Origin of the sequence: Paracidovorax citrulli, assembly GCF_900100305.1 — a bacterium.
GTDB lineage: Bacteria > Pseudomonadota > Gammaproteobacteria > Burkholderiales > Burkholderiaceae_C > Paracidovorax > Paracidovorax citrulli.
The window spans coordinates 1-56,299 of the sequence record NZ_FNEY01000029.1; the positions used below are offsets into that span (position 1 = coordinate 1).

At 70.4% G+C, this 56,299-nt stretch carries 51 protein-coding genes (1 of these 51 cut by a window edge); 27 read left to right on the forward strand and 24 right to left on the reverse strand.

The window, feature by feature from the left end; genetic code table 11:
- The 4 genes from BLR99_RS17410 to BLR99_RS23185 all read right to left on the reverse strand — a co-directional run.
- Positions 1-242: leucine zipper domain-containing protein (locus BLR99_RS17410; protein ID WP_139160162.1), on the reverse strand; the 242-nt coding region annotated here is incomplete at its 3' end.
- 86 nt (positions 243-328) lie between these two features.
- Positions 329-1,240 carry a type III secretion system export apparatus subunit SctT gene (gene sctT / locus BLR99_RS17415; protein WP_048857553.1) on the reverse strand — a complete coding sequence of 304 codons (912 nt, stop codon included), beginning with the start codon at positions 1,238-1,240 and terminating at the stop codon, positions 329-331.
- A 4-nt stretch (positions 1,241-1,244) separates the two neighbouring features.
- On the reverse strand, positions 1,245-1,787 hold the full coding sequence (locus BLR99_RS17420) for a type III secretion protein (RefSeq protein WP_046060331.1): 543 nt from the start codon (positions 1,785-1,787) through the stop codon (positions 1,245-1,247).
- The gene (locus BLR99_RS23185) at positions 1,784-1,957 is read right to left on the reverse strand and encodes a hypothetical protein (RefSeq protein ID WP_170838060.1); all 174 of its coding nucleotides are present in this window, start codon (positions 1,955-1,957) and stop codon (positions 1,784-1,786) included. Before BLR99_RS23185 ends, BLR99_RS17420 begins: the two co-directional genes overlap by 4 nt.
- A 70-nt stretch (positions 1,958-2,027) precedes the next feature.
- On the opposite strand from BLR99_RS23185, the gene sctU reads away from it, so the two are divergent.
- Genes sctU through BLR99_RS17460 form a run of 8 tightly spaced genes read left to right on the forward strand, consistent with a single transcriptional unit; the run spans position 2,028 to position 9,599 of the window.
- Positions 2,028-3,086: a type III secretion system export apparatus subunit SctU gene (gene sctU, locus BLR99_RS17425; RefSeq protein ID WP_017439123.1), complete on the forward strand. Its 1,059-nt coding sequence runs from the start codon at positions 2,028-2,030 to the stop codon at positions 3,084-3,086.
- Positions 3,087-3,130: 44 nt separating this feature from the next.
- Positions 3,131-5,194 carry a type III secretion system export apparatus subunit SctV gene (gene sctV / locus BLR99_RS17430; protein WP_011793635.1) on the forward strand — a complete coding sequence of 688 codons (2,064 nt, stop codon included), beginning with the start codon at positions 3,131-3,133 and terminating at the stop codon, positions 5,192-5,194.
- 10 nt (positions 5,195-5,204) lie between these two features.
- Positions 5,205-6,104, forward strand: a complete 900-nt coding sequence (locus BLR99_RS17435) for a type III secretion HpaP family protein (protein ID WP_138919939.1) — start codon at positions 5,205-5,207, stop codon at positions 6,102-6,104.
- Positions 6,101-7,237, forward strand: coding sequence for a type III secretion system cytoplasmic ring protein SctQ (gene sctQ / locus BLR99_RS17440; RefSeq protein WP_228193907.1), 1,137 nt, complete (start codon positions 6,101-6,103; stop codon positions 7,235-7,237). Before BLR99_RS17435 ends, sctQ begins: the two co-directional genes overlap by 4 nt.
- Positions 7,234-7,896 (forward strand): type III secretion system export apparatus subunit SctR, encoded by a 663-nt coding sequence (gene sctR / locus BLR99_RS17445; RefSeq protein ID WP_011793632.1) that lies wholly within the window; start codon positions 7,234-7,236, stop codon positions 7,894-7,896. The genes sctQ and sctR overlap by 4 nt, the downstream gene beginning before the upstream one ends.
- Positions 7,897-7,912: 16 nt before the next feature.
- A complete protein-coding gene (gene sctS / locus BLR99_RS17450) occupies positions 7,913-8,176 on the forward strand; it encodes a type III secretion system export apparatus subunit SctS (protein WP_011793631.1) in 264 nt (87 codons plus the stop codon).
- Positions 8,173-9,147, forward strand: coding sequence for a hypothetical protein (locus tag BLR99_RS17455; protein WP_017438845.1), 975 nt, complete (start codon positions 8,173-8,175; stop codon positions 9,145-9,147). The genes sctS and BLR99_RS17455 overlap by 4 nt, the downstream gene beginning before the upstream one ends.
- Entirely contained in the window at positions 9,144-9,599 is a 456-nt protein-coding gene (locus tag BLR99_RS17460; RefSeq protein ID WP_011793629.1) for a type III secretion system chaperone family protein, read from the forward strand. The genes BLR99_RS17455 and BLR99_RS17460 overlap by 4 nt, the downstream gene beginning before the upstream one ends.
- Before the next feature lie 62 nt (positions 9,600-9,661).
- On the opposite strand, the gene BLR99_RS17465 is transcribed toward BLR99_RS17460, so the two are convergent.
- Positions 9,662-10,378, reverse strand: coding sequence for a winged helix-turn-helix transcriptional regulator (locus tag BLR99_RS17465; protein ID WP_017438844.1), 717 nt, complete (start codon positions 10,376-10,378; stop codon positions 9,662-9,664).
- A 584-nt stretch (positions 10,379-10,962) separates the two neighbouring features.
- Between BLR99_RS17465 and BLR99_RS17470 the strand changes: the two genes are divergently transcribed.
- Positions 10,963-12,369 (forward strand): helix-turn-helix transcriptional regulator, encoded by a 1,407-nt coding sequence (locus BLR99_RS17470; protein WP_046060328.1) that lies wholly within the window; start codon positions 10,963-10,965, stop codon positions 12,367-12,369.
- 45 nt (positions 12,370-12,414) lie between these two features.
- Here the strand turns inward: BLR99_RS17470 and BLR99_RS17475 are convergent, their stop codons facing one another.
- Both BLR99_RS17475 and trpE read right to left on the reverse strand, forming a co-directional pair.
- Positions 12,415-12,768, reverse strand: a complete 354-nt coding sequence (locus BLR99_RS17475) for a chorismate mutase (RefSeq protein ID WP_011793626.1) — start codon at positions 12,766-12,768, stop codon at positions 12,415-12,417.
- Positions 12,765-14,264, reverse strand: coding sequence for an anthranilate synthase component I (trpE, locus tag BLR99_RS17480; protein WP_074687399.1), 1,500 nt, complete (start codon positions 14,262-14,264; stop codon positions 12,765-12,767). Before trpE ends, BLR99_RS17475 begins: the two co-directional genes overlap by 4 nt.
- Positions 14,265-14,585: 321 nt before the next feature.
- Between trpE and BLR99_RS17485 the strand changes: the two genes are divergently transcribed.
- The gene (locus tag BLR99_RS17485; protein WP_048857552.1) at positions 14,586-15,185 is read left to right on the forward strand and encodes a chalcone isomerase family protein; all 600 of its coding nucleotides are present in this window, start codon (positions 14,586-14,588) and stop codon (positions 15,183-15,185) included.
- Between the two features lie 24 nt (positions 15,186-15,209).
- Here BLR99_RS17485 and gph read toward each other — a convergent pair whose 3' ends face one another.
- Positions 15,210-15,917 (reverse strand): phosphoglycolate phosphatase, encoded by a 708-nt coding sequence (gene gph / locus BLR99_RS17490; RefSeq protein ID WP_017438780.1) that lies wholly within the window; start codon positions 15,915-15,917, stop codon positions 15,210-15,212.
- A 256-nt stretch (positions 15,918-16,173) separates the two neighbouring features.
- Here gph and BLR99_RS17495 point away from each other — a divergent pair, with 256 nt between their 5' ends.
- On the forward strand, positions 16,174-16,758 hold the full coding sequence (locus tag BLR99_RS17495) for a hypothetical protein (RefSeq protein WP_011793622.1): 585 nt from the start codon (positions 16,174-16,176) through the stop codon (positions 16,756-16,758).
- A gap of 46 nt (positions 16,759-16,804) precedes the next feature.
- On the opposite strand, the gene rpe is transcribed toward BLR99_RS17495, so the two are convergent.
- Positions 16,805-17,485 (reverse strand): ribulose-phosphate 3-epimerase, encoded by a 681-nt coding sequence (gene rpe, locus BLR99_RS17500; RefSeq protein WP_011793621.1) that lies wholly within the window; start codon positions 17,483-17,485, stop codon positions 16,805-16,807.
- Positions 17,486-17,608: 123 nt separating this feature from the next.
- Between rpe and apaG the strand changes: the two genes are divergently transcribed.
- The 4 genes from apaG (at position 17,609) to BLR99_RS17520 (ending at position 22,531) form a co-directional block, all read left to right on the forward strand.
- On the forward strand, positions 17,609-18,019 hold the full coding sequence (gene apaG / locus BLR99_RS17505) for a Co2+/Mg2+ efflux protein ApaG (protein ID WP_011793620.1): 411 nt from the start codon (positions 17,609-17,611) through the stop codon (positions 18,017-18,019).
- Positions 18,016-20,007, forward strand: coding sequence for a site-specific recombinase (locus BLR99_RS17510; protein ID WP_046060325.1), 1,992 nt, complete (start codon positions 18,016-18,018; stop codon positions 20,005-20,007). Before apaG ends, BLR99_RS17510 begins: the two co-directional genes overlap by 4 nt.
- Positions 20,008-20,150: 143 nt before the next feature.
- Complete coding sequence (locus BLR99_RS17515; RefSeq protein WP_011793618.1) at positions 20,151-21,410, forward strand: cation:proton antiporter; 1,260 nt, start codon at positions 20,151-20,153, stop codon at positions 21,408-21,410.
- Entirely contained in the window at positions 21,407-22,531 is a 1,125-nt protein-coding gene (locus tag BLR99_RS17520; RefSeq protein ID WP_011793617.1) for a YbdK family carboxylate-amine ligase, read from the forward strand. The genes BLR99_RS17515 and BLR99_RS17520 overlap by 4 nt, the downstream gene beginning before the upstream one ends.
- 32 nt (positions 22,532-22,563) lie before the next feature.
- On the opposite strand, the gene BLR99_RS17525 is transcribed toward BLR99_RS17520, so the two are convergent.
- A complete protein-coding gene (locus BLR99_RS17525; protein WP_011793616.1) occupies positions 22,564-24,837 on the reverse strand; it encodes a hypothetical protein in 2,274 nt (757 codons plus the stop codon).
- 285 nt (positions 24,838-25,122) lie between these two features.
- Here BLR99_RS17525 and thiL point away from each other — a divergent pair, with 285 nt between their 5' ends.
- From thiL to BLR99_RS17550, 5 genes are all read left to right on the forward strand, one after another.
- Complete coding sequence (thiL, locus tag BLR99_RS17530) at positions 25,123-26,103, forward strand: thiamine-phosphate kinase (RefSeq protein WP_046060324.1); 981 nt, start codon at positions 25,123-25,125, stop codon at positions 26,101-26,103.
- Between the two features lie 66 nt (positions 26,104-26,169).
- On the forward strand, positions 26,170-27,930 hold the full coding sequence (locus BLR99_RS17535) for a DUF4139 domain-containing protein (RefSeq protein WP_048857551.1): 1,761 nt from the start codon (positions 26,170-26,172) through the stop codon (positions 27,928-27,930).
- The gene (locus BLR99_RS17540) at positions 27,927-28,469 is read left to right on the forward strand and encodes a phosphatidylglycerophosphatase A family protein (protein ID WP_011793613.1); all 543 of its coding nucleotides are present in this window, start codon (positions 27,927-27,929) and stop codon (positions 28,467-28,469) included. The genes BLR99_RS17535 and BLR99_RS17540 overlap by 4 nt, the downstream gene beginning before the upstream one ends.
- Positions 28,463-28,936, forward strand: coding sequence for a CinA family protein (locus tag BLR99_RS17545; protein ID WP_041827196.1), 474 nt, complete (start codon positions 28,463-28,465; stop codon positions 28,934-28,936). The genes BLR99_RS17540 and BLR99_RS17545 overlap by 7 nt, the downstream gene beginning before the upstream one ends.
- Before the next feature lie 272 nt (positions 28,937-29,208).
- Positions 29,209-31,002, forward strand: coding sequence for a methyl-accepting chemotaxis protein (locus BLR99_RS17550; protein ID WP_011793611.1), 1,794 nt, complete (start codon positions 29,209-29,211; stop codon positions 31,000-31,002).
- A 3-nt stretch (positions 31,003-31,005) separates the two neighbouring features.
- Here BLR99_RS17550 and BLR99_RS17555 read toward each other — a convergent pair whose 3' ends face one another.
- Both BLR99_RS17555 and BLR99_RS17560 read right to left on the reverse strand, forming a co-directional pair.
- A complete protein-coding gene (locus BLR99_RS17555; RefSeq protein ID WP_011793610.1) occupies positions 31,006-32,487 on the reverse strand; it encodes a SulP family inorganic anion transporter in 1,482 nt (493 codons plus the stop codon).
- 147 nt (positions 32,488-32,634) lie between these two features.
- Complete coding sequence (locus BLR99_RS17560) at positions 32,635-33,471, reverse strand: YecA/YgfB family protein (RefSeq protein WP_011793609.1); 837 nt, start codon at positions 33,469-33,471, stop codon at positions 32,635-32,637.
- Positions 33,472-33,664: 193 nt separating this feature from the next.
- Between BLR99_RS17560 and BLR99_RS17565 the strand changes: the two genes are divergently transcribed.
- Complete coding sequence (locus BLR99_RS17565; RefSeq protein WP_011793608.1) at positions 33,665-34,522, forward strand: BUD32 family EKC/KEOPS complex subunit; 858 nt, start codon at positions 33,665-33,667, stop codon at positions 34,520-34,522.
- 138 nt (positions 34,523-34,660) lie between these two features.
- On the forward strand, positions 34,661-36,583 hold the full coding sequence (locus BLR99_RS17570) for an ABC transporter ATP-binding protein/permease (RefSeq protein WP_074687400.1): 1,923 nt from the start codon (positions 34,661-34,663) through the stop codon (positions 36,581-36,583).
- A 16-nt stretch (positions 36,584-36,599) separates the two neighbouring features.
- On the opposite strand, the gene BLR99_RS17575 is transcribed toward BLR99_RS17570, so the two are convergent.
- A complete protein-coding gene (locus BLR99_RS17575; protein ID WP_017440101.1) occupies positions 36,600-37,082 on the reverse strand; it encodes a putative toxin-antitoxin system toxin component, PIN family in 483 nt (160 codons plus the stop codon).
- Positions 37,072-38,397, reverse strand: a complete 1,326-nt coding sequence (locus BLR99_RS17580) for a THUMP domain-containing class I SAM-dependent RNA methyltransferase (RefSeq protein ID WP_046060323.1) — start codon at positions 38,395-38,397, stop codon at positions 37,072-37,074. Before BLR99_RS17580 ends, BLR99_RS17575 begins: the two co-directional genes overlap by 11 nt.
- Before the next feature lie 155 nt (positions 38,398-38,552).
- Between BLR99_RS17580 and BLR99_RS17585 the strand changes: the two genes are divergently transcribed.
- Entirely contained in the window at positions 38,553-40,409 is a 1,857-nt protein-coding gene (locus BLR99_RS17585) for a methyl-accepting chemotaxis protein (protein ID WP_046060322.1), read from the forward strand.
- A 60-nt stretch (positions 40,410-40,469) separates the two neighbouring features.
- The gene (locus BLR99_RS17590) at positions 40,470-41,012 is read left to right on the forward strand and encodes a TspO/MBR family protein (protein ID WP_046060446.1); all 543 of its coding nucleotides are present in this window, start codon (positions 40,470-40,472) and stop codon (positions 41,010-41,012) included.
- A 24-nt stretch (positions 41,013-41,036) separates the two neighbouring features.
- Here BLR99_RS17590 and BLR99_RS17595 read toward each other — a convergent pair whose 3' ends face one another.
- From BLR99_RS17595 to argS, 6 genes are all read right to left on the reverse strand, one after another.
- Entirely contained in the window at positions 41,037-42,626 is a 1,590-nt protein-coding gene (locus BLR99_RS17595) for an RNA polymerase factor sigma-54 (RefSeq protein WP_011793602.1), read from the reverse strand.
- Positions 42,626-43,417 (reverse strand): LPS export ABC transporter ATP-binding protein, encoded by a 792-nt coding sequence (gene lptB, locus BLR99_RS17600; RefSeq protein ID WP_046060321.1) that lies wholly within the window; start codon positions 43,415-43,417, stop codon positions 42,626-42,628. Before lptB ends, BLR99_RS17595 begins: the two co-directional genes overlap by 1 nt.
- Before the next feature lie 2 nt (positions 43,418-43,419).
- Positions 43,420-44,070 carry a lipopolysaccharide transport periplasmic protein LptA gene (gene lptA, locus BLR99_RS17605; RefSeq protein ID WP_046060320.1) on the reverse strand — a complete coding sequence of 217 codons (651 nt, stop codon included), beginning with the start codon at positions 44,068-44,070 and terminating at the stop codon, positions 43,420-43,422.
- 119 nt (positions 44,071-44,189) lie between these two features.
- On the reverse strand, positions 44,190-44,846 hold the full coding sequence (locus BLR99_RS17610; protein ID WP_017439849.1) for a thiol:disulfide interchange protein DsbA/DsbL: 657 nt from the start codon (positions 44,844-44,846) through the stop codon (positions 44,190-44,192).
- Positions 44,847-44,915: 69 nt separating this feature from the next.
- Entirely contained in the window at positions 44,916-45,563 is a 648-nt protein-coding gene (locus BLR99_RS17615; protein WP_046060319.1) for an SPOR domain-containing protein, read from the reverse strand.
- A gap of 5 nt (positions 45,564-45,568) precedes the next feature.
- Positions 45,569-47,278: an arginine--tRNA ligase gene (gene argS / locus BLR99_RS17620; protein WP_017439551.1), complete on the reverse strand. Its 1,710-nt coding sequence runs from the start codon at positions 47,276-47,278 to the stop codon at positions 45,569-45,571.
- 122 nt (positions 47,279-47,400) lie between these two features.
- Here argS and BLR99_RS17625 point away from each other — a divergent pair, with 122 nt between their 5' ends.
- Positions 47,401-47,781, forward strand: coding sequence for a PsiF family protein (locus tag BLR99_RS17625; protein WP_046060318.1), 381 nt, complete (start codon positions 47,401-47,403; stop codon positions 47,779-47,781).
- Positions 47,782-48,100: 319 nt separating this feature from the next.
- Here the strand turns inward: BLR99_RS17625 and BLR99_RS17630 are convergent, their stop codons facing one another.
- The 4 genes from BLR99_RS17630 to BLR99_RS17645 form a co-directional block, all read right to left on the reverse strand.
- Positions 48,101-48,556: a DUF2214 family protein gene (locus BLR99_RS17630; protein WP_017439339.1), complete on the reverse strand. Its 456-nt coding sequence runs from the start codon at positions 48,554-48,556 to the stop codon at positions 48,101-48,103.
- A gap of 70 nt (positions 48,557-48,626) precedes the next feature.
- A complete protein-coding gene (locus BLR99_RS17635) occupies positions 48,627-51,197 on the reverse strand; it encodes a glucose/quinate/shikimate family membrane-bound PQQ-dependent dehydrogenase (RefSeq protein ID WP_046060445.1) in 2,571 nt (856 codons plus the stop codon).
- A gap of 171 nt (positions 51,198-51,368) precedes the next feature.
- On the reverse strand, positions 51,369-51,983 hold the full coding sequence (locus BLR99_RS17640; RefSeq protein WP_046060317.1) for a DUF3016 domain-containing protein: 615 nt from the start codon (positions 51,981-51,983) through the stop codon (positions 51,369-51,371).
- On the reverse strand, positions 51,980-52,957 hold the full coding sequence (locus BLR99_RS17645) for a LysR family transcriptional regulator (RefSeq protein ID WP_046060316.1): 978 nt from the start codon (positions 52,955-52,957) through the stop codon (positions 51,980-51,982). Before BLR99_RS17645 ends, BLR99_RS17640 begins: the two co-directional genes overlap by 4 nt.
- 207 nt (positions 52,958-53,164) lie before the next feature.
- Between BLR99_RS17645 and BLR99_RS17650 the strand changes: the two genes are divergently transcribed.
- Positions 53,165-55,378: a malate synthase G gene (locus BLR99_RS17650; protein WP_017439071.1), complete on the forward strand. Its 2,214-nt coding sequence runs from the start codon at positions 53,165-53,167 to the stop codon at positions 55,376-55,378.
- A gap of 143 nt (positions 55,379-55,521) precedes the next feature.
- Positions 55,522-56,299: the 5' end (the start) of a methyl-accepting chemotaxis protein gene (locus BLR99_RS17655; RefSeq protein WP_011793590.1), read on the forward strand. Its footprint extends 800 nt past the window's final position; 778 of the gene's 1,578 nt are visible here — the first part of the coding sequence; its start codon is at positions 55,522-55,524; its stop codon lies off the right edge, out of view.

Here is a 56,299-nt window from a genome sequence, read left to right on the forward strand (position 1 = left end):
TGTTCGAACAGCTGGACCTGCTCGGGTGGGCAGGCCTGGGGGCTGCGGTGCGGGCGGGAGCTGCGGTCGAGCAAGCCATCGGGGCCTTCGTTGCGAAAGCGGGCCATCCACTTGTAGCCGGTGCGCAGGCTCACGCCTGCGGCTTCGCTGGCTTGGCGCATCGTCCAGTTCTGCTGGAGCACTCTGTCGACCAGAAGGGCTCGACCTGCGCGGGTCAATCGCGCATGCTTATGACTGTTCATCCGGTGTCCTGTCCTGAGTTGCTGGGGCCTGGTAACCACAGCTTCCCAGGTCGGGCCTGGATGAACAACCTATTGAGACATCACAGCTAGCGGCCCGCCGCAGAGCTCGCGGCCCCGGCCGGAGCCTGCTGCGCGGGCGCCGATGGCGGAGCCGAAGCGGGGGCGCCGGCATCCGCCGGATCGCGCGGAGCGAAGACGCGCTCCAGGCGCTGCGCCACGGGCCGCAGGGTGAGCTGCTCGCGCACCTGGTGGAAGAACACCCCCACCAGCAGCACCAGCAGGAGCATGGTGGCGGCACCCTTGAGCGGCTGCGACAGGCTGCCCGGCTCGAGCTTCTCCGCCGCCTTGCTGAGCAGCCCCATGCCAAGGTCGATCAGCATCAGCGTCATGAGCACCGGTCCCGCGATCTTGAGCACGGTCTGGGCGTAACCGGCGACCTCGTCGGGAAAGAACCGTTCCGCCAGCACCGGCCAGCTGGGCATCATCCCCGTCAGAGGCCACCAGTCGTAGCTGTCGAACAGCAGCCCCACGAACACCATCATGCCGCCCAGCATGTAGAAGCCCACGATCGCCAATTGCATGAGCAGGTTGCCCACCGGCGTGCTCTGCTGCCCGCTGAGCGGGTTGGTCTGCTGGATGTTGTTGTAGCCCGCCTGGTTGTCGATCAGCATGCCCACGCCCTCGGCCGCCCAGAACACCACGGAGACGGCGAATCCGATCAGCATGCCGATCAGCGCCTCCTTGACCACCAGGGCGATGAAGACCAGCGGACTCGTGGACTCGAGCAGCCCCAAGGGCTGGCCCCATGCCACGAAAGCCCCCAGCAGCAGCACCGTCCCATTGCGCACGCGCCCCAGCAGCAACTGGTCGTTGGTTGCCGGCAGCACCAGCATGGCCGCGTAGAAACGTGCGCAGCACAGCGCGAGCAATCCCAGCATGCCATGCAGGTCCCCGCCCAGCCGGACCAGCGCATATCCATTCTGCAGGTACTCTTCCATCGCGTCAGGCCTCCACCGCCCTGGCCACCCCGGATCGCGCGCCGGTGCGCCGCCCCTGCCGCGCAGCGGCCAGCATGCGGGCCACGGCGGTTTCCTCGGCTTCCTCGTCCTGCGCGTCTTCCTGCGCACGCTCGGCGGCCGCAAGGGCCTGCTCGAGGCGCTCGCGCGTGGCCTCCAGTTGCCGCTGCGCGCGGCGCACCGCGCCTTCGCGCAACCGGACCTGCTCGCGGGCCGCTTCCACGCGCGCCTGCGCCTGCTCCGTATGGCGCCCGGCCTCGGCGCTCCGGCCCTGCGCCTCGGACACCAGCATCTGCAGGGTGATCGCATCGTTGGCCAGGAAGCGGCTGCCCGCCGACGTGGCGGACGCCAGCCGCTCGCGGCGCGCACGCTCGGCCTCGCGCACCTGCGCCTCTTCCGCCTGCGCGTGCGCAAGCGCGTCCTCTTCGCCCTTCAGCGCCTGGATGCTTTCCTGCAGGTCCGCCTCGGCCTGCTCCGTGCGGCGTGCCTTGAGGCGCACCAGCGTGCGCAGGCCCTTGATCGTGCTCACGAGTTCTCCATCGGCCGATCCACCTCGGCCTGCTGGCCAGCAGCCTCGGGCATGGCGGCCTCCGCCGCGCCGGCCGCTCCGAAGCCGCGCACCGGAATGCGAAAGCGCGCGGCGCCTGCCCACGCGCGCCGCCACCGCTTCGCGCGGGGCGGAACCGCTTCGCCCGGCACGGGGGGCCTCCGCCGCCGGACACCTAGATTGGCGCATGCCGCGCATTCCGCGCCGGATCGATGGCACACCATGTCGGAAAAAACCGAAGAGCCCACAGCCAAGAAACTCAAGGACGCCCGCAAGAAAGGGCAGACCGCCAAGAGCCAGGACCTGGTGGCGGGCGCCGTCCTGGGCGCCGCCCTGCTCGTGCTCACCGGCGCGGGCCCACTGCTCTACGACCACGTGCGCCGCATCGTCACCACCGCGCTGGAGCAGGGCATGCGCGTGCACAGCACGCAGGAGCTGCTGGCGCTGCTGTCATCCATGGCGCTCGACGGCATGGCCGTGGCCTTCGGCATGCTGATCGTCTCCGTGCTGGTGGCCGTGCTGGCCCTGCTCCCGCAGGTCGGCTTCATGATCACCTTCGAGCCGCTCACGCCCAAGTTCGAGAGCCTGAACCCCGCCGAAGGGCTCAAGAAGATGTTCAACGCGCGGGCGCTCGTCGAATTCGCCAAGTCCGTCTTCAAGGCCGTCATCCTCGGCGCCGTCCTGTGGCACATCGTGACCGGGCTGATACCCCTGCTCGTGGGCTCCGTCTATCTCACGCCCGAGGCCAGCGGCAAGATCGCCTGGAGCGCTCTGCTGCAACTCTTTTCCTTCGCGTTCCTCGTCTTCCTGGTGGTCGGCCCCCTCGACTTCGGCCTGCAGCACTGGCTCTTCATGCGGGACCAGCGCATGAGCAAGGACGACGTGAAGCGCGAGAACAAGGACAGCGAAGGCGATCCGCACCTCAAGGGCCACCTCAAATCGCTGCGCGAGGAAATGGCGACATCGCCGCCGCAGGAACGGGTCCCGGGCGCCACGGTGGTCGTCACCAACCCCACCCACTACGCCGTGGCGCTGCGCTACGAAGCCGGTGCGACCCCGCTGCCCATCGTCGTGGCCAAGGGCATGGACGAACAGGCGGCCGTCATCCGCGGCCTGGCCGCGCTGCACCACATCCCGCTCATCGCCAATCCGCCGCTGGCGCGTGCCCTGCACAAGCTGCCGCTGGACCAGCCCATTCCCGAGGAACTGTTCGAGGCCGTCTCCGTCGTGCTGCGCTGGGTGGCCGAACTCGACCGGCTCGGCGGCGGCAGCCCGCGCTGACGCCCTGCTTTCCATTCCGTGCCCCGCTCCCCGAGGATCATTCCATGGCCAAACGATTCGATTCCACCCTGGTCAACGACCTGACGATGGCCGGCTTTCTCGTCGGCGTGATCGCGCTGATGATCCTGCCGCTGCCCACCCTGCTGATCGACTCGCTGCTCGCGATCAACCTCAGCATCAGCGTGCTGCTGCTGATGACCACCCTGTTCATACCGGACGCGGTCTCGCTCTCCACCTTCCCATCGCTGCTGCTGTTCACCACGCTGTTCCGGCTGTCGCTGAACATCGCCTCGACCAAGGCCATCCTGCTGCACGCCGACGCGGGCCACCTGATCGAGAGCTTCGGCCAGCTCGTGGTTGGCGGCAACCTCGTGGTGGGCATCGTGGTGTTCCTGGTGATCACCATCGTGCAGTTCATCGTCATCGCCAAGGGCTCGGAGCGCGTCGCCGAAGTCGGCGCGCGCTTCACGCTCGATGCGCTGCCCGGCAAGCAGATGAGCATCGACGCCGACCTGCGCGCCGGCCTGCTCACCGCCGACGAGGCCAAGGCCAAGCGCGCCCGGCTCAGCATGGAAAGCATGCTGCACGGTGGGATGGACGGCGCGATGAAGTTCGTCAAGGGCGACGCCATCGCGGGCCTCATCATCACGCTGGTCAACATCCTCGCCGGCATCGTGGTGGGCATCCTGTACCACAGCATGACCGCCGGGGAGGCGGCCAACCGCTTCGCCGTGCTGTCCATCGGCGATGCCATGGTCTCGCAGATTCCCGCGCTCTTCATCTGTATGGCCGCCGGTATCCTGACCACCCGCGTGGCCGACGAGCACCGCAAGAAGCCCACCTCCCTGGGCGAGGACATGACGGAGCAGCTCACGCGCAATACCCGCTCCATGTACCTCGCGGGGGCCCTCACCCTGGGCTTCGCGGCCATTCCGGGCTTTCCCGCCGTTCCGTTCTGCCTGCTGGCGGCGGGCCTCGTGGGCGGCGGCCAGTGGCTGTCGCGCAGGCGCAAGTCGGCCGCCCCGGGCAGCGCCAAGACCCACTCCAAACCCATCGCCTCCCTGCTGCGCGAAGGCGGCAAGGGCGAGGGCACGGCCATCCAGCACCGCGCGCCCGAGTTCGCCAAGCCGCTGTCCATCCGCCTGTCCGATCCGCTCGCCCGCCTGCTCAATGCCGAGCGGCTCGACCAGGCCCTGAACAAGGAACGCGAGGGACTGCAGACGCGGCTGGGGCTGCCCTTCCCCGGCGCCGCGATGTGGGTCTGGGACGGCCTCGAGGACCTGCGCTTCGACATCCTCATCAACGACGTGCCCGTGGCCCAGCCCCGGTTGCCCGGCGACATGCTCCTGCTGCTGGACCCGCAGTCCCCCCTGGCCGCGCAGGCCCAGCGGCACGGCCCGCTGCTGGGCATGGAGGAATCGCTCTGGGTGCCCCAGACGGCCGTCCCGCCCGCCCAGCGCGCCGGGGCGTGCCTGGAGATCGAGCAGGTGATCGCCCGCGAGGTGGTGGAGATGCTCCAGCGCCATGCGCACCTCTTCATGGGCGTGCAGGAAGTGCAGTGGATCATCGAGCGCGCCACGCCGGAATACCCGGGGCTGGTGGCCGAAGTGCAGAAGGTCATGCCGCTGCAGCGCATGGCCGAGGTGCTGCGCCGCCTGCTGGAAGAGCAGGTGCCCATCCGCAACATCCGCAGCATCTTCGAGAGCCTCATCACCTGGGCCCCCAAGGAAAAAGACCTGCTGCTGCTCACCGAATACGTGCGCTCCGACCTGGGCCGCTACCTCGCGCACGAGGCCGGCGGCGGCCAGCGGCACATCTCGGCCATCCTGCTCGCCCCGGAAATCGAGCAGGCGATCCGCGGCTGCATCAAGCCCACGCCCGCGGGCAACTACCTCGCCATGTCGCCGGACGATGCGCGCGACATCACCGACCGCATCGCGGCCGTCGCCCGCTCGTCGCCCGCCACCGGCGTGGCCCTGGTCACGTCCATGGACATCCGGCGCTACGTCAAGAAAATGATCGAAGGACGCATCGACTGGCTGCGCGTGTACTCCTTCCAGGAGCTGGGCAGCCTGATCGAGCTGCGGCCGATCGGCCGCGTTGCATAGCAGGCACGCCGTGCAACGCGACCTCCCGCCATTGCGCCAGGGCCTGGCCAGCGGCCGCGGCACGCCCGCGGGCGCCCTGCCGCCCGCGCCCGGCGCCGCGCTCAGGTTCCAGCGCCACCTGCTGGGCGATGCGGCCGAAGACATCCCGCCGGCCACCGGCTTTCTCGCGCCCGGGCGCCGTGCGCTCGCGAGCGACCCGCGGGACCCGCGGGACCCGCTTCCTGCCGCACCGCCGCCGTCGCGGGCCACGGCCGATCCCGCGCCCGGCACGGACGGCGATGCGCCACCGCCCGCCACGTCCGCCCCGCCCCCTCCCGTCGCCACGCCAGACCCTCCAGCCGCCTTCGGCATGCCGCGGGCCGGGGAAGCAGGCCTGCCGGCCGTCCCCGCCGCGCGACCGGACGACGGCGCCTGCCAGGCCGGGCCCGAGGCATGGCCGCCGCCCGCCGGTCCGGCAACGGATGCCGCGGCGGTGCCCACGTGCCCTCCGCCCCCCGACCCGGTGCCGCCGCCCCCGCCCGCCTGCGGACGCCAGGACGGCGACGCATCCCGGCAACGGGGGCAGGATTCCGGAGCCGGGCCCTCGGCGGCTTCCGCCCCGGCGCGACCGGCGGCGGCCGATGCGCCCGCCTGGCTGCAGGACACCGTGCAGCGCATCGCATGGCTGTGCGCCCAGGCGGATCCGGCCTTCCAGTCGTGGTCCGTCACGGTGCCGATGGACCCCGCCGTGCTCCCGGAAAGCGAAGTGGCCCTCACCCTTTCGCCTTACGCGATGAGCCTTCGGTTCCGCACCCGGTCCTGCGAATCGGCACGACTAATCTCCCTCCATCGCGATCCACTGCGTGCGCAGCTCGAGGCATTGGGCCCCGGGCAGCGCGGCATCGACATCGACCTGGAATCACCGCCGTGAACGCACTTGCGCCCCACTCCGCCATCACCGCCGAACTGGCCGACCGCCTGCCGATCGTGCCCCCCGGCGAGGCGCATCTGGCGCGCATCGCCTTCGACCGCCGCTTCGCCCGCTGGGCGGCCCGGCTCTGCAGCCAGCCGCCTGGCCGCGTGGCAGCCGCCGCGCCGGGCTGCCACCACGACGCGGTGTCGCTGGATTTCTCGTGCGTGCATGGCCACCTGCAGGTTTCCGTGCCCCTGTCGGCCTGGCCGACGCTCGGCATGGCGGCCCGCCTGGCGGATGCCGCGCTGGCCCGCGAAGTGGCGGAAACCCTGATCGCCGCCCCCCTTGCCGCCGTGGCGCCAGTGCTGCCGGGGCTCGCACTGACCGGCGTGTCCGTGCGCACCGCCCTGCAGGCGCCGCTGGAATGGACCCAGGGCGCCCTGCGCATCGGCCTGCACGCCATCGACGGCGGCGTGGCGGATCGGCTGTGCGCCCACCTGGCGCATTCCGCGCAGGCCGACGGCGAGCCCCTGGCCGCGCTGCGGCTGCCGGGCACCGTCCGCCTCGCCACCCGCCGCCTCGCGCCCGCCGACCTCGCCAGCCTGGCTGCGGGCGACGTCGTCCTGTGCGGCACGCTCTCCGCGGGCCGGCGGCGCCTTTGCCATCTTTCCTTCGGACTGGGAACCACCATGCACATACCCGCAGAACTCGATCTCGACGATTCCGAAATCGCCCTCCACGCCGCGCCGCAGGCCGATGCCTTCGCGGAGCCGGCGGACGAAGACGGCGCGCCGGACGAATACGGCGCGCCGGACCCGGCCGGCGCCGCCGAGGAAGCCGCGCCGTGTTCCGGCAGCGATGCCGAACCCGAGGCCACGCCGCTGCCGCTGACCGACATCGGCGGCATCCGCGTTCCCGTCGCCATCGAGATCGACACCGCGCGCATCCGGCTGGACGAACTCGCCGCGCTCGATGCCGGCGCCATCGTCCCGCTCGCCGTCGCCGCCCGCGACGCCACAGTCCGCCTGGTCTGCCACGGCCAGGTCGTGGGCACCGGCCGCCTGGTCGTCATCGGCGATCACCTGGGCGTGCGCATCGCGCACATGGCGGCGGCCGGCGCAGCGTCGCCCACGGCCACAGGCGCGCCATGACCCCGATCTCGGGACTCGATCCCGTCTCGCTGGCGCTGGCGCTGATGCTGCTGGCGGTGCTGCCGTTCGCCGCCATGATCGTCACGTCCTACACCAAGGTGGTGGTGGTCCTGGGCCTGCTGCGCAACGCGCTCGGCGTGCAGCAGGTGCCGCCCAACATGGTGCTCAACGGCATCGCCATCATCATTTCGGTGTACGTGATGGCGCCGGTCGCCATGGAGGCTTCCGACCGCATGCAGATGCTGCCGCCTTCCGCCCAAAGCTCCAACACCCAGCAGATGCTCGCTGCCGCCTCCGCCGCCCGTGAACCGTTCCGCAAGTTCCTGGACAAGCATGCCGACGCCGCCGAGAAAGCGTTCTTCCTCAAGTCGGCCCAGGCGCTCTGGCCCGAGGAACGCGCCCGGTCGCTGCAGGCCGACGACCTCGTCGTGCTGGCGCCCGCCTTCCTGCTCACCGAACTCACGGCCGCCTTCCGCATCGGTTTCCTGCTGTACCTGGCCTTCATCATCGTGGAGCTGGTCATCGCCAACGTCCTGCTGGCCATGGGCCTGTCCCAGGTTTCCCCCACCAACGTCGCCATTCCCTTCAAGCTGCTGCTGTTCGTCGTGCTCGACGGATGGTCGCAGGTGATGCACGGACTGGTCATGACCTACCGCTGAACACGCAGGGCACGCCATGAACCACGACAACATCGTCCAGCTCACCTCCGAAGCACTCATGCTGTGCCTGCTGCTGTCGCTGCCGGCTGTGGCCGTCGCGGCGATCGTGGGCCTGCTCGTGGCGCTGGTCCAGGCCGTCACCTCGCTGCAGGACCAGGCGATCTCGCAGGGCATCAAGCTGATCTGCGTGACGGTCACCGTCGCCGTGAGCGCGCCCTGGGTGGGCAGCACCGTGCTGCAGTTCTCGCAGCGGCTTCTCACGGCCGTCTTTTCGCCATGATGCTGAACCTGTTCTCGGTATTCCGCCTCAAGCAGCAGCGCAACCGCCAGCAGCTGCAGCAGCAGCTCATCAAGCGCGAGAACCTGCGCGAGCAGCTGCATGAAGAGGACGTGCACAAGCGGCAGCGTGCCGTGCTGCAGGGCCGATACGGCGATTACGTCTTCAAGACGCTGGGGCGCCCTCCGCCGCCTCCACCGCCCCGGCAGAGCCACCTGCCCGGCCAGGGCAGCGAACACGCGCCCGACGGGGAGCGCACGGTGCTGGACTTCCAGGCGGACTTCGAGCAGGCCAGCGAAACCGGCGAAGCCGTGCGCAGCGAGCGCAAGGGCCAGGATGAGGAAGGCAGCCGGGAGGCGCACGAGCACGGCATGGAAGGCGTCGCCGAGCACCGGCGCGACCTGGAAGAACTGGAGCAGTACTCGCAGGACATCTTCCTGCAGCCGGGCAGCGGCACGGCACAGCAGGACGGGCGCGAAAGCGGATCCGGCACCGGCGGGCAGTCCGGCGGCAGCCACCAGGGCGGCGAAGGCCGGGGCCATGGCGGTCAGTCGCAGGCCGGCGGCAGCGCGGCGAAGCTGCGCATGCAGGCCATGCTGGCGGACTTCGAGGTGGGAATGTCCAGCGAAGATCCCGTGGTGCAGGCCGATACGCTGGTGGCCGCGCTCGGATCGATCGTCTGGGCATCGCACGGGAACGGCCATCCCGTGCAGGCCATGCTGCTGGCGCGGATCGCAGAGCACCTGCGCCGCCAGAACGGAGGCAAGCCGCTCGCGACGGTCGCGGAAGTCCGGGAAGCGCTGCTGCGCGCCGGCCTGGATGTCGCGGGCAAACCGTCCGACCGCTTCGCGCTGCTGCCCCTGCAGCTCCTCAACTACAGCCGGCCCCGGACCACGTCCCAGCTCCGGCTGACCACGGAGCGGCTGGCGGGCGGTCCGGCATGGCTTCTGCCGCGCATGCCCGAACGATCATGAGCTTCCAGCAGTACGAACAACTCGTCACCGACCTCTGCGGGGTCATCGACCTGCCCGACCCGCAGGCCGTGCTGGACCGGGGCTGGGTGGAGGTGGAGGGCTTCGAGGTCCAGATAGCGCACTACGAGAACGACGTGGCAGCGATGTACCTCAACTTCCATTTCGGCATCGTCACGGCCGGCCGCACGCTGGCGGTCTACCGGCTCCTGCTGGAAGCCAACCTCACGGTCTATGCGCAGGACCAGGCGCAGGCCGGGATCAATCCGGACACCGGCGGCATCATCCTCATCGTGCGCGTGCCGATGACGCCCGACATCACGGGCACCTGGCTGGCCGAAACGCTCACGCACTATGCAGAGCACGGCCGCTACTGGGGCGACAACATCCTGACCTCCACCGACGAGGCCTTTCTGGGAATCTGCTCCGGCGACTACCTGTGGATCAAGGTGTGAGCCTTTGAAGAGCCTGCAGCCCCAGGGGCTCGCGCCCCGGCGCCGCGGTGCCCCGCAGGGTCTCAACTGCCCAGGGGCGGCATGGAATGCATGGCGGGAAGGGACACCGGCATGGACATGGCAGCAGTCACCGCGGGACGCACGCGGGACACCTGCATGCTGGACGGCTGCGCGACGGGGCCGGCCCCCTCCGCGGTGGACGAGATGAGGCGATAGCCCCGGCCGTACGCGGCCTGGACATGCAGGGCGCATCCGCACTGGCGCAGCTTCACGCGCAGCTTGTAGATGTGCTGCTCCAGCGTGCGCTTGTTGGATTCGACCGAACGGCCCCAGACCCTGGCCACGATGGTGGGAGAGGAAACCACCTGGTTGGGCCGCGAGAACAGCAGCCAGGCGAGTTCGCATTCGCGATGGGTGAGCTCGACCATCGTGCCGCGGTGGACGAAGCACTGGCGGGCCGGGTCCAGCTCGCAGCCATCCACCGTGATGGACCGCGCGGTTTCCAGCGCATAGGCCTCCACGTGCCCGCGCAGCCGCGCCTTCAGTTCGTCGTGCCCCACCCGGGAAAGATTGATGTAATCGACGGCACCGCACGCCAGGGCCGTGCCGAAGCCTGCCTGGAGTTCCGATCCGGCCACCAGCACCGGCACGTGGGTGGATATGCAGCTTCGGATCAGGCCCAGATCCTCGGCCAGCGTACCGCCGCAGTCTTCCAGGATGACCGCGTCGGGCGGATGCCGGCGGGCCTGCATCCGGAAGGCAGCGATGCTGACCTGCAAGATGGCTTGAATGCCTCCCCGATTCAACAAATCCACAAGGAATTGATTCACCGCCGAACGGCGCGACAGCAATGCGACTCGCATGATTTCCCCATACGCAAACGTTTTCGTTGATCTAGCTACGACTGTGACAGCCGTATGTCCCCCACCAAGACATTCACAATTTTTGCACCTCATTGCAAATGCCTGTGCGTGAGTGGCGACAGACGCAAGCTTAGTTCATTCCAGACGGCGCCGGGTCATTTATCGTCTGTAAGACGTCGATAGGAATATGCAATTTCTTGCATGTTTTTGTATCAATGCCCCGGGCAACACTGCATTTTGTTAATGCCAGGACAGAACCCTGTCAAGGATGCACTTGCATATTTAATTTCCGATACCAATAACTTTCCTATATGGCTCATGGGGGGGGACGCCGTCCATGCCCCGCATGCGGGGAGATGGTGCTCGCTTCGGTTCGGCATGCCTGAGGTGGGCAAATTTGAGGATTTGGAAAACCTAGGTGAGATTTGCCCCCGGCAGGATTCCTAGCATCGGTCGTCATCCAAACCACATGGGGCGCGGCGGGGGCCGCGACGATCGAAATGCTCCTCTCTCTGCTTTCTCTCTCCTCCCAACGCATCGGCGACGGCGCCCAGGCGCTCACGCAAATGCTCCAGAACCTGCAGGTCAAGGAGGCCGCGGCCATGGGACGCAGGCGGCTGGAGCGCGGCCAGTCCCGCGATGCGAGCCCCGTGGAAGAAGGCGCCCTGCTCGGTCGCACCCTGCTGCTGATCGGACAGGAGGAGCTTGCCAGCGACGTTTTCCACCAGCAGCTCAAGGCCTACGACGCGGTATCGCGCGCCATGGTGCGCTGGCATTCCGCGCTGGACCAGGCCTGGATGTTCCTGCACCTGCGCAAGCCCGCCCGGGCAGCCGCCTGCTGGGCGCTCGTGGCCAATGACCACGACGCCCCCGCCCCGCTGCGCGTGGAAGCCTGCTGCGGACTCGCGCTGTCGCTGCAGGCCCAGGGACAGCATGCCTCGGCACTGGTGGCGGCCCAGCGGGCACAGGCGCTGTGCGAATCGGGGGAATCCTCCCGCCTTGCGCTCCACGCCGCAGCCATCCGGCTCGAGGTCCTCTCCCGCGTCGAACTGCTGCACAGCGAAGAACTGTCGGACCACGCCTTCGCCGAAGCGGCCCAGGAACTGGGCCGGGAGCGCATGTCCGGCGAAACGCTCGCCTCCGAACTGCGTGCACTGGAGTCCGGCCCGGACACACCCGCACTGATGCGCGCCCGCCTCGCATACCTGGCAGGCATGCACGCCGCCCATCCTGCCGCCCGCCAGGAAGCCGTGGCCGCCTTCGGGCGCTGGCTGCGCCAGCACGGCCTCGCCGGCATCGACGCGGAAGCCCGGGTCGAGGGCTGCCTCGCCCTGCTGGCGGGCCGCGCCGTTCCCGCGGCCCGCGAAGCGATCATGCCGCTGGCCGGGGGCGAGCGCGAGATCGAGCACCACCCCCTGGCCTCGGACATCCAGTACTGCCTGTCGAAAATTCACATGAGCGAAGGCCGCCTCGGCGAGTCGCTGCGGCAGTACAAGCGCCATGTGGCGCAGGCCATGCGCGTGGTGCACCACGCGGCCCTGCAGCGGATGGACGCGCCCGCCGCCAACGCCCCCCAGGACACCGTGGGCCTGCGCCTGCCCCCGCGCTACCGCGCCGCCTACCGGTACATCATCGAGAACCTGCACGACCCCAACCTCTCGGTGCGCGAGATCGCCGGCCGGCTCGGCGTCACCGAGCGCGCGCTGCAGCTGGCGTTCCGCAACCACCTGGGCATGACCCCCGCGGAACTGATCCGGCGCGAACGCGTGCGGCGCATCGAGGGCGAGATGGAAGAGGCCAGCGCCACGGGCGGCCGCGTCCACATGCTGGACGTCGCCTCCCGCTGGGGCATCAGCAACCGCTCCACCCTGGCGAATGCCTTCAAGCTGTCGTCGATGCGGCACTGAGCGCCGCGCGCCCGGCCCGGGCGTGCCGGCGGGCAGAAGGCGCGGTCAGGCCGGCCTGCCGTCCGCACCGTCGCCCGACTTCTCGCCCGCGGCGACCATCCGGTCGAACTCGCGGTGCTCGTAGGCGATGTAGGCTTCCATCATGCCGCGGTAGATCGCCTCGATCACGTCGGGCTCGCCGCCCTCGGCCAGCGCGCGCTCGCGCACGCGCCGCACGATGAATTCGATGCGCCCTTCGTCGCGCACCTGGGAGGCATCGCGCTTGTTGCGCGCCGCCTGGGTCATGTAGCCGCCCCGCTCCACCAGCAGCGGCACGAGGATGTCGTCGAGCGCATCGATGCGCTCGCGCACCTCCGCCATGCTGCTGCAACTGCGGGTCTTTTCGATGGCGCGGGTCATTCCAGTCCTTCTTCGACGAGTTCGGCCGCGCGCAGCAGGGCGCGGGCCTTGTGCTCCGTTTCCTTCCATTCCAGCTCGGGGACCGAGTCCGCCACCACGCCGGCCGCGGCCTGCACGTAGAGCGTCCCGTCCTTCACGATCCCGGTGCGGATGGCGATGGCCACGTCCATGTCGCCTGCGTAGCTGAGGTAGCCGCAGGCGCCGCCGTACAGCCCCCGCTTGGTGGGCTCGAGCCGGTCGATGAGCTCCATCGCATGCACCTTGGGCGCGCCGGTGAGCGTGCCGGCGGGGAAGGTCGCCTTGAGCACGTCCATGCTCGTCATGCCTTCGTTCAGCAGGCCTTCCACATTGCTCACGATGTGCATCACGTGGCTGTAGCGCTCCACCGCGAAGGCCTCCGTCACCTTCACCGTGCCGGTGCGGGCGATGCGCCCGATGTCGTTGCGCGCCAGGTCGATGAGCATCACGTGCTCGGCACGCTCCTTGGGGTCGTTCACCAGCTCGTTTTCGGCCGCCTTGTCCTTCTCGGGCGTGGCGCCGCGCGGGCGCGTGCCGGCCAGCGGGCGGATGGTGATCTTCTGGCCCTCGTCCGTGCGCTCCTGGCGCACCAGGATCTCCGGGCTCGCCCCCACCACGTGGCAGTCGCCGAAGTGGTAGTAGTACATGTAGGGCGAAGGATTGAGCGAGCGCAGCGCGCGGTAGAGCGACAGCGGCGACTCGGTGTAGCGCTTGTGGATGCGCTGGCCCACCTGCACCTGCATGAAGTCGCCCGCGGCGATGAGCTCCTTGGCCCGCTCCACGGCCGCCAGGTAGTCGGCCTTGGCGAAGTCGCGCTGCGGCGGGTGGCTCTCCGTCGGCTTGACCACGGGGGCGGCCACCGAGTACTTGAGCTGCTCCTTCAGTTCGCGCAGGCGCTTCTTGCCGCGGGCGTAGGCCTCGGGCTGCGCCGGGTCCGCATAGACGATCAGGTAGAGCTTGCCAGAGAGATTGTCGATGACGGCTACCTCCTCGCACTGCAGCAGCAGGATGTCCGGCATGCCCAGCGTGTCGGGCGGGCAGCTCGCTTCCAGCTTCTTCTCGATGTAGCGCACCGCGTCGTAGCCGAAATAGCCCGCCAGGCCGCCGCAGAAGCGCGGCAGGCCGGGTCGCAGCGCCACCTTGAAGCGCTTCTGGTAGTCGGCGATGAAATCCAGGGGATTGCCGTGGCCGGTTTCCACCACCTGCCCGTCGGTCACCACTTCCGTGCGCGCCTGGGCGCCGAAGCCGCTGGCGCGCAGCAGCGTGCGTGCCGGCAGGCCGATGAAGCTGTAGCGCCCGAAGCGCTCGCCGCCCACCACGGATTCCAGCAGGAAGCTGTAGCGGCCGCCGTCGCGGGCATGGGCCAGCTTGAGGTAGAGGGACAGGGGGGTTTCCAGGTCCGCGAAGGCCTCCGCGATGAGCGGAATGCGGTTGTAGCCTTCGCAGGCCAGGCTTTTGAATTCGAGTTCGGTGATCACGGGAGATCGCTCCAGATCGGCCGGCCCGCCGCAGGCAGTCGTTGCGCCCGCGGCCGGTGCCGCGCCAGGTTCATTGCGTTCGGCCCCGCAGGGGCCACGGAGGACACGCCGGGATCGCGGGGCCCGGGTGCGGTCAGCGGTTCGGTGCGGCAGGCTTGCGCCAGGGCCAGGCTCCCCGGCCGCTGCGACCTGTGATGACCACGTGGTGAATGAACATGGGCGCAAAGTGTAGCAAAGCGGCCTGCGCGAAAACCCTGTTGCGCTGCCCGCGGCAAGGCGCCGAGAATAAAAAGAACGATCGTGCTTTTTTAGGGAGTCGCCATGACACTTCGGCAACGCGGCCTCGCCTGGGCGCTCGCCGGGCTCATCGCCTGCGGCGCCGCGCCCGCGGGCGCGCAGACCGCCGCCACCGTGGCCGGCGTGGCCTTCGAGCCGCGGGTCACGCTGGCGGACGTTCCCCTGGCGCTCAACGGCGCGGGCGTGCGCTACAAGGCCGTCTTCAAGGTCTATGCGGCCGGGCTGTACCTGGAGCGCCACGCCGCCACGCTGCGGGACGTGGTGGCGCTGCCCGGCCCCAAGCGGCTGTCCGTCGCCATGCTGCGCGACATCGACTCGACGGAGCTGGGCAAGCTGTTCGCGCGCGGCATCGAGGACAACCTGGACAAGGCGGCGTTTTCCCGCCTCGCGCCGGGCGTGCTGCGCATGGGCGAGATCTTCGCCGCGCACCGCCGGCTGGCGGCCGGCGACCGCTTCACCGTGGACTGGCTGCCCGGCACCGGCACGGTCATCACCGTGAAAGGCGTGCCGCAGGGCGAACCTTTCCACGAGCCCGAATTCTTCGGGGCGCTGATGGCCATCTGGCTCGGTCCGCAGCCCGCGGACTGGAAGCTCAAGGACGCGCTGCTCGGCAAGGCCGGCTGAACACCGGCCCGCCGCGGCGCGGCCTCAGCCCGCGCACAGCGACTGCAGGCTGTCCACGTGCGCGTCCGCGTCCACCTGCCGCGCGGGCTGGCCGTGGTTGTAGCCATAGGTCACCAGCACCACGGGGCAGCCGGCGGCGCGGGCCGCGCGCGCATCGTTGACGGAGTCCCCGATGGCCAGGGTCCGGGCGGGCGCCGTTCCCAGGGCCTCGCAGGCCTTGAGCAGCGGCAGCGGATCGGGTTTCTTGCGCTCGAACGCGTCCCCGCCGAAGACGTGGTCGAAGAAGCCGTCCAGCCCCTTGGCCCGCAGCAGGGGCACGGCGAAGGCTCCGGGCTTGTTGGTGACGCAGGCCAGCCGCAGCCCCGCGGCGCGCAGGGCCTGCAGCCCCTCGGCCACGCCCTCGTAAACGCGCGAATGGCTGCCGTTGATCGCCAGGTAGTGCCGCCCGTAGGCCTCCCATGCCTGCGGATAGTGCGCTTCCACCGCTGCGGCGCGGCGCTGCGGCTCCATCGGCTGCAGCACATGGTCCAGCACCGAGCGCAGCAGGTGCTCCGTGCCCTTGCCCACCATGCGCTCGATCTCCGCCGCGTCGATGCCCGGCAGGGACAGGTCGCCGAGCATGCGCCGCAGCGCCTCCGCGAAATCGCCCAGGGTGTCCACCATGGTGCCGTCCAGGTCCACGATCGCCGCATCGGCGCGCGCCACCAGCGCCGCCGGGGAACATTCCAGCATGTCCCATCCTCCAAAGTGCCGCCAAGCCCGCCGCGGCGGTGCGTGAATAAGGTCCCGTCCGGCGATCCGGCGCCGGCGGGGCTGCCGGGAGTGTAGGCCGTGCGCCAACGGCCACAGCGATTGTCTGGTCCGTCCGACAAGGCCCGTGCACCGCAGCGGCTACGCTGGCTCGACCGTTTCCGCCGCACGGTGCGGAAACAGTGACCCCACGCCGTCCGTCCGCGGCCGGCCCCACCGACACATGGAGGTTCTTGATATGCCGAATCGCTTTGCCATCGCACCCCGCATCCTGTCCGCCGCCTGCCTGATCGCGGCCTGCGCCGCCGCCCAGGCCGCTCCCGGGGATGCCGCCAGCGCCCGTGAGCGCTACCAGCAGGACCGCCAGGCCTGCATGAGCGGCAATACCGGGCAGAGCCGCGAAACCTGCCTGAAGGAAGCCGGCGCCGCGCTGCAGGCGGCCCGCTCCGGCCAGCTCGGCGCCCAGGACGCCACGGATGGCTACAGCCGCAACGCACTCCAGCGCTGCGAAGTGTTCAAGAATCCCGTGGACCGCGAAGCCTGCGCGGCACGCGTGCGCTCCGGCACCCAGGACGGCTCCGTGGCCGGCGGCGGCATCCTGAGGGAAGCCACCATCCAGGTGCCCGCGGCCCCGCAATCCGGCGCAGCCGCCATGCCGGCGCCCCAGGGCGATGCCACCGGCGCCATGGCGCCCCAGGGACGCCCGCACCCGCACGGCAAGCCCCATGCGCACCCGATGCCGGGCGCGCCCAAGGCCCCGCCGCCGGCTCCCATGCCCCAGCCGATGACGCAACCTGCGCCCCAGCCGATGCCCCAGCGATAAGGGACCGCACGCCGGGCCGGCCCTGCGGCCCGGGTGCCAGCGCGCCTCAGCCGAGCTGGGCGCGCATCGCGTCGATCACGGCGCGATAGTCGGGCTTGCCGAAGATCGCGCTGCCCGCAACGAACGTATCGGCACCGGCGTCCGCCACGCGGCGGATGTTGTCCACCTTCACCCCTCCGTCCACCTCCAGGCGGATGTCCTTGCCGCAGGCGTCGATGCGGCGGCGCAGGGCCTCGATCTTGCGCAGCGCCGAATCGATGAAGCTCTGGCCGCCGAAGCCCGGGTTCACGCTCATCACGAGGATCAGGTCGATGTCGTCGATCACCCAGTCCAGCACGTCGAGCGGGGCCGCCGGGTTGAACACCAGGCCCGCCTTGATGCCCTTGGAGGTGATCGCCTGGATGCTGCGGTGCACGTGCGCGGACGCATCCGGATGGAAGCTGATGTAGTCCGCTCCCGCCTCCGCGAAGGCCGCGGCCAGGGCGTCCACGGGCTGCACCATCAGGTGCACGTCGATCGGCGCGGGCCGGCCGTCGGGCGTGACGGCATGGGGCTTGAGCGCCTGGCACACCATCGGGCCGAAGGTGAGGTTGGGCACGTAGTGGTTGTCCATCACGTCGAAGTGCACCCAGTCGGCGCCGGAGGCGATGACATTCTTCACTTCCTCGCCCAGGCGGGCGAAATCGGCGGACAGGATCGAGGGGGCGATGCGGAATTGGCGGGTCATGGCCCGGATTGTCGCAGCAGAGGCGCCGCGGCACGCCTTCCTCAGGGCTCCTGCGCCGGGTCACGGCGCCCGCCGACGCAACGGCCGAGCCGCCCGGCCCCGGAAGCCCTAATAATCGCGCCCATGCCGAAGTACCAGTTCCGGGCCGAAGTCCAGCCCGAATACCTTCCCGACCAGTCCGCGCCCGAAGACGGCGTCTACAGCTTCGCCTACACGGTCACCGTGACCAACACCGGCGACGTGCCAGCGCAGCTCATCGCGCGGCACTGGACGATCAGCGACGCCCGCGGCCACACCGAGGAGGTCAAGGGCCTGGGCGTGGTCGGCCAGCAGCCGCTGCTGCGCCCGGGCGAGGCGTTCCAGTACACCAGCGGATGCCGGCTGCGCACGCCCAGCGGCAGCATGCACGGCAGCTACTTCTGCGTGGCGGAGGACGGTGAGCGCTTCGATTGCGCCATCCCCCTGTTCGTGCTGGAAGCCCTCTCCGGCGGCCCCGCCGGAAGCACGCCCCTGTCCGGCCGGGTGCTGCATTGACCCGGCAGACCGCGCCGCAGCCCGGGACGCTGCTGGCCGACCTGGATCCCTCCGCCCCGCTGGCGCGGCGGCACCTCTGGCTCATCGAGTGCCTGGCCTGGGTGCGCGGCAACTGCCGCTCCCCCGAGGAAGCCGTCGCCCGCCTGGCGCGCCTCGTGGAAGCCGCGGAAAGCGACGCCGGCGCGCGGACCCGGCTGCAGGCATGGTGGAGCGCCCTGGTCGGGACGGTGGACATCACCACGCTCCTGGCCGATTTCGGGTTCGCGCCGCGCACCGCGCTCGCGAGCGAGGTGGCGGAACGGCTGCGCTACAAGCTCCTGCCCGGCAGCCCGGAGACGATCGACGCCTCCGAGCTGTTCATGCTGGCGCTGCCCCACGAATTCGACGCCCAGTGGCTGGCCTTGCTGGACGAGGCGCTGCTCGCGCGGCTGCTGGCCTTGCTGGTGCCGGCCGCGGACGGTGGCGGCGCCACGCGCTGGCAGCACTCGCTGCTGGACGCCATCACCTACTGCGCGGGCCAGATCCTCTCCACCGGGTTCGCGCCCGAGCTGCGGCTGCGCATGAGCGACTCCGCCCGCGACGCGCAGCCGTTCCATGCGTTGATCCGCGACGTGGAGAGCCTGCGGGTCGAGGTCCTGCACCAGCTGCGCACCACCGACCGGCTGGACGAGGCGGTGCTGCGCCTGCGCGAACGCCTGGAAGCCTGCCGCGCCGCCGCGGCCACGGTGTATTCGCATTTCGAGGACAACGGCATTTCGGTGGGGCTGGTCTTCCGCCTGCGGCAGTTGCGCGAACGCATCCTGCGGGTGCGCGACCTGCTCGATTGCCTGCTGTCGCCCGAGCCGGCCGCCAGCGCCGCACGCCTCATGGCGCGGCTCGTGACCGTGGGCCGGGAGCGGCGCAGCCTGCGGGCGCTGATCGCTTCCAACTCCTCGCTGCTCGCGGCCAAGGTGGCCGAGCGCAGCGCGGAGACCGGCGAGCACTACATCACGCGCACCGGCGCCGAATACCGCGCGATGGTGGCCAAGGCGGCGGGCGGCGGATTCGTCATGGCGTTCACCACGCTCATGAAGTTCGGCATCGTCGCGCTGGCCCTGTCGTCCTTCTGGAGCGGCTTCTGGGCCGGCATGAACTACGCGGTGAGCTTCGTGCTCGTCATGCTGCTGCACTGCACGGTCGCCACCAAGCAGCCGGCGATGACCGCGCCGGCCATGGCCGCGAAACTCAAGGAACTGCAGACGACCGAGGCCGTGGAGTCCTTCGTGGACGAGGTCACCCACCTGGTGCGCTCGCAGGTGGCCGCCATCCTGGGCAACGTGCTCGTGGTCTTCCCCACCGTCGCGGGCCTGACCCTCGCCATCGCCTGGGCGACCGGCAGCCCGGCCATCGACCGGGCGGAAGCGCGGCACGTGCTGCAGTCGCTGCAACTGGCGGGGCCTTCGCTGCTGTACGCGGCCTTCACCGGGGTGCTGCTGTTCGCCTCCAGCATCATCGCGGGCTGGGCCGAGAACTGGTTCGTGCTGCACCGGCTCGATTCGGCCCTGCGCTACAACCCGCGCATCACCGCGCTGCTGGGCCGCGAGCGCGCCGCGCGCTGGGCCCGGTTCTGGCGCGAGAACCTCTCGGGCTTCGCGGCGAACGTGTCGCTGGGCTTCATGCTCGGGCTCGTGCCGGCATTCTCGGCATTCTTCGGCCTGGGGCTGGACGTGCGCCACGTCACGCTATCGACCGGGCAACTGGGCGCCGCGCTCACCGCGCTGGGCACTTCCGCACTGCACCAGCCCGCCTTCTGGTGGGCGGCCGCGACGCTGCCCTTCATCGGCGCGCTCAACGTGGGTGTGAGCTTCTATCTCGCCTTCCGGCTCGCGCTGCGCGCCCACAACGTCACCCGCGTGGACCGCGCCCGGCTCACCACCGCGCTGCGCGCGCGCCTGCGGCACGCCCCGCTGCAGTTCTTCGTGCCCCGGCGCATGGCACAGCGGGCCTGAGACCGGGGCCGCCCGGGTACCCCTTTTCCGGGAGTGCCCGTCCTACAGCGCCCTCCCGGATCAGCAGGTACATTCGGTCGGCCCCGGCCGGGGGACGCGCGGCCTCCCCGCGCGGATCGGGCGGGAATGCAAGGATCAGAACGATGGATGAAATCATGGGTTTTTGGGCGCAATGGCTGCGCCCATCGGCCGGGCTCCCGACGGTGCAGTGGTCCCTGCTGCTGGCCGTCGCGGCGGTTTCGGGCTATCTCTTCCAGCGCCACATCGGCCTGCCCAAGGTGGTGGGCTACACGCTCGTCGGCACCATCGCCGGGCTGCTGGGCTTCAGCGGCGCCGTCTGGCCCCTGCAGGGCATCAGCCTGTTCCTGCTGGAGCTGGGCATCGCCATCGTGCTGTTCGAGGCGGGCGGGCGCATCCCGCTGCGGTGGTTCCGGCACAACCCGATGGTGCTCGTGCAGAGCATCATCGAATCGGCGCTGACCTATTTCGCTGTGTACTACGCCATGCTCTGGCTGGACGTGCCCCAGCGCGCCGCGGGCCCGCTGGCGCTGGTGGCCCTGGCGGCGTCGCCCGCCGTGCTCACGCGCGTGGTGGCCGACACCCGCGCCGCCGGCCCGGTGACGGACCGCGCCATCGTCCTGGCCACGCTCTCCACCCTCTACGCGCTCACCCTGGGCAGCGCCACCGCGGAACTGATCAACCGTCCCGCCGCCCGCCTCATGGACACCGTGTACCCCGTCATGGTGGTGCTGGGCGTCTCGATCATCGTCGGCGCGGTGCTCGCCCTGGTCCTGCGCATGGCCCTGCGCTTCATGAGCCCGACGAGCGAGAACACCGCCTTCCTGCTGCTCACGCTGATCGCCGCCGGGACCGCCGTGGCCGCGCACATGGGAGGTTCCGCGCCGCTCGCCGCGCTGCTGGCCGGCATGCTGCTCAAGCAGCTCAACCCGCGCCCGTGGACCTGGCCCCGCCAGCTCGGCACCGCCGCCTCGCTGCTCACCATGCTGATGTTCGTGCTGGTGTCCACCGTCGCCGCGCAGGCCGACTGGAGCGGTCCCGTGGCCGGCCTGGTGCTGGCCCTCATCGTGGCGCGCCTGGTGGCCAAGGCCCTGGGCGTGGCCCTGGGCAACGTGGGCAGCGGCGCCAGCTGGCGCCAGGCCCTGTGGGTGGGCTGCGCGATGACGCCGATGTCGTCGATCGCACTGCTGATCGCCTCGCAGTTCGTGGTGGCCTCCGCTTCCACCGGGCAGCTCATCGCGCGCGTCGCCCTGCCCACCATCCTGCTCATGGAAGTGCTGGGCGCCGTGATCGCCACGGTGGCCATCTACCGCGCCGGAGAGAGTTCGAAACCCTGGGCGCCCCAGACACGCGCCGCCAACGCAGAGCGGGAGCAGCAGCCATGAGCCTCGAAGCCTTCCACCATTCCGAGCCGCTGACGCTCGGCGTCGAGCTCGAGCTGCAGCTCGTCAACACGCACAACTACGATCTCGCGCCCTACGCCGAGGACATGCTGCGCCTCATGGCCAGGCAGCCCCTGCCCGGCAGCGTGGTGCCGGAGATGACCAACAGCATGATCGAGGTCTCGACGGGCATCTGCCATTCGGGCAGCGAAGTGCTGGGCCAGCTCACGCAGATCCGCGACGCGCTGGTCAGGAGCGCCGACAAGCTCAACATCGCCGTCGTGGGCGGCGGCACCCACCCGTTCCAGCAATGGCACGAGCGCCGCATCTACGACAAGCCCCGCTTCCAGGAACTGTCGCAGCTCTACGGCTACCTCTCCAAGCAGTTCACCATCTTCGGCCAGCACGTCCATATCGGCTGCCCGGACGCGGATGCCGCGCTGCTCATGCTGCACCGCATGTCGCGCTACATCCCGCACTTCATCGCGCTGTCGGCCTCCAGCCCCTACGTGCAGGGCCAGGACACGGCCTTCGATTCGGCGCGGCTGAACTCCGTGTTCGCCTTTCCGCTGTCGGGCCGTGCCCCCATGGTGCTGACCTGGAAGGACTTCGAGGCCTACTTCGACAAGATGACGCGCACCGGCGTCGTCAAGAGCATGAAGGACTTCTACTGGGACATCCGGCCCAAGCCCGAGTTCGGCACGATCGAGATCCGCGTGTTCGACACGCCGCTCACCATCGAGCGCGCCGCCGCGCTGTCGGCCTTCGTGCAGTCGCTGGGAGCGTGGTTCCTGGCCGAGCAACCCTTCACGCCCAGCGAGGACGACTACCTCGTCTATACCTACAACCGCTTCCAGGCCTGCCGCTTCGGCATGCAGGCGGTGTACGTCGATCCGGCCACCGGCGAGCACATGCCGCTGCGCGACCACATCCTGCAGACCATCGACCACATCGCGCGCCACGCCACGGTCACCGGGGCCTCCGGCGCGCTGCACCTGCTGCGCAGCGAAGCCGCGGCCGGCCAGAACGACGCACGCTGGCTGCGCGACCGCCAGCGCGACGAACAGTTGCTGGGCGAAGTGAGCCGCCAGGCCGCGCTGCGGTTCCGGGGCGCGCCGGCGTAGTACCCGCCGGCGGCCCGCCGGGCGGCGGGAGCTCAACCCGCCGAGGCGGCGGGCATCCCGGCGGCTTTCTCGCGCACGCGCGCCGCCTGCATTTCGGTGGCCAGCAACGTGCCACGCACCGCGGTGGCGCGTGCACGCGCATGCTTGAGGCAGTACCGGGCGAACTGCAGGGAGGTGTCCTCGCGGGCATGGGCGGTGCCGGTCTCGCACAGCAGGAACTGCTGCCGCAGGGACTGCATCATCAGCGATGCCCCCGGCGCGGAAGCCGCATTTCCGCCCAGGCTGGCCTGCAGCGATTTCCACTGCAGCCATTGGGCTTCGTCGTCGGCGCGGGCCTTGCGGAGCTCGGCGGCCAGATCGGCCTGCGTCATGGGAGACGAACCGTCCCGCGCAGCGCCGTCGGCTCCGGCCAGCGCATCTTCCAGTGCCTTCAACGGCTCGCGCGCAGCCAGCTTGCACTGCAGGTAGTCCACCTGGAGTTCGGCCACGGAACGCATGAAATCCACTTGCGCCTGCCTCGACGCGGGGTCATCGAGCCATTGGGCGAGTGCCGTCGAGGTCAGGCGGTCCGTCCGGTCCGCATAGGCCTGCCGCGCCTTCTGGCGTGCCTCGCGGGGCTTGTGGCCGGTCAGCAGGGACTTGCCATAGGCCATTCCGCCGCGCACCAGGGCACTGGCCTCGCGCGCGGTGGAATGTTTGCGCGAAGGGGCCGCGGGCGGGGCCTCGTCGGTGGACCGGCCCTTGTCACGATAGTGTTTCTTCCGGTCCGTGGCGGCTTTCTGCAGAAAGTCGCCCAGCACCTTTTCCCGGCCATCGGTGGCGGCATAGAGCGCGCTGCGCAGCTTGAATCCGGCCGGCTCGGCGGGCTCCGCATCGGAAGCAGCTTCGGACACCGTGGATGCGAAGCTGGACCGCGCGGAGTGGAACTCCGACCCTCCATCGGCCTGCAGTTCCGGCCCCTGCGCGGCGGCTGCCGGGTGCTCGCCCGGCACGGGCGCGGCCTGCAGGAGGTCGGCCATCGCGAGAAAGGCTCGGTCGATGCCCACCGCGTCTCCGCGTTCATAGTCGCGGTAGCGCTTGAGCTTGCCATGCGTGAGAAAGAACTGGTGAGATCCCACGCCCATCGTCACGGCGCCCACCAGCCCCGCGCTGATCAGCAGCGCGAGCCCCACGGGCCCGGCGGCACTGGCCCCCGCGATCGCCGCGATCCCCACGCCCACCTTGGCGGCCGTGCTCGCCGTGTAGGTCACGCCGCCCGCGACGAAACCCTTGTTCCAGTTGTTGAAGCCGCTCACGAAGCGCTTGCGCTGGTCGAACTTGGTCTTCAGGAAGTCGTGATAGCGCTGTGCATCGGGGCCGAGACGCTGGGCGTCCACGCCCGCGAGGAATTCGCTGACGCGCGAGAAATCGGCGCGGAACCGTTTCTTCTCGGCGCGCGACTGGTGCAGGAAGACCCCGCCCACCACCGACGCCATCACGCTCGCCGCCGGGCCCAGGACATAGGCGCCCGCGATGGTGGCCGCCGACGCCGCGCCCGCGGCTGCCGCACTGTGGGCGACCAGGCCGCCAGCGTTGGCACTGCCGGCGCCGATCGCCAGGCCCGCGTGCACCGAGGTCTCCACCGCCGTCTTCGCGAAGATGAGGCTGGCCGATGTGAGCGTCGATGCGGCCACGCGGCCGTCGTGGCGGTTGAGATGCTGCTGGTAGGACACGTCGTCGATGGCCTGGTCGATCGCGTGCGACTGGGCGCGGCCCGCGGGATGCGCCGGGTCATCGTTCAGCACGGGGGCCAGCGTATCGCGGCGCTGCTGCAGCGCCTCCTTTTGGTGGCGAAGCTCCTCGCGCTGCTCGGCGACCTCGCGCAGCTCCCGGTAGCCGGCATGGATCGCCATGGCCGACAGCGGCAGCATCGCCCCGCCCAGGCCGAGCGTGGTCGCGAGGTCGCTCACACCGCTGGGCGTGCCCTCTTCGGTGAAGGCATGCATCGGGCCATGGTGCTCGCCTGCCCCGTGGACTTCGCCATGGTGGGTCGCGGATTCGGTGCCGGCGCCATGCTCCGCGGCAGGCTGGTCGGACCCGTGGGCGGGAGGATGGCCTTCCACGCCGCCGGAAGAGGCGCCGTCACCGGGGGCTTCGGCGCCGCCCTCGGGCTTGCCTCCTCCATTCGCCAACTCGCTGGCTTCTTCGGACACGCCATGCAGCGGGTCGGTGAAGTACTTGGCGGCAGCCACGAGGTTCGACCCCGCCTCTTCCGCATCGACGATCGCGAAGGATGCCAGCTCCGGGTGGCCTTGCGGTTCGGGCACGTGCCCTGGAAGGCTCCGGGCCTGCCGCAGGGAGGCCAGGCCCAGCGGCCAGCCCGCTGAAGTGGTTTTCGCCGGTCTTTCCGGCATGGGAGCCCTGCGGGATCCAGGACGATCGGTCCGGGGTACGGACGGCGGGGCGGCATGTGTTTGTACTCTCATACGTTGAATGAAGAGCAGAAGGCACGAAGCTTCCGCCCCCCGCCGCAGGGGCGCGCGCACGGACAGGAACATCCGGACAGGAAACCGAAGCCCGCGCCGCCCGGCGGCTGCGCGTATGCTCGGCCCATGGGTGAATTCGATCTGATCGCGCGCTATTTCCGCCGCCCCGTGCGCCGCGCGGCCCTGGGCGTGGGCGACGACTGCGCGCTGCTTGCGCCGGCCGCCGGCATGCAGCTCGCGGTGTCCAGCGACATGCTGGTGGAAGGCCGGCACTTCTTCGCCGATGTCTACCCCGCGCACCTGGGCCACAAGGCCCTGGCGGTGAACCTGTCGGATCTCGCGGCCTGCGGCGCGCGCCCTCTGGCCTTCACGCTGGCGCTGGCGCTGCCCCGCGCCGACGAGGCCTGGCTGCAGGGCTTCTCGGAAGGCCTGCTGGCCCTGGCAGGCGAACATGGCTGCGAACTGGTGGGCGGGGACACCACGCAAGGCCCGCTCAACATCTGCATCACGGTGTTCGGCGAAGTGCCCGCGGGCCAGGCCCTGCTGCGCAGCGGCGCCCGCCCGGGCGACGACCTGTGGGTGAGCGGCCACCTGGGCGATGCGCGGCTGGCACTGGATGCGCTGCTGGGAGAAATGCCCGTGCAGTTGCCGCCGCAGCTGCTGGCGCAGGCGCGCGAACGCCTGGAGCGCCCCACGCCGCGGGTGGCGCTGGGGCAGGCATTGCGCGGCGTGGCCAGCAGCGCCATCGACGTGAGCGACGGGCTCGTGGGCGACCTCGGCCACATCCTGCAGGCCTCGGGCGTGGGCGCGCGCATCAACACGTCGCTCGCCCCGCAGCTCATGGCGGCCTGCGCCGGGCATGCCCCCGGGCAACTGCCCTGCGGCCGGGAAAACCTGCTGCGCTGCGTGCTGGCCGGGGGCGACGATTACGAACTGCTGTTCACAGCCCCCCCCGGCCGGCGCGCGCAGGTCGAGGCCGCGGCCCGCCAGGGGGGAACGCGCGCCACCTGCATCGGCGCCATCGAGGCCGAGCCCGGCCTGCGGCTGCTCGACGCGCAGGGCCAGCAAATGGACGCGCAATACCTGGCCTTCGACCACTTCCGCTGAACGCGCGCGGCAGAGGCGCTGCTAGCATTGCCCTCCCCCAGTCCTACCCAGAGAGAAGGAGCGCGGATGTCCTCTGCATGCCCGGGCACGGCCCATTCCACGCTTTCCACGCTTTCCGCGCCACCCGTCCCGCCCCCGCGGCGCGCGCGCCGCGCGGCTGCCGCCTGCCTGTGGCTTGCGGCGGCCGGCATGGCCAGCGCGCAGGAGCGCCCCTCCGTGGTGGCCTCGCGCATCACGCAGGTGACGGTGGCGCCGGGCGTCGCCACGATCGAGCGCAGCGCGCGCATCGCCGCGGGCGCGCGCAGCGCCACCTTCGCCTGCCTGCCCGCCAGCCTGGATCCGGACAGCCTGCAGATCAGCGCGGATGCCGGCGTGCGCGTGGGCGAATTCAAGGTCACCACCGAAGACCGCGACGTGGCGGCCGACTGCGCGAGCCCGCTGGACGACCGCGTCCGGGCGCTCGAAGACCAGATCGCGGGTGTGCAGGCCGAGATCGCGGCGCTGCGGCGCGCGGACCGGTACCTCGACCACCTGGCCGGCGGCACCAGCGCCGACGGCGCCCCGCGGGACGGCCAGGGCGGCCCGCCGGCGGCCGCGGCCACCGTGGCGCCGGCCGTTCTCCCCGCCCAGATACCGGCCACCGCCGAAGCGCTGCGCAAGACATCGGCCGACACCCTCGTGCGCCTGCAGCCGCTGCTGCGCAGGCAGGAAGCGCTGGAGCGCGACCTGAAGCCGCTGCGTGCCGAACGCGACCGCACGGCGGGCGGGCCACGCGCCAAGGTGGTCTCCGTGGCCGTGAACCTCGCCACCGACCGGGATGCCGGCCTGCGCCTGTCCTACCAGGTGCGCGGCCCGGGCTGGCAGCCGGCCTACCGCGCGCGGCTGGACACCGCCACGGGCGCGGTGGTGCTCGAGCGGCTGGCCGTCGTGGCCCAGCGCAGTGGCGAAGACTGGAACGACGTGCGGCTCGTGCTCACCACCCAGGCCCCCGCGCGGGCCACGGCAGGGCCGCGGCCCGGCACCTGGACGGTGGACGTGGCGCCGCCGCCGGAGCCGCAGTACCGCCTCGCCCGGCTGCCGGCCGCGATGGCGATGGCGGCGCCCGCGCCGGCCCCCATGGCGGAATCCGCCGACGCCGGGGAAGAGCCCCTGCCCCGCTTCGACGTCGTCGCCCTGGCCGGCAGCTACGCGACGCGCTTCGAGGTGCCGCGGCGCCTGAGCGTGCCCGCGAGCGGGCAGCGCACCACGCTGCTGCTGGGCACGCACGACGCCGGGGCCCGCCTCGTCACGCGCACCGTGCCCGCGCAGCGCGAAACCGCCTACCTGGTGGCGGAGATCGCGCCGCCCGCCGGCGTGTGGCCGGCCGGGGCCGTCGGCCTGTACCGCGATGGCGCCTTCGTGGGCCAGGGCCGGCTGGACTTCGCCTCGGCCACGGATGCGGGGGCCCCCGGCGGGCGCACGGTGCCGCTGTGGTTCGGCCCGGACGATCTCGTGCAAGTGCACGCCGAGTCGCCCCTTGAAACCACGGGCACCGCCGGCTTCACGGGCGCCGCCGTGGAGCGCCGCACCCAGCTCGCCTACCGCGTCGAGAACCGCCATACCACCCCGATCACGCTCCAGGTGATCGACACAGCCCCCGTGTCGCGCGACGCGAAGATCGAGGTCGAATCCCGCTACGCGCCGTCCCCGCTCACCACCGCCTGGGAGGGCACGGCCGGCATCGTCGCCTGGCAGCAGCCCCTGGCGCCGGGCGCCGGGGCGCGCTTCACGGCGGAGCACGTGGTGCGCCACGGCAAGGACGTGGAACTGAACGAGAACCGCCGATGAACGCCTTGCCTCCCCAGCCCGCGGCCGGAGCGGCCGCGGCCCCCCGCAGGGCCAGCGCCGCCTTCATGCGGTCCCACCCGGCGCACTGGATCGCCCTGGGCTTCGGCGCAGGCCTCTCGCCGCGCGCGCCCGGCACCGTGGGTACGGCCTGGGCGTGGCTGGCCTATCTGCTGCTGCAGCAGTGGCTGTCCCCCCTGCAGATCGGCGGGCTCATCCTGGCCGGCACGCTCGTGGGCTGGTGGGCCTGCACCACCACCGCCCGCCACCTGCGCGTGGCCGACCCGGGATGCGTGGTGTGGGACGAGATCGTGGCGTTCTGGTGCGTGCTCTGGCTGGCAATGCCCATGGGCTTCTGGGGCCAGTGCGCGGCGTTCGCGCTGTTCCGCTTTTTCGATGCCGCCAAGCCCGGGCCCGTGGCCTGGGCGGACCAGCTGTTCAAAGGCTTCGGCTGGCGCGGCGGCTGGGGCATCCTCTTCGACGACTTCGTGGCAGCGTTCTGCGCGCTGTTCGTGATTGCACTCTGGAGGGTGCTGTGGTGAGCGGCGACATCGCCCTCCTCGCACAGGCGCTCCCGGCCCGCGGCTGGATGCTGGCCACGGCCGAAAGCTGCACCGGCGGCATGATCGCCGGCGCATGCACCGACCTGGCCGGCTCGAGCCGATGGTTCGAGCGCGGCTTCGTCACCTACTCCAATGCCGCCAAGACGGAACTGCTGGGCGTGGCCGCCGCGCTCATCGACACGCACGGCGCCGTGAGCGAAGCCGTGGCCCGCGCCATGGCGGAAGGCGCCGTGCGCCACTCCCGCGCGCAGGCGGCGCTGTCCGTGACCGGCGTGGCCGGCCCTGAAGGCGGCAGTACCGCCAAGCCCGTGGGCACCGTCTGGTTCGGCTGGCACGTGGGCGGCACGACGCACAGTGAAATGCGCCGCTTCCCGGGCGACCGGGCCGCCGTGCGCTCGGCCGCCCGCGACCATGCGATCGCGGGGCTCGCAAGGCTGCTGCGCTGACCGCCCGCGGCCCGGGTTCATCCGGTGCCTGTCGCCCTTCTGCACGCTTCCTTCTATCTCCCTTGGCGAACCGCCTGCGGCTACGCCGGGCCGGGCACGCCTGCGCGCCCTGCGCAAAGAATGCGTGTCTATCTCGTCAGCAAATGATGAATGCGACGCATGTCTGTAGTCCAATAACGCGAAATTCGTGAATTCCGAAAAATAATGAGCAAATATTTCAGATAGGATCCAAACTCAAAGAGCAAAGACGACTACTTTCCCTGGAGGTATCCATGGCCGCCCGCTCCCTGACCGTTTCACAGCGCCTGCTTATCGCTTTCGGCCTGGTGATCGCCATCTTCGTCGCCGTGGCCGCCACCGCGCTCGTCAGCAGCCGCAGCCTCGCGGAAGCCGAATCGTGGAATGAACACACCTACCAGGTGCTCGACCGCTCCAACGCGCTGCTCAGGAGCATGATCAACATGGAAACCGGTGCGCGCGGCTTCCTGCTCAGTGGGGACGAAAAGCACCTGGAGCCATGGAACGGCGGCGCCCGGGAATTCAACGAGGCGTTTGCCGACATCAAGGGCATGACGGCCGACAATCCCGTGCAGCAGCAGCGCCTGGAGGCCATGAAGGCCCGGGAAACCGAATTCGCATCCGTGCTGTCCGGGCTCATCCAGGCGCGGCGTGAAGTCACCGCGGGCAGCAGGACCCTGCAGGATTTACTGCCCCAGTTCGGCCAGGGCAAGGACAAGGCCGCCATGGACGCCTTCCGGGCGCTGCAGAAGGAACTGGACCAGGCGGAATCGGGCCTGCTGGCCGAACGCAAGGCGGGAGCCGACCGGATGCGCGGCATCAATACCGCCGTGATCCTGGCCGGGTCGGCGCTGGCCGTGGCACTGGCCGGCGCACTGGGCATCTGGGTCACGCGCTCCATCACGCGCCAGCTCGGCGGCGAACCGGACTACGCGACCGGCATCGTGCGGCAGATCGCCCAGGGCAACCTGGCCGTGGAAGTGGACACCCGCGCCGGAGACCGGTCCAGCCTGCTGGCCGGCATGAAGGACATGCGCGATCAGTTGGCCCGCGTGGTCGGGCAGGTGCGGCAGAGCAGCGATTCCATCGCCACGGGCAGCACGCAGATCGCCACCGGCAACGCCGACCTGAGCCAGCGCACCGAGGAACAGGCGTCCAACCTCCAGCAGACGGCCGCTTCCATGGAGCAGTTGACGGCCACCGTGAAGCACAACGGCGACACCGCCCGCCAGGCCACGCAACTGGCGAATTCCGCCAGCGAGGTCGCGGAGCGCGGCGGCACGGTGATGGGCCAGGTGGTGAGCACCATGGGCGCCATCACCGATTCCAGCCGCAGGATTTCGGACATCATCGGCGTCATCGACGGCATCGCGTTCCAGACCAACATCCTCGCGCTCAACGCGGCGGTGGAGGCGGCACGTGCCGGCGAGCAGGGCCGCGGCTTCGCGGTGGTGGCGAGCGAGGTGCGCGGCCTCGCCCAGCGCAGCGCCGATGCCGCCAAGGAAATCAAGGCCCTCATCTCCACCAGCGTGGAGAAGGTGGAGGCCGGCAGCCAGCAGGTCGAGGAGGCCGGCCGGACCATGTCCGACATCGTCACCCAGGTCAAGCGCGTGAACGACCTGATCAGCGAAATCAGCGCCGCCACCCAGGAACAGACGCAGGGCATCGGCCAGGTGAGCGAAGCGGTGAGCCAGCTCGACCAGGTGACGCAGCAGAACGCCGCGCTGGTCGAGGAAAGCGCCGCCGCCGCGGACAGCCTCCGGGCACAGGCCGGCAGGCTCGTGGATGCGGTGAGCCAGTTCCGCCTCCACCACGACCAGGGCCTGCCAGCCCCGGCACCGGTCCCCGTGGCCGCACCGCGCGCCGTCGCGGCACCGGCGACGGCGGGCACCCTGCCTGCCGCCAGGCCGGCCCCGGCCCGGGTGCCTGCCCCGCCGCGCGCACCGGCCCTGGCAGCCCGCCGACCCGCGCCCGTGCCCACGAAGGCCCCCGCGCCTTCGCTGGCCCTGGCGGGCAGCTCGGGCGAGGACGACTGGACGAGCTTCTGACGGTCAGGGACCGCCCACGCGCTCCACGAGGCCGGCGCTGGCCTCGTTCAAACCGGCCACCTCCACGGAGCAGCCGTGGTGCCGCAGCCGCTGCACCACCTTGTCCAGCGCGGCCACGGCGGTCACGTCCCAGAAGTGCGCGCGCGAGACATCGATGCGCACCGGGCGGCCTTCGGCGGCCAGGATGTCGAAGGCGTCGATGAACGCATCGGCCGAAGCGAAGAACACCTGGCCCGCCACGCGCCAGGTGCGCAGGCCGGTGGCCTGGTCGTCCTCTGCGCGGACATCGAGCAGGCGCGCCACCTTGAAGGCGAAGAACACGCCGCTCAGCACCACCCCCACGGCCACACCGGCCGCCAGGTTGTGCGTGCCGAGCGTCACCGCCACGGTGGCCAGCATCACGGCGCTGGAAGTCCGGGGGTGGCGCACCAGGGTGCGCAGCGAGGCCCAGTCGAACGTGGAAGCTGACACCATCACCATGATCGCCACCAGCGCGATCACCGGCACGCGCGACACCCAGTCCTTGAGCGCCACCATCAGCACCAGCAGGAACACGCCCGCGAACAGGGTGGACAGGCGCCCGCGGCCTCCATATTTCACGTTGCCCACCGCCTGGCCGATCATTCCACAGCCTGCGATGCCGCCCGTCAGGCTGGCGGCGATGTTCGCCAGCCCCAGCGCGGCGCATTCGCGGTTCTTGTCGCTGGGCGTGTCGGTCATCTCGTCCACCACCGCGGCCGTGAGCACGGATTCGAGCAGGCCCACGAAGGCGATCGCAAGCGCCGGCAACGCGATGATGCGCAGCGTCTCCAGCGTGAACGGCACGCCGGGCAACGCGAAGGCGGGCAGAGCATCGGGCAGCGTGCCGAGATCGGCCACGGTGGGCAGCGGCAGGCCCGCCGCGGAGGCCAGCGCCGTGAGCGCCACGACGCAGACCAGCGGCGACGGAATGGCGGTGAGCGCGCGCCAGCCCAGCCACGCGCCCAGGCGCGGCAGGCCGTAGATGACGGCCAGGCCCAGCGCCAGCATGCCCCAGGTGGCCGGACCGGCATCCTGCAGGTGCGGCAACTGGGCCGAGAAGATCAGCACGGCCAGCGCGTTCACGAAGCCCGTGCGCACCGAGCTGGAAACGAAGCGCACCAGCACCCCCATGCGCAGCAGGCCGAAGGCCACCTGCACCGCCCCGGCCAGCAGCCCCGCGGCGAACAGGTAGCCCACGCCATGGGACTGCACCAGCGGCGCGGCCACCAGCGCCACCGACCCGGCCGCCGCCGACACCATGGCCGGACGCCCGCCCGCGAAGGCGATCACGATGCTGATGACGAACGAGGCGAAGAGCCCCACGGACGGATCGACGCCCGCAACGAACGAAAACGCGATCACCTCGGGAATGAGCGCGAACGTGGCGACCGCGCCCGCCAGCAGTTCACGCGGAATGCTGGGCGCCCACTCCGCGCGCAGGCGGGTCAGGAAAGAAGAAGTCATGTAAATCCAGAGCGATGCCAGTGAGCGCGGCCCCGCCAGCGGCCACCGCGCAAGGGCCGCCCCGCCGCGCCGGTGGCGTCCCCCTTCCCGCATCGCATCGCGATGCGAGAGAAGGGGGAAGGCGCGCAGCGCCTCAGGGGGTTGTGCTCAGTTTCCGCAGCACTTCTTGTATTTCTTGCCGCTGCCGCAGCTGCACGGATCGTTGCGGCCCGGCGTGTCCGCGCGGCGCACCGATTCGACGCGCGGGCCCATGCTCTTCCAGAGCTGGCGCAGGTCATAGACCGCCCAGATCGCCTCGCCGAACACTTCCAGCCGGTCCTCGCTCACGCTGGGCGGACCATCCTCCGCATACATGTTGTGCTCGGGGCGCCCGGTGTCGTCCTCGGTCAGCGCGACGATGTGGTCGAGCGCGCCGTCCAGCCACTGCGCGGCCTCCTTGTCGCGCGGCGCGGCCCACTCCTCGGGCCAGTTCTCCACGGCGAACATGAAGCCCAGCGCCCAGACCTGACCGAACGAAGGCACGTCCTGGCCAGCCATCTCGGCGCGCTCCTCCTCGGGCAGGCAGGCGATCGCGCCGCGCATGTCCATCACCTCGGGCTGGAAGGCCCGGTCGTCCTCCAGCGACTCCACCGTGTCCTCGAGCTGGCCCGCCACCTCGTTCCAGCGGCGCATCCACAACTCGACGAAGCGGGCCTGCTGCGCATCGTCCTGGAAGGCCGGCAGTCGCGGCAGCGCCTCCCCTTCGGCCACGATGTCCATCGGACCGCCGTCGTCCAGCAGCATGGGCAGGTATTCGGCCGGCGCGATGGCGCGGCGCGTGCAGACGAGGGCCGTGAGGAAGCCGTCGCAGAATTCCCACTGCGGGATTTCCTCGGCGCGCGAACGCAGGTCGTCGAGCAGTGCGTCCAGCTCATCGAGGTCGTCGTTGCTGAGCGCGGGAACGGCGCCAGAGGCATCGGCGGCGGGGGCGTGGGGATCGGTCATCGGGGGGCTCCTGGCCGGCGCGCACGCGCGGGCAGGCCGTATTTTGAAGAAGATGGGGAAAAAGGCGGACAGCGGCGGGCCGGCCCATCGCTCTATGATGCCGCCGCGGCGGACAGGATTGCCCGCCTTGCGCATTCCAAGGCGGCGAGTGTAGCCGCGCCCCCTGACGCCCCTGTTTCCCCTCGTCCAGTCCATGCCCGCCTTTCCGCCAGATCCGGCGCCACCGACCGCCCCTGCATGTCCTGCGCACCGCTCCGCGCGCCCCGACTGGGACGCCTTCCTGCGCGAGCGGCTGCCCTCGCAGGTGCATGCGGTGGAGAGCCACATCGCGGCCGACGGAACGCGCGTGTGGCTCAAGCGCGCAGCGCCCGTGCGCGGGCCCGGCCGGCACCGGGCCATGGCCCTGCTCGCCGGCATGCTGGGCCTGCCCGTGCTGCGCCCCGTGCCCACGCCGGGCGGGGCCGAAGGCATCGCCACCGAGGTACGGCGACTGCGCGCCTTCTCGGCCCTGGGGCTGCGCGTGCCCGAGGTGCTGGCCTATAGCGCCGAAGGCCTGCTCACCCTGGACCTGGGCCGGCCGGAGGTGGATACGCATTCCCTGGGCAACGAAATAGAACACCACCTCGGGGACGGCCCGGAGACGGTGCTCGCACTCTGGCGCCAGGGCCTCGCGGCGATCGCGCAGGTGCATGCGCGCGGCACCTGCCTCAGCCAGGCCTTCGCGCGCAACCTCGTGCGCTGCCCGGACGGCGTGGTGGGCTACCTGGACTTCGAGGACGACCCGGCCGCCACGCTGCCACTGCCCGTCTGCCAGGCGCGCGATCTCCTGTGCTACGCCCATTCCACCGCGCTCTACCTGCGCGCATCGGACGCGCTGGCCCCGGCACGTGCCGAAGTCGCCGCATGGACGGCCGCCCATGGCCCCGAATTCCGGCAAACCATGGCCCAGGCGCTGCGCCGCCTCGCCTGGCTGCGCCGCCTCCCCCAGGACCGCCGCTGGGGCCGCGACGTGCAGCGCATACGCGCCGCCTACGACCTGCTCGCGCCGTAGCACCGCGATCGCGCGCGGTGGCGCGGCAGGTCGGGGGCGTTTCCGTAATGTCCCGTGGGCGGCGTCCGACAGGCCACGGCCGAAGCCCCCGCATATCGTGCGGGCAAGCGCTCCCGCCCCGTTCCGCCATCGCCCCGCATGCCTTCATCCGCCACCGCCGCTGCGCCGCTGCCCACCGCGGCCGAACCCGATCCGAAGGCCGCTGCCGGCGCACGGGCTCCGACCCTCTCCCTGGCCGCCTGGCGGCAATTCATGGCCGTCGCCAAGCCCTACTGGCTGGGCGACCGCAAGGTCGCGGCCTGGTCGCTGTTGGGCCTGCTGATCCTGCTCATGCTGCTGGAAACGCACCTGGCCGTGCGCCTCATCGACCGCACGGGGGAGATGACCTCCGCGCTGGCCGCACAGGACCGCGGCCGCTTCTGGGACGCGGTGCGCACCTGCCTCATCGTGCTGGCCTTCGCCGTGCCGGTGTATGCCTTCTACTACTACATGCGCGATGCATTCGCGAACCACTGGCGCCGGTGGCTGACACACCGCTTCCTGGACGGCTACCTCGGCCGCCGCCGCTACTACGAGTTGAATGCAGAAGGCACGGTGGACAACCCCGACCAGCGCATCAGCGAGGACATCAACAGCTTCACCGGCCGCTCCACGCATTTCCTGCTGATCTTCATCGGCGCCATGATGCAGCTGGTGGCGTTCAGCGCGGTGCTGTGGTCCATCTCGCAGGCGCTGGTCGCATTCCTGGCGGTCTATGCGCTCGTGGGCACGGTGGTGGCGCTCTACGTGTTCGGCGCCCCACTCATCCGGCTGAACTTCTGGCAGCTGCGGCGCGAGGCGGACTTCCGCTTCGGGCTCATGCGCCTGCGGGAGAACGCCGAATCCATCGCGTTCTACCGCGGCGAGGCGCAGGAGCGCGCCCAGCTCGATCACAGTTTCCAGGCCGTATTCAACAACTACGCCCGCCTCATCAAGCGCCAGCGCTCGCTGAACCTCTTCCAGCGGGCCTTCAGCCAGCTCACCCTGGTCATTCCCAGCATCATCCTGGCCGACGCCGTGCTCTCTGGCGACATGGAAGTGGGCCGCGCCATACAGGCCGGCGGCGCGTTCGCGGCGGTGCTGGCCTCGGTGTCGCTGATCGTGGACAACTTCGAAAACCTGAGCCGCTTCGTCGCGGGCATCGGCCGGCTCGACACCCTGCGCCAGGCCCTGGAAGCGCCCGCGGACCGCAGGACGCCCGAGCCCATGGAGCCGGAGGCCGCCGCGGCCGCACGCCGGCAGCTCCGCGAACAACGCCGCGAGCAGCGCCGTGCGCGCCGGCGGGGCGGAGTCCCGTCCGCCACCGCGGCGGCTCCGGTGGCCGCGCTGTCGCCGCAGGCGTGCGGCGAAATCGAGGCCCGGGAGGGCGAGCGTTTCGCCGTCGAAGGGCTGGACCTCTACACGCCCCGCTTCGCGCGCCTGCTGGTGCGCGATCTCTCCCTGGACCTGCAGCCGGGCGATGCGCTGCTCATCACCGGTGCCAGCGGCTGCGGCAAAAGCTCGCTGCTGCGCGCACTGGCCGGCCTGTGGCGCGACGGCCGGGGCGTGGTGCACCACCCGCCGATGGACAGCGTGTTCTTCCTGCCGCAGCGGCCCTACATGCAGCCGGGCACGCTGCGCAGCCAGATGATCTACCCCGCCCGCGACACCGATCTTGCGGATGAGCAGTTGCTGGAGGTACTCAACGCCGTGCAGTTGCCCGACCTCGCCGGCCGCGTCGGGGGCCTGGACGCCGTGCGCGACTGGGAAAAGGAGCTGTCCATCGGCGAGCAGCAGCGGCTGGCCTTCGCGCGGGTCCTGGTGCGGCAGCCCCGCACCGTCATCCTCGACGAGGCCACCAGCGCGCTGGACAGCGCCAACGAGGCCGCCCTCTACGAGCGCGTGCGCGCCAGCGGGGCATCGGTCATCAGCATCGCGCACCGGCCGGCCGTGCTGGCACACCATACCCACGTGCTGGTGCTCACGGGCGACGGCGGCTGGTCCCTGCATCCCGCGGAGGGTTTCCAGTTCGACGAGGGCTGAAACGCCGGTGCCGCGTTCAGGCGGCTTCCGGCTGCACGGCCTCCAGCACCAGGGCCGTGGCCACGTGCGCGTCCATGTTCAGGAGCCGCTTGCGCATGCAGAGCACGGCCTTGTCCTTCGACAGCAGGATGGCGCGGTGGGCCGCCGCCAGGTCGATGAACTTCTGGTCGTCCGCGTCCTTGCAGACATAGGCCACGCGCGGCGCGATCTCCACCAGGCGCGCCTGGGCATCGAACGCCGCGAGCACCCGCGCGGCGTCCACCCGGTAGAAGTCCATGCGCTCCACGATGTGCGCGTAGGCCAGCACGCGCTCGAGCTCGTCGCGCATGACCTGCGTGGCGATCCACGCCAGCCGGCCCTGGGCCAGCAATTGCCGCAGCGGCCCCGTGCGCGGATCGGAAAAGATCAGCAGGTCCAGGGCCACGTTGGTGTCCACCACCACGCAGCGCACCGGTTCACCCTCCGCGGCCCGCGCGGGCAGGCACAGTTCAACCGGCATGGTTCCGGCCCGCGTCCGCCGCGCTTCCGGGGCCGGCAGGCGCATCCGCCGGCGGCGGCGCCGCGCCCTCCGCCCGGGGGCGCACGGCGCCCTGCACCATGTCGAAGCGGAACAGCCGGCATTCGATCGGCCCGTTCCACATCGGTACGCGGCGCGACTCCTTCAGCCGCATCTTGCCGGGCAGCTTCAGGTCGGGCGTGAGCATCCAGGCCTGCCAGCCCGCGTAGTGCTTCTTCCAGTGCGCGGCGAGCTGCAGGAAGAAATCCCCGCCATCCTCGGTCTGCGCGGTCTCCCGGCCGGCGCGCTCGACCACGCCCATGCGCTCCCGCGCGCTGCGCCCCGCCGTGCCGGCCGCGGCGATGCGCTCGCCGTAGGGCGGGTTGAGCAGCATCACGCCGGGCCGGTCGCCGGGCGGCATGCGCTGCAGCGCGTCTCCGCCACGCAACTGCACCGCCTGGGCGACGCCCGCGCGCTCGGCATTGCGCTGCGCGAAATCCACCATGCGGTGCGACACGTCGCTGCCGAACACCGGCACGGCGGCCGGCACGATGCCGTCCTGCGCTTCCTCTCGCAGCGCATTCCAGACGTGCGCCTGGAAGGGCAGCAGTTTCTCGAAGGCGAAGCGCCGGCGCAGGCCGGGGGGAATGCGGCAGGCCATCTGCGCGGCCTCGATGGCGATCGTGCCGCTGCCGCAGCAGGGGTCGTACAGCGGCACGGGCGCGTCGCCCAGCGGGTCCCAGCCGCTGGCGGCGATCATGGCCGCGGCGAGCGTTTCCTTGAGCGGCGCATCCCCCTTGTCCTCCCGCCAGCCGCGCTTGAAGAGCGGCTCGCCCGAGGTGTCGATATAGACCGTGGCCTGGTCCGTGGTGAGGTGCAGATGGATGCGCACGTCCGGCCGCTGCGTGTCCACGTCGGGCCGCACGCCGCCGGCTTTCGCGCGGAAACGGTCGGCGACCGCGTCCTTCACCCGCAGTGCCGCGAAATTCAGGCTCTGGAGCGGGCTGTGCTGGGCAGTGACATCGATACGGAAGCTTTGGCGCGGAGTGAACCAGATCTCCCAGGCGATCCCGGACGCGATGGCGTAGAGATCGTTCTCGGAGCGGTACATCCGCTCGGCCAGGTGCACCAGCACCCGTTGCGCGAGGCGGCTGTGAAGGTTCAGCCGCAGCGCCTCGCGCCACGACGCGCGGGCCATCACGCCGCCGCGCCCCGTGAGCAGGTCGTGGCCCGTCAGGCCGGTGATGCCATGGACCTCGTCGGCCAGGAAGCCTTCCACGCCGGCGGCGCAAGGCAGAAAGATTTGCAATGAATTCATAACGCAGGCGAGAGGATACGCCTTGCCGCCAATGCAATCCCCCGCCTTTATTTTTCCACCATGCAGAACAAATGTTTCATTCTGTTGATAAAGTTCAGCAATAAACGATAACCGGCGATCCCCCTGCCACAGGCCGTCCCCCCTGGAGTCCGTCGATGTTCCATAGCCTTCGCGCCCGCCTCATCGGGATCTGCATCGCCATCACCGCCCTGTCGCTCATCGCGCTGGCGCTGGCCACCTTCTTCGTCGTGCGCGGCAATACGCTTTCAGGCCTGGACGAACGCATCGGCCAGCTCACGCGCCTGCATGCCGGCGAGATCACCACTTGGGTGAAGGAAAAGCAGCGCATCGCCAGTTCCATCCGGATCGCGGCCACGCAGCCGGACCCGATCCCGTTCCTGCAGGCCGCGAAACAGGCCGGCGCGCTGGACGATGCCTACCTGGTCCATGCGGACAAGCGGATCGCCTTCCTGCACCCGGTGCCCGACGGCTACGACGGTACGTCCCGCGGCTGGTACAAGCAGGCCATGCAGGCCGGCGGCCCCATCGTGACGCCGGCCTACATCGGTGCCAGCTCCGGCAAGCTCCTCATCACCTTCGCCGAGCCCTGGGGCCCGGCCGGGCAGCTCTCCGGCGTCGTGGCTGCCGACATGCTGCTGGAGACCGTCGGCCGCATGGTGACCGCCATCCAGCCCACATCCAGGAGCTTCGCCATGCTCGTCGATGAGCAGGGCCGCCTGCTCGCACAGGCGGATCCCCAGCTGGCCCTCAACCCGGTTTCCGCGCTCGCTTCCGGCATCGACGCCGCGCTGCTGCAGCGGCTCGCGGCGGACGGGGGCCATGCGGAAGTGGCCGCCAAGGGCGCGGACCAGATGCTTTACGCCGCGAAGGTGGAAGGCACGCCCTGGATCCTGGCCATCGCCATCGACCGCGCCGAAGCCACCCGCCCCGTGCGCGAACTCCTCAACGTCGCCGTCGCCATCACCGTGCTGTGCATGCTCGCCGCCGTCGGCCTGCTCACCTACGCCGTCAGCCGCCAGCTGCGCCGCCTCGCCGTCGTGCGCGACGCCCTGGAGGACATCGCCTCCGGCGAAGGCGACCTCACCCGCCGCCTCGACACCCACGGCAGCGACGAGCTCACCCAGATCTCCCGCGCCTTCAACCACTTCGTGGACAAGATCGCCGCCGTCCTCGTGCGCATCCGCGCCTCCTCCGAAGCCGTGCGCCTGGCCACCAGCGAGATCGCCAGCGGCAACCAGGACCTCTCCGGCCGCACCGAGCAGCAGGCCAGCTCCCTGGAGGAGACCGCCGCCGCCATGGAACAGCTCACCGCCACCGTCCAGCAGAACGCCGAGAACGCCCGCCAGGCCAACCACCTGGCCGCCAACGCTTCGCAGATCGCCGCCCACGGCGGCACCGTCGTCGGCCAGGTCGTGCAGACCATGGGCGGCATCGATGCCTCCTCGCGCAAGATCGTGGACATCATCGGCGTCATCGATTCCATCGCCTTCCAGACCAACATCCTCGCCCTCAACGCCGCCGTCGAGGCCGCACGCGCCGGCGAGCAGGGCCGGGGTTTCGCCGTCGTCGCCTCCGAGGTCCGCACCCTCGCGCAGCGATCGGCCACCGCCGCCAAGGAGATCAAGTCCCTCATCGACGACTCCGTGCAGCAGGTCAACGCCGGCAGCCGCCTCGTGCAGGACGCCGGCTCCACCATGCAGGAGGTCGTCGAGAGCGTGCAGCGCGTCACCGCCATCGTCGCCGAGATCAGCAGCGCCAGCCAGGAGCAGAGCACCGGCATCGCCGAGATCGGCAGCGCCGTCAGCCAGATGGACCAGAGCACCCAGCAGAACGCCGCTCTCGTCGAGCAGGCCACCGCCGCCGCCCAGTCGCTGCAGCAGCAGGCCCACCAGCTCGCCGATGCCGTCGCCGGCTTCAGGCTCGAGGCCCATGGCTCCGCCACCCACGCGCCACGCCATCCGGCGCTCGGCGCGCCTGCCGGACGCGCCTGAAAAGGTACTCGCGGCCGTGGCTGGCGCGGCAGGCGCCGTGGCGGCGATGATGGAGGCATGATGACCTCCCCATCCACTCCACCCTCCCCCGCCACGGCCAGCGCGCGCCGCGCGCCCCTGTCGTTCCACACCTGGCTGGCCCTCGCGGGCTGGCTGCTGCTGTGCTTCATCGCCGCAGGCACCGGCAGCGTGGCCTCGGTGCAGGCACCGCAGTTCTATGCGCAGCTGGTGCAGCCGCCGTGGGCTCCGCCCCCCGGCGTCTTCGGCCCCGTCTGGAGCGTGCTCTACACCCTCATGGGCATCGCCGCCTGGCTGGTCTGGCGCGAGCCCGCGGGCAAGGCGCGGCGGCAGGCGCTCGCGCTGTTCTGCGCCCAGCTGGCGCTCAACGCGCTCTGGAGCTGGCTGTTCTTCCAGTGGCACCGGGGTGCCTGGGCCCTGGCGGACATCGCCCTGCTGGGTATCTGCGTGGCCGCCACGTTCGTGGCCTTCCTGCGCCTGCGGACGCTGGCGGGGCTTCTGCTGCTGCCCTACCTGGCCTGGATCAGTTTCGCCGGAGCCCTCAACTACACCCTCTGGCGCATGAATCCTGGCCTGCTCGGCTGAATGCCGCCCCTCGGCGGCCGGCCTTTACAGCGCCTTGCGCAGGTTGGCCGGTGCGATCTTCAGCGCCTCGCGGTATTTCGCCACCGTGCGGCGCGCGCATTCGATGCCCTGCTCCTTGAGCATCTCCGCGATCTGGCTGTCCGACAGCGGCTTGGCCGGGCTCTCCGACGCGACGAACTGCTTGATCAGCGCACGCACGGCCGTGCTCGACGCATTGCCGCCCGTTTCCGTGCCCAGGCCCGAGCCGAAGAAATACTTCAGCTCGTAGGTACCCTGGGGCGTGGCCATGTACTTGGCCGTGGTCACCCGGCTGATCGTCGATTCGTGCAGCCCCAGCTCGTCGGCGATGTCGCGCAGCACGAGCGGCCGCATGGCCAGCTCGCCATGCACGAAGAAGTTCTTCTGCCGGTCCACGATGGCGCGCGAGACGCGCAGGATGGTGTCGAACCGCTGCTGGATGTTCTTGATGAACCAACGCGCTTCCTGCAGCCGCTGCTGCAGCGCCTGGTGCCCCTCGCCGCCGCGGTTGCCGCGCAGCGCCCCGGCATAGATGTCGTGCACGCGCAGCCGCGGCATGACATCCGGGTTGAGCTGCACGGTGAACGCATGCGCGGCCCCGCGGCCACTGCTCTTCTTCACGATCACGTCGGGCACGATGATGTTGCGCTCGACCTGCGCGAAAGCCCGGCCCGGCCGGGGCTCCAGCCGCGCGATGAGCGCCATCGCCGCGCGCGTGCACTCCTCGCCGGCACCGCAACCCTGCGCGAGCCGGCGCACGTCGCGCCGCGCCAGCATCTCCAGCGGCTGATTGCAGATGCGCAGCGCCGCCTGCAGCACTTCGGGCTCCGCGTCGCCATCTTCCTGCAGGGCCCGCAGCTGCAGCGCCAGGCATTCGCTCAGGCCGCGCGCGCCCACGCCCACGGGCTCCAGGCTCTGCAGCAGCCGCAGCGCCACCGTGAAGCGATGCACCAGTTCCTCCACCTGCTCGGGGTCTTCCTCGCCCGCGAGGGCCACGGCCAGTGCCTCCAGCGATTCGTCGAGGTAGCCGTCGTCGTTCAGCGATTCGATCAGGAAGCGCAGCGCCGCGCGGTCCACCTCCGACAGGCGCAGCGACAGCGCCTGCCGGTGCAGGTAATCGGTGAGCGACTCGTGCTCGCGCGCGAGTTCGGTCGCGTCCGTGTCGTCTTCGTCCCCCAGCTGGTTGCGCGTGCGCGCGGGCGCCTCGCCGCCCCACTCGCCGTCGTCGGGCGCCATCTCGACGGTGCCGTCGCCCTCCCAGTCCGGCGCATCGGGAGCTTCCGGCGCCTCCGATCCTTCGGATGCGCCCTCGCCCGGCGCCGAGGCCGCCGTCTCCACCGCCCCGCTGGCCGGCGAATAGAGGGACTCCTCCGCCCCGCGGTCGGCGTCGCTCACCGGCGCATCCGCCTGCAGCAGCCCGAACTCCTCGCGCGGTGCCTCGTCCGGGTTGCGCTCCAGGAAGGGGTTCTCGTCGAGCATCTGCTCGACTTCCTGCGACAGCTCCAGCGTGGACAGCTGCAGCAGCCGGATCGATTGCTGCAGTTGCGGCGTCAGCGCCAGATGCTGCGAGATGCGCAGCGACAGTCCCGGCTTCATCACATGCGGAAGTGTTCGCCGAGGTACACGCGGCGCACTTCTGCGTTGTCCACGATCTCCGAGGGAGTACCCTGCGCGAGCACCCGACCGTCGCTGATGATGAAGGCGTGGTCGCAGATGCCCAGCGTCTCGCGCACGTTGTGGTCGGTGATGAGCACGCCGATGCCGCGTGCCTTCAGGAAGCCGATGATGCGCTGGATCTCGATCACCGCGATAGGGTCGATGCCCGCGAACGGCTCGTCCAGCAGGATGAACCGCGGCTGCGTGGCCAGCGCGCGCGCGATCTCCACGCGGCGGCGCTCGCCGCCCGAGAGCGCGAGCGCGGGCGAGGCGCGCAGGTGGTCCACCCGCAGCTCCTGCAGCAGCGCGGTGAGGCGCTCCTCGATCTCCGCGCGTGACAGCGGCCGGCCGTCGTCGTCGCGCTGCAGCTCCAGCACGGCGCGCACGTTCTCCTCCACGGAAAGCTTGCGGAAGATCGAGGCCTCCTGCGGCAGGTACGACAGCCCCAGGCGCGAGCGCCGGTGGATCGGCATGTTCGCCACCGACTGCCCGTCGATGCGGATATCGCCGCCGTCGCTGCGCACCAGACCCACGATCATGTAGAACGACGTGGTCTTGCCCGCGCCGTTCGGGCCGAGCAGGCCGACGACCTCGCCCTTCTGCACGACCATGGAAACGTCCTTGACCACCTTGCGGGTGCCGTAGGACTTCTCGAGATGCATCGCCTCCAGGCGGCTCGGCGCGTCCGACGCCGGTGCCGCCGCGGCGCCCGGTGGGTGGGAAGCCGCCATGCTCACTTCGCCCCGCTGCCCAGTTCGTTGCTGCGGCGCAGCGCGGGCGCGGCCCCCGGCGCGGGCGCCGCGGCGGGGGCCGAAGCGGACTCCTTGGGCGAGAGCACCGCGCGCACGCGCCCGCCGGGCGTGCCGGACGACGCGGCGCCCCCGGGCGCGGTTTTCTGGCCGTCCACGGTGAAGATGTCGGTGGTGTTGTTGTAGACGATCAGCGCGCCGGCCATCTCGTCGGTGAGGGTGGACTCCCGGTAGCGGCGCAGCTCCGCGCGCCGGATCAGCCGCACCAGGTCGGCCCGTCCGTCGTACTCGATCACCTCGCCTTCGCCCTCGACGAACTCGTCCGGGGCGCCCGGCGCGGTGTCGCGCTTCTGGCGGAAGAAAGCCCGCTTGCCGGGCTCGGCCGTCATCGTGCCGTACTGGAACCCGTCGGGGTCCTGGCGCACGTCCAGCCGGGTGCCGCGCAGCACGATGGTGCCCTTGGTCACCACCACGCGTCCGGTGAACACGCTTGTCTGCTTGAGCTCATCGTGGCGCAGTGCGTCGGCCTCGATGTTCATCGGCTTGTTGCGATCGGCTTTTTCGGCCTGGGCCGGCCCCACGGCGAATGCCATGGACGCCAGCAGAAGAAGGGTGGGGAGGAGTCTGGGTCTCATAGAGGGCACGAATCTTGCAAAGATTGTAGTCCTCCGCTGCGGCAGCGCAGCCGCCGGAAAGGAAAAGCCCGCCGGAGCGGGCTCGTGCGGGGCGGAGGGCGGAGCCCCGGCAGGGATGGTCAGCCCTTGCGAGCCACGCCCGCCAGGTATTCCACGACCTGCAGCACGTTCTGCATGCTGCCGGCCATGGTGCCGTCGGTGTAGAACCGGCCGGCCACCCCCATGGCGGGCACGCCTTCGACGCCGTACGCATCCTGCAGCTGGGCGGCCTTGCGCAGCTGGTTGGAGACGGTGAAGGAGTTGTACACCTCCTTGAACTTGGCCACGTCCAGGCCCTGCTTGCCGATCCAGTCGAAGATCTGGTCATCCTTGTTGAGCGGCACCTTCTCCACGTGCACGGCGCGGAACACCTTGGCGTGCACCTCGGGCAGCTTGCCCATGCCTTCCAGGGCGAAATACAGCTTCTGCTGCGCGGCGAAGCTGGAATTGAAGGCCACCGGAACGCGCCGGACCACCAGGTCCTTCGGAGCGGACTTGATCCAGGCCTCGAGCGTGGGCTCGAAGGCGTTGCAGTGCGGGCAGCTGTACCAGAAGAACTCGATGACCTCGACCTTGCCGGCGGGTGCATCGGTGGGTGCCGGCTTGGCCAGGCGGGTGTAGTCCTTGCCCTCCTTGAACTGGCGCGCCTGCGCGAAGGCGGGCGTGGCCACCGGCAGCGTGACGGCGGAAGCGGCCACGGCGGTGGCGGCGGAGAGGGAGAACTCGCGGCGTTTCATGGAAAAGGGCACTCCTGGTTACGGTATCTGGAGGATTGGGAGCCGCGCAGGGCGGCAAAGTTCAGTGGCTCAGTGCTGCACGCGCACCAGCGCGGACTCCACACCGGCGCCGTCCAGCTTCTCCTTGAGCATCTCGGCATCGTCGCGCTTGGTGAACGGGCCCACGCGCACGCGGAACACCGTCCGGCCGTTCTGCTCGCGCTCGCTCACGCGGGCCTCCCAGCCCAGCATGGCGAGCTTGGCGCGTTGCGCGTCGGCATCGGCCTGCGTGCGGAAGGCGCCGGCCTGCACGAAGTAGTCGAAAGGCTCGGCGCCGGCCGCGGCGCGCGCACGCGCCAGGTCGCCCAGCGGATCGGCCGACGAGGCACCGGCGGTCGGCTTGCTCGCGCCGGCACGCGGCGTGGAAGCGGCCGCCACCGCGGCGGATGCGGGGGTGCTGGCCGGGGCCGGCACGACGCCCGCCACGGCCGGCGTGCTGGCCGCCGGCGTGGCGGGGCGAGCCGGGTTCTTGCCGTACAGGGGCGAATTCGGATCCCAGTTCTTGTTGCGCTGGGACTCGAGGGCATCCTGGTCGGAGCCGCGCGCCCCGCCCTTGTTGAGGAACGGCACGGGCACCTTGGTCACGTACACCGCCACGGCGAGCGCGACGCCCAGCCCCACGACGATCCCCAGGATGAAGCCGACGGCCGAGCCGCCGCGTTGCTGCTTCTTGGTCATATGGTTCACATTCTCGCGGGCGCGTCCACGCCCAGCACCTTCAGGCCATTGTGCAATACCTGCGCCGTGGCGGCGACCAGCGCGAGGCGGGCGAGCTTGACGGCCTCGTCGTCCACGAGGATGCGCTCGGCGTCGTAATAGCTGTGGTAGCTGGCGGCCAGGTCGCGCAGGTAGAAGGTCACATCGTGCGGGGCCTCGCCCTCGGCGGCGGCCGTCAGCATCTCCGGGTACTTGGCGAGCTGCAGCATGAGGGCCTGGGCCTGCGGGCCCTCCAGGGCAGACAGATCCACGTCCTTGAGCGAAGCGACATCGCCGCCGCCGGCCTCTGCCCAAGCCCGCAGCACCGACTGGATGCGCGCATGCGCGTACTGCACGTAATAGACCGGGTTGTCGTTGTTCTGCGCCACCGCCAGATCGACGTCGAAGGTGTACTCCGTGTCGGGCTTGCGCGAGAGCAGGAAGAAGCGCACCGCGTCCTTGCTGGTCCATTCGATCAGGTCGCGCAGCGTCACGTAGCTGCCCGCGCGCTTGCTGATCTTGACCTCTTCCCCGCCCTTGACCACGCGCACCATGGTGTGCAGCACGTAGTCGGGGTAGCCCTGCGGAATGCCCACGTCGGCCGCCTGCAGGCCGGCGCGCACGCGCGCGATGGTGCCGTGGTGGTCCGTGCCCTGGATGTTCACGACCTTGGCGAAGCCGCGTTCCCATTTGGCGATGTGGTAGGCCACGTCGGGCACGAAGTACGTGTACGTGCCGTCCTTCTTGCGCATCACGCGGTCCTTGTCGTCCCCGTAGTCGGTGGACTTGAGCCACAGCGCGCCGTCCTGCTCGTAGGTGTGGCCCTTCTCGACCAGGCGGTTCACGGTGGCCTCGACGCGGCCCGAGGTGTAGAGGCTGGACTCCAGGTAGTACTGGTCGAAATGCAGGTTGAACGCCTGCAGGTCCTTGTCCTGCTCGTTGCGCAGGTAGGCCACGGCGAACTGGCGGATGTTGTCGTAATCCTCGACGTCGCCGTTGGCGGTGAATTCGCGGTCGTCCGCCTTCACGGTCTTCTTCGCCAGGAAGTCGTTCGCGATGTCCTGGATGTAGTCGCCGTTGTAGAACGCCTTGGAGGCCGGGTTCTCCGGATCGGTGGGCCAGCACTCGTCGCCGGGCTTGAAGCCCCTGGCGCGCAGCTGCGTGCTCTTGGTGAGCGTGTCGATCTGCACGCCCGCGTCGTTGTAGTAGAACTCGCGGTGCACGCTCCAGCCCTGGGTGCTGAAGAGGTTGCAGATCGCATCGCCCAGGGCGGCCTGGCGGCCGTGGCCCACGTGCAGCGGCCCCGTGGGATTGGCGGAGACGAACTCCACCAGCACGCGCTGGCCGTTGTCCTTCTGGTAGCCGAACCGGTCGCCGGCGGACAGCACCTCGCGCACGATCTCCTGCTTGGCGGCGGCTTTGAGGCGGATGTTCAGGAAGCCGGGGCCGGCGATCTCGATGGCATCGACCCAGCGCGCGAAGGCCGGCGTGGCCTCCAGCGCGGCCTTGAGCTGTTCGCCCAGTGCGCGCGGATTGAGCTTGAGCGGCTTGGCCAGCTGCATGGCGGCGGTGCATGCGAAATCACCGTGCGCGGCCACCTTGGGGGATTCGAAAGCGGCGCGCCCGGCGGAGCCGGGCGAGAGTTTTTCCAGCTCGCCGGCCAGCGCCGCGAGCAATTCCTGTTTGACGGAGAGCATGCGCGGATTCTACGGGCCGGCCCGTCATCCGCCCGGCGACCAGCGGCGTTAAGCTGGACAGTCCCGTCCTTCGGCAACGGAGGCCGGGGCGCCAACCCCTACATCACCCGCAGGAGCATTACATGAAGAAGCTGCTTTCGATGATGGCCGCAGCCGGCCTGGCCCTCTCCTTCGCGACGGCCCACGCCGCCGACACGCCCGCCGCGTCCGCCCCCGCCGCGTCCGCCCCCGCCGCGGCCATGGCGTCCGCACCGGCGTCCACACCCGGCGCGGCATCCGCCAAGGCCCACACCGCGCAGCAGGGCAAGATGACCACCTGCAACGCCGAGGCCAAGGACAAGAAGGGCGACGAGCGCAAGGCCTTCATGAAGGAGTGCCTCTCGGCCAAGAAGCCCGCCACCCAGCAGGACAAGATGAAGACCTGCAACGCCGATGCGAAGACCAAGGCGCTCAAGGGTGACGAGCGCAAGGCGTTCATGAAGGAATGCCTGAGTAATAAGTGACATCCCCCTGAGGCGGCTGCGCCGCCTTTCCCCCTTCTCTCGCCGCGCTGCGCGCGGCGGGAAGGGGGACGATGCCGGTGGCCCGGCAAAGCCGGTTCCACGGCATCTGCTGGCATGGCCTGCTCCGCGGCCTTCTGAATCTTTGGGGGTGAAGGCCACTGGCGAAGCATGCTGGAGAGGTTAGGTTTTGCCCCCTTATGCCTGTGCTCTGTGCCTGATTGGCGCCGGCATTGGATACACAAACGTCTGCTAGGCCGTTCGCTGACCGCCTCACCTGGATCGCGCCCGGAAGCCATCATGGCCTCCGGGCGCATTTCTTTTATCGGGCGCCGACGCCCCGGGCGAGGAAGACGGCGAGGAGCGGGATCACGGCCAGCAGGTGGGCTTCGATCATGACGAGGCGGCGCGTGCTGCGGATGGCGGCGTCGTCGGGCAGTGCGCCGGTGGCGCGCAGGGCCTTGCGCCAGCGCAGGAAGCGCATCGTGGGGGCGATGGACAGCAGGCCGATCACCACGAACAGGGTGACCTTGGCGTGCAGCAGCGGTTGCGACCAGTACCACCCCGCGCCCTTCATGCCCCAGGCCACGCGGGCCAGGCCCGTGGCCAGGACGGCCAGGGCCGAGAGGCCGTAGATCAGGTCCACGCGCGCGAGGCGCTCCACGACGGCGGCATTCATCCACTCCTTGCGGCAGAGCGCGGCCTCGCTCGCGAGGAAGACGGCCATGGTCAGGATGGCCAGGAAATGGGCATAGGCCAGCAGGGCTTCGGTGGTCACGCGGCGATCCTTTGCATCGAAGGGGTGGCGCATGGTAGCGCGCCCCGCCCTGCGCCACCCCGGCGCGGGCCTACTTCTGCGCAGGCAGCGCGTAGGCGCGCACGCTGTCGCCGGGCTTGGTGCCCGTGGAGCCGTGCCCCCCGGCCACGACGACCACATATTGCCGGCCGTCTTCCCCCGTATAGCTCATCGGCGTGGCCTGCCCGCCCGCGGGCAGGCGGTCCTGCCAGAGGATGCGGCCATCGTTCAGGTCGTAGGCGCGCACGTAGTTGTCCAGCGCGCCCGAGTAGAAAGCCACGCCGCCTCCGGTGAGCATCGGCCCGCCGATGCCCGGCACGCCCATGCGGAAGGGCAGGGGCAGCGGCGAGAGATCCCGCACCGTGCCGTTGCGGTGCTTCCAGGCGACTTCGCCCGTGCGCAGGTCCACGCCGGCCACATAGCCCCAGGGCGGCGCCTGGCAAGGCAGGCCGATGGGCGACGTGAACGGCTTCATCGATGCGGCGAAAGGCGCGCCGAAGTTCTCGTTCAGCGCCGGCAGGCTGCCCTTTGGCGGCCCGCCCTCCTGCACGAGCAGGCTGGTGTCGTCCTTGCGCGGCACCAGTCTGGAGACGAACGCGAGGTAGGTCGGCGTGGTGAAGGCCACCTGCCGCTGCGGATCGACCGCGATGCCGCCCCAGTTGAAGACGCCGAAATTGCCCGGATAGATGATGCTGCCCTGCTCCGACGGCGGCGTGAAGCGGCCTTCGTAGCGCAGCCGGTGGAAGGCGATGCGGCAGGCGAGCTGGTCGAACATCGTGCCGCCCCACATGTCGCGCTCGGTGAGCGGCGGCGGGTCGAACGACAGGGCCGACTTCGGCTGCGTGGGCGCCGTGCGGTCGCCCTTCGCGGCGCCCTGCGGCGCGGGATGCTCCGTCACCGGCAGGATCGGCGTGCCGGTGCGCCGGTCGAGCACGAACAGCTCGCCCTGCTTGGTGGGCTGCACCAGCGCCGGCACGGTTTGCCCGCCCACCTGCAGGTCGATGAGCGTGGGCTGCGAAGGCACGTCGTAGTCCCACAGGTCATGGTGCACGGTCTGGAAGTGCCAGCGCACCTTGCCGCTGTCCAGGTCCAGCGCGACGACGGAAGAGGAATATTTCTCCACCGCCGGGCTGCGGTTGCCGCCCCACTGGTCGGGTGGCTGGTTGCCCATGGGCACGTACACCATGCCGAGTGCTTCATCGACGCTGGAGATCGACCAGCTGTTGGGGGAATTGGGCGTGTAGGTGCGGCCGGGCGGCAGGGGCGCGGTGTCGTCGGGGTTGCCGGAATCCCAGTTCCACACCAGCGCGCCGGAGTCGATGTCGAAGGCACGGATCACGCCCGACTGCTCCTTCACCGAGGCGTTGTCCAGCACCGTGCCGCCCACGATCACGAGGCGCTGCGTGACCACCACGGGAGACGTCGAATAGTAGGCGCCGGGGCGCAGGTTGGGCATGCGCTGCCACAGGTCGATCTGGCCCGTGCCGCCGCCGAAGTTGGTGCATACGGCACCGCTTTCGGGGTTGAGCGCGATCACGCGCCCATCGGCCGTGGGCATGAAGAGCTTGGCGCGGCAGGCGGCGTCGGTGGGGCCGTTGCGGGCCGCGATGGGCGGCTGGCGCTGGTCCGCCGCCTGCGTGGCAGGTGCGGCCGGCTGCGTGGTGGTGGGAGAGGCATGGGGCGCCGGCTCGGTGCGCTCGCCGCCCGCAGCGGCTCCCGCCACGGCGTTGAGCGCCGCGGGCGACGCATCGGCGACGGGGTCGCGCGGCGGCTGGTACGACAGCCCCCGGCAGGTCAGGTGCTGCAGGGCCAGCTTGCCCTCGATCTGCGGGTCGTAGCGCCAGAGCTGCCTGCCGGTGGTGGCGTCGAGCGCGATCACCGACTGGTGCGGCGTGCACAGGAACAGGCGGTTGCCGATCTTCAGCGGCGTGACCTCGTAGGTGGTCTCTTCCGGGTCACCCTCCTTGCCGCGCACGTCGCCCGTGCGGAACTCCCAGGCCATCTTCAGCTGCGAGGCGTTGTCGGGCGTGATCTGTGCCAGGGGAGAGAAACGCTGGCCATGGCCGGTGCGGCCGTAGGCATGCCATTCGCCGTCGGGCAGCGTGGGCGCGGCCTGGGCCGGGGCGGGCACGGATTCGCCCGCCAGCCTGCCGGCCAGCTCATGCGGCGCGGTGAACCAGGATGCCACCGCCAGCACGGCGGAAAGGAGAAGAGCCAGCCCCAGCGCCATGCGCGGCATGCGCAGCGAGGAAGACCGGGCCGGTGCATCGCCGGGAAGGCCCGGCTGGATCGGCGCGGGCCCACGCAGCAGGGACCGGCGCATCCATGGCGTCGCCAGCCAGAGGCCGAGCACGAAGAGCACATCCAGACGCGCGGCCAGCGGCCACCAGTCCACGCCCACCTCCCAGACCGCCCAGGCCGTGGAGCCCAGCAGGAGCGCGGCGTACACCCAGAGGCCCGCCGCGGAGCGACGCGCGAGGAGCACGCCCGAAGCCAGCAGCGCGAGCCCGGCGATGAGGTAATAGGGACTGCCGCCCAGCGAAACGAGCCATCCGCCCGCACCTGCAACGAGAACGCCTGTGATGCCGACGAGAACGCCGGTAATGCGTGCGAGGCCTGCCATGGTGGTTTTTCCTTGTGTCCATGCCCGGCCGGCCATCGGCGCAGCAATGCAGCGGATGGAAAAAAGGAACGGCCCGGAGGGACGAATCTAGGCGGGCCCGCCGTGCATGCTCCGTCGGCGCGCGGCCTGCACGCCTGTGGGGCATGGCCTACATCACGCGTGCTGCAAGGCTCAGCGCGCGCCGAACTCCTGCCGCACCCAGTCGTCGATGAGGCCTTTCTCGTACCGCAGCGGATCGGTCCCACCGCGTGCGGCCCGCTCCATGAACGCGGGGTCGCGCAGCTCGCGGCGCCCCGACTGCAACACCGAACCGTCGGCGGCCAGCCGCTTGAATTCGAGCACGATACGCGGCGGATAGACGTCGCGCACGATGCGCACCTGCCCTGCCTGCGGGCCGCGCCAGGGTTCGAAACCGCCGGCACGCTGCACATCGGTGATCCGCACTTCCAGCCGCTGGCCCTCGGGCAGCGCTGCGGCCGCGGTTTCCGACAGGTACAGGCAGAGCGCGTCCACCCAGGCACGGCGGGCCTGCTCCGTGTCATGGACCCCGCGGCGGGCGTCGCTGAAACCGGCCGGATCGGCATAGGTCACGCTGACGATGCCGGGCGGCGGCGAGCCCTTGGCCCGGGAAGATGCCGCGGCGGTGTCCCGCGCGGGCGCCGGCGCAGTGCCGGGCGCACCCGCGCAGCCGGCCATCAGGCCGGCCAGCGCCAGGGCGGCGGACACCCGGCCCGGAGCGGGGCGGCGCAAAACATCGGGAAGCGGGGCATGGAGTCGGTGTGTCATGGCGAAGGAGGAGACGGGAGGACGGGAGCGGTGAGCGCATGCGCGGCGCGGCGCCAGAACGCCGGCTGCGCATAGTGGTGCTTGAGGTAGTCGATCCACAGCCGCACGCGCAGCGGCAGGTGGCGGGCATGGGGAAAGACCACGTAGATACCGTTGGGCGGCGCGGCGAAATCCTCCAGCACGGCCACCAGCCGGCCGGCGGCGATCTCGGCCTCCACCTCCCAGGTGCTGCGCCACGCGATGCCCCAGCCCCCCAGGCACCAGTCGTGCAGCACCTGCCCGTCGGAACAATCGAGGGGGCCGGTGGGCTTGACATGCACCACGTCGCCGGGCACGCCGCCCGGGTCCGCAGCGGGCATGCGGAAGGCCCAGCCGCGCGTCTGCGACGCGTCGCTCGACAGCATCAGGCAGGCGTGCCGCGCGAGTTCGGACGGGTGCTTCGGCGTGCCGTGGCGCTCCAGGTAGGCGGGCGTGGCCACGCAGAGCCTGCGGTTGTCGGCGATGCGCACGCTCACCAGCGAGGAATCGGGCAGGTCGCCCACGCGCACGGCGCAATCGAACCCCTCCCCCGCCAGGTCCACCACGCGGTCGCTGAGGTTGAGGGAAATGCGCACGTCGGGATGCAGGTCGCGGAACAGCGGCACCAGCGGCGCCACGTGGCGCCGCCCGAACCCCGCGGGCGCGGTGATGCGCAGATGCCCGGTGGCCCGGGCCCCGCCGACCGACACGCTGGCCTCTGCCTCTGCCACGTCGGCCAGCAGGCGCTGGCAATCCTCCAGGAAGGCGCTGCCCTCGTGCGTGAGGCTGATGCGCCGCGTGGTGCGCACCATGAGCTTCACGCCCAGATGCTCCTCCAGGGCATCCAGGCGCCGCCCCATGATGGCAGGCGCCACGCCCTCGGCGCGCGCCGCGGCGGTGAGGCTGCCGCGCGTCGCCACCGACACGAACGACTCGAAGGCCTTGAGCTTGTCCATGGGCTGCAATTATGGGCAGCTGTAACCGCCGGACACACGGATGTTGCACGCCAAGGAGCCGGCCACCCTGCGCGGATTCATGCAAAAAAGTCACGGGTTCTGCAATTCGCGGGTGGTTTATGCGGATAAAAAATTCAAATACAGTGGCTCCATCGGGGGATTTCCCCCCCGCGTACCTCCTTGTTTCACCCGCCCAATCCACCCACCATGACCGATCGCACCTCCGTCCACGGCCTGCAAGTGGCCACGCTTCTGCACCGATTCATCGAAGAGCGCGTGCTGCCCGGCACGGGCGTCGATGCCGCCGCGTTCTGGTCCGGCTTCGATGCCATCGTGCGGGACCTGGCTCCGCGCAACATCGCCCTGCTGGCCGAGCGCGACCGCCTGCAATCCGAACTGGACACCTGGCACAAGGCCCACCCCGGCCCGGTCACCGACATGGCGGGCTACCGCGCCTTCCTGGAGAAGATCGGCTACCTCGTGCCGCAACCCGCAGGCGTGCAGGCCACCACCGCCAACGTGGACGACGAACTCGCCATCCAGGCCGGCCCGCAGCTCGTGGTGCCGATCCTGAACGCACGCTACGCGCTCAACGCCGCCAACGCGCGCTGGGGCAGCCTGTACGACGCGCTCTATGGCACCGACGTGATTTCCGAAGAGGGCGGCGCCGAAAAGGGCAAGGGCTACAACCCGGTGCGCGGAGCCAGGGTGATCGCCTTCGCGCGCAACGTGCTGGACACCAGCGCCCCGCTCGCCGCCGGCTCGCACAAGGATGCGAAGGCCTACCGCGTCGAAGGCGGCCGCCTGGCCGTGGAGCTGCAGGACGGCTCGGCCACGGGCCTGAAGGACGCGGCCCAGTTCGTGGGCTACCAGGGCGATGCCGCCGCACCGTCGTCCGTGCTGCTGCGCCACAACGGGCTGCACCTGGACATCCGGATCGACCGCTCCACGCCCATCGGCAAGACCGATCCCGCCGGCGTGAGCGACCTGGTGCTGGAAGCGGCCCTCTCCACCATCCTCGACCTCGAAGACTCCGTCGCCGCCGTCGATGCCGAGGACAAGGTGGCCGGCTATGCCAACTGGCTGGGCATCCTGCAGGGCACGCTGACCGAATCCTTCGCCAAGGGCGGCCAGACCGTCACGCGGGGCCTGAACGCCGACCGCATCTACACCGCGCCCGGGGGCAGCGGCGAAGTGCGCCTGCACGGCCGCTCGCTCATGTTCCTGCGCAACGTGGGCCACCTGATGACCAACCCGGCCGTGCTGTGGACCGATGCGCAGGGCGCGCAGCGCGAGATCCCGGAAGGCATCCTGGACGCGGTGGTCACCACCGCCATCGCGCTGCACGACCTGCAGGGCAAGGGCCAGGGCGGCATCCGCAACTCGCGCAAGGGCAGCGTCTATATCGTCAAGCCCAAGATGCACGGCCCGGCCGAAGTGGCCTTCGCCAGCGAACTCTTCGCCCGCGTGGAACGCCTGCTGGGCCTGCCGGAGAACACCGTCAAGCTGGGCATCATGGACGAAGAGCGCCGCACCAGCGTGAACCTGAAGGCCTGCATCGCCGCCGCGTCGGCCCGGGTGGCCTTCATCAACACCGGCTTCCTGGACCGCACCGGCGACGAGATGCACACCGCCATGCAGGCCGGGCCCATGGTGCGCAAGGGCGACATGAAGGCCAGCGCCTGGATCCAGGCCTACGAGAAGAACAACGTGCTGGTGGGCCTGTCGTGCGGCCTGCGCGGCAAGGCGCAGATCGGCAAGGGCATGTGGGCCATGCCCGACATGATGAAGGCCATGCTGGAGCAGAAGATCGCCCACCCCAGGGCCGGCGCCAACACCGCCTGGGTGCCCAGCCCCACGGGCGCCACGCTGCACGCCCTGCATTACCACCAGGTCAACGTGGCCGAGGTGCAGAAGGAGCTGGAAAAGACCAGCGCCGATGCCGAACGCGACAACCTGCTCACCGGCCTGCTGACCATTCCCGTCGCCGCCAACCCGCAATGGACCGACGCCGAGAAGCAGCAGGAGCTGGACAACAACGCCCAGGGCATCCTCGGCTACGTGGTGCGCTGGATCGACCAGGGCGTGGGCTGCTCCAAGGTGCCCGACATCCACGACGTGGGCCTGATGGAAGACCGCGCCACGCTGCGCATCAGCAGCCAGCACATCGCCAACTGGCTGCTGCATGGCGTGGTGACCGAGGACCAGGTGCGGAAAACCTTCGAGCGCATGGCCGCCGTGGTGGACCAGCAGAACGCGGGTGATCCGGCCTACCGGAAGATGGCCGGCCGCTTTGCCGAGTCTGCCGCTTACCAGGCCGCCTGCGACCTGGTGTTCAAGGGCGTGGAGCAGCCCAGCGGCTATACCGAGCCGCTGCTGCACGCCTGGCGGCTGAAGGTGAAGGCCGGCGCGGCACGCTGATCCGCCTCCGCGCTGCCCGAAGGCACCCGAGAGGGTGCCTTTTTTCGTGGCGAAAAACCCTCGCCAACCACGGTCACCCTGGCGGCCTCGCAGGGTGCAAAATAAACATCAAGTTACAATCAGGGTTTACCCTGAAACAACCCATGAAATTCCAAGATTTATCCATTGGAAAGCGTCTGGCGCTGGCCTTCGGCCTGCTGACGTTTTTCATCGTGGGCATGCTGGCCGTCGGCTCGTGGCGGCTGCAGTCCGTCGCTCAGGACACCGCCGCGATGATGAACCTGCCCCTGGCGAAGGAGCGGCTGATCTCGGATTGGTACCGCACCATCTACACCAACGTATCGCGCCATGCCCTGGTCGCACGCAGCAGCGACACGGCCCTGGCCGGCCGGTTCACGCAGGAAAACGCGGCGGCCTCCCGCCAATCGACGGAGCAGCAGCAGCAACTGGCCCAACTCATCTCCGGCCCTGAAGAACAGGCGCTCTTCGACCGGGCCGGCGTGCTGCGCAAGCAGTTCGTCACCGCACGCGACGCGATCTACCGGGCCAAGGTCGAGGGTCGGTCGGACGACGCCCAGCGTATCCTGGACACCGAGTTCACTCCGTCCGGCAAGGGCTACCTGGATGCGCTGCAGGCCTTGCTGGACTTCCAGCGCAAGCAGATCAACGAAGCCGCCGCCTCGGTGCACAGCAACTACGAAAGCGGCCGCGACGCGCTGATCCTGCTGGGCCTGCTGGCCACCGCGGCGGCCGTGGCGCTGGCTATCGGCATCACGCGCAGCGTGACACGGCCCCTGCACCGCGCCGTGTCGGTGGCGGAGTCCGTGGCCGGCGGCGACCTGACGGTGCGCTCCGGCAGCGCGGCGCGCGACGAGATGGGCCAGTTGCTGCGCGCCCTGGACGCCATGGCCGCCCGATTGC

Excerpts from the sequence above, each read along its gene's own strand:
- BLR99_RS17575 (WP_017440101.1), bottom strand. The coding sequence starts at position 37,082 with ATGCCGGTTGAACTGTGCCTGCCCGCGCGGGCCGCGGAGGGTGAACCG.
- argS (WP_017439551.1), bottom strand. The coding sequence starts at position 47,278 with ATGCTCTCCGTCAAACAGGAATTGCTCGCGGCGCTGGCCGGCGAGCTG.
- sctU (WP_017439123.1), top strand. The coding sequence starts at position 2,028 with ATGTCGGAAAAAACCGAAGAGCCCACAGCCAAGAAACTCAAGGACGCC.
- BLR99_RS17470 (WP_046060328.1), top strand. The coding sequence starts at position 10,963 with ATGCTCCTCTCTCTGCTTTCTCTCTCCTCCCAACGCATCGGCGACGGC.
- lptB (WP_046060321.1), bottom strand. The coding sequence starts at position 43,417 with ATGGCGGCTTCCCACCCACCGGGCGCCGCGGCGGCACCGGCGTCGGAC.
- lptA (WP_046060320.1), bottom strand. The coding sequence starts at position 44,070 with ATGAGACCCAGACTCCTCCCCACCCTTCTTCTGCTGGCGTCCATGGCA.
- BLR99_RS17555 (WP_011793610.1), bottom strand. The coding sequence starts at position 32,487 with ATGACTTCTTCTTTCCTGACCCGCCTGCGCGCGGAGTGGGCGCCCAGC.
- BLR99_RS17650 (WP_017439071.1), top strand. The coding sequence starts at position 53,165 with ATGACCGATCGCACCTCCGTCCACGGCCTGCAAGTGGCCACGCTTCTG.
- sctS (WP_011793631.1), top strand. The coding sequence starts at position 7,913 with ATGAACCACGACAACATCGTCCAGCTCACCTCCGAAGCACTCATGCTG.
- BLR99_RS17520 (WP_011793617.1), top strand. The coding sequence starts at position 21,407 with ATGAGCCTCGAAGCCTTCCACCATTCCGAGCCGCTGACGCTCGGCGTC.
- BLR99_RS17560 (WP_011793609.1), bottom strand. The coding sequence starts at position 33,471 with ATGACCGATCCCCACGCCCCCGCCGCCGATGCCTCTGGCGCCGTTCCC.
- BLR99_RS17535 (WP_048857551.1), top strand. The coding sequence starts at position 26,170 with ATGTCCTCTGCATGCCCGGGCACGGCCCATTCCACGCTTTCCACGCTT.
- BLR99_RS17585 (WP_046060322.1), top strand. The coding sequence starts at position 38,553 with ATGTTCCATAGCCTTCGCGCCCGCCTCATCGGGATCTGCATCGCCATC.
- gph (WP_017438780.1), bottom strand. The coding sequence starts at position 15,917 with ATGCTGGAATGTTCCCCGGCGGCGCTGGTGGCGCGCGCCGATGCGGCG.
- rpe (WP_011793621.1), bottom strand. The coding sequence starts at position 17,485 with ATGACCCGCCAATTCCGCATCGCCCCCTCGATCCTGTCCGCCGATTTC.
- BLR99_RS17570 (WP_074687400.1), top strand. The coding sequence starts at position 34,661 with ATGCCTTCATCCGCCACCGCCGCTGCGCCGCTGCCCACCGCGGCCGAA.
- BLR99_RS17515 (WP_011793618.1), top strand. The coding sequence starts at position 20,151 with ATGGATGAAATCATGGGTTTTTGGGCGCAATGGCTGCGCCCATCGGCC.
- sctV (WP_011793635.1), top strand. The coding sequence starts at position 3,131 with ATGGCCAAACGATTCGATTCCACCCTGGTCAACGACCTGACGATGGCC.
- BLR99_RS17645 (WP_046060316.1), bottom strand. The coding sequence starts at position 52,957 with ATGGACAAGCTCAAGGCCTTCGAGTCGTTCGTGTCGGTGGCGACGCGC.
- BLR99_RS17565 (WP_011793608.1), top strand. The coding sequence starts at position 33,665 with ATGCCCGCCTTTCCGCCAGATCCGGCGCCACCGACCGCCCCTGCATGT.
- sctT (WP_048857553.1), bottom strand. The coding sequence starts at position 1,240 with ATGGAAGAGTACCTGCAGAATGGATATGCGCTGGTCCGGCTGGGCGGG.
- BLR99_RS17550 (WP_011793611.1), top strand. The coding sequence starts at position 29,209 with ATGGCCGCCCGCTCCCTGACCGTTTCACAGCGCCTGCTTATCGCTTTC.
- BLR99_RS17485 (WP_048857552.1), top strand. The coding sequence starts at position 14,586 with ATGACACTTCGGCAACGCGGCCTCGCCTGGGCGCTCGCCGGGCTCATC.
- sctR (WP_011793632.1), top strand. The coding sequence starts at position 7,234 with ATGACCCCGATCTCGGGACTCGATCCCGTCTCGCTGGCGCTGGCGCTG.
- BLR99_RS17610 (WP_017439849.1), bottom strand. The coding sequence starts at position 44,846 with ATGAAACGCCGCGAGTTCTCCCTCTCCGCCGCCACCGCCGTGGCCGCT.
- BLR99_RS17590 (WP_046060446.1), top strand. The coding sequence starts at position 40,470 with ATGACCTCCCCATCCACTCCACCCTCCCCCGCCACGGCCAGCGCGCGC.
- BLR99_RS17615 (WP_046060319.1), bottom strand. The coding sequence starts at position 45,563 with ATGACCAAGAAGCAGCAACGCGGCGGCTCGGCCGTCGGCTTCATCCTG.
- BLR99_RS17460 (WP_011793629.1), top strand. The coding sequence starts at position 9,144 with ATGAGCTTCCAGCAGTACGAACAACTCGTCACCGACCTCTGCGGGGTC.
- BLR99_RS17580 (WP_046060323.1), bottom strand. The coding sequence starts at position 38,397 with ATGAATTCATTGCAAATCTTTCTGCCTTGCGCCGCCGGCGTGGAAGGC.
- BLR99_RS17595 (WP_011793602.1), bottom strand. The coding sequence starts at position 42,626 with ATGAAGCCGGGACTGTCGCTGCGCATCTCGCAGCATCTGGCGCTGACG.
- apaG (WP_011793620.1), top strand. The coding sequence starts at position 17,609 with ATGCCGAAGTACCAGTTCCGGGCCGAAGTCCAGCCCGAATACCTTCCC.
- BLR99_RS17495 (WP_011793622.1), top strand. The coding sequence starts at position 16,174 with ATGCCGAATCGCTTTGCCATCGCACCCCGCATCCTGTCCGCCGCCTGC.
- BLR99_RS17455 (WP_017438845.1), top strand. The coding sequence starts at position 8,173 with ATGATGCTGAACCTGTTCTCGGTATTCCGCCTCAAGCAGCAGCGCAAC.
- thiL (WP_046060324.1), top strand. The coding sequence starts at position 25,123 with ATGGGTGAATTCGATCTGATCGCGCGCTATTTCCGCCGCCCCGTGCGC.
- BLR99_RS17640 (WP_046060317.1), bottom strand. The coding sequence starts at position 51,983 with ATGACACACCGACTCCATGCCCCGCTTCCCGATGTTTTGCGCCGCCCC.
- BLR99_RS17635 (WP_046060445.1), bottom strand. The coding sequence starts at position 51,197 with ATGGCAGGCCTCGCACGCATTACCGGCGTTCTCGTCGGCATCACAGGC.
- BLR99_RS17540 (WP_011793613.1), top strand. The coding sequence starts at position 27,927 with ATGAACGCCTTGCCTCCCCAGCCCGCGGCCGGAGCGGCCGCGGCCCCC.
- BLR99_RS17625 (WP_046060318.1), top strand. The coding sequence starts at position 47,401 with ATGAAGAAGCTGCTTTCGATGATGGCCGCAGCCGGCCTGGCCCTCTCC.
- BLR99_RS17475 (WP_011793626.1), bottom strand. The coding sequence starts at position 12,768 with ATGACCCGCGCCATCGAAAAGACCCGCAGTTGCAGCAGCATGGCGGAG.